Origin of the sequence: Fodinibius salipaludis (genome assembly GCF_002287075.1) — a bacterium.
In the GTDB taxonomy this organism is placed as follows: Bacteria; Bacteroidota; Rhodothermia; order Balneolales; family Balneolaceae; genus Fodinibius; species Fodinibius salipaludis.
In genome coordinates this window covers 57672-115342 of record NZ_NSKE01000007.1, presented here as the reverse complement: position 1 = coordinate 115342, position 57671 = coordinate 57672, and the positions used below count along the sequence as shown (strand labels likewise).

The following is a 57671-nucleotide window of genomic DNA, read 5'->3' as shown; positions in this document are numbered from 1 at the left end:
ACCACCTACGCGCTGTGTGGGGGATTGGGGATCAGTGAGGTCGTACTCTTCTTCAAGCTTTTCCAGCTCCGCCAGATAATCATCAAATTCCTTATCTGAAATAAATGGTTGTGCATCTTGATAATAGGCTTTATTAGCTTTGTCCAGCAATTCGCGCAGTTCTTCAACGCGTTCTTTTGCCTCTTGCTTGTTCATTTTTAAGAGTAAACTTGTGTCGGTTTAATTATTAAAGGTTGGGCGATCATCTATTGTGGATGGAGGAGGGGCATCAATTTCCAGTGAATCAGGCGCAGGCTGTAGCCACTGAGGGTCATTCTCGAAATAACTGCGATTGATTTCCAGAAGCCGCGATTCGGGATTGTAAAATTCTTCGCGAATATTTTGAATAGGATGACCATTAAGTATTAATACCATGCGACTAAATTGCCCGCGTATATCGAGTTCATTTACAAAGTTAAATCGCACCGCTTCTCCCTGTTCAATCCAATAGGGATTAATGTCATCCATAATATCAGTATAGACCCGGACTGGTTCTAATCGTCCATAAGCAGCATAAAGCACAACACTGAGGGTGTCTGGGAGTGTAGACATAGTTTCATTTGGGATGTCCTCAGTTGTGGTAGCCGGTTGCTGTTCGTTAGTGGTATCATCTGTTTCGGAAGAAGGGAGGATGTCTAACTCGAGGGAATCAGTACTTACCCTTTCTTCAGAAGATTCTTCTTGCTGATTGGTTGTTGTAGCGTTGTTGTTAACATCAGTAGAAATGGGATCTGTTTCAGAAAAATAGAAAAAAGATCCAACCGCAATAATTATTAAGAGCGTGACAAAAATTCCCACATATGTTCTTGATCGTGCTGATTTAAGAGGTTGAAATCTTCGGCCCAAGTCAGCCCAGTCTACCGATTGTACTTCGGGATGGTCGGCTTTTGGCAAGGGGGAAGAATTTTGTGTTTCCGGAGAATCTTCTGATGAGTCAGTTTGGTCGGGTTGAAGCTCGGGAGAATGATCATGAATCATATCCTCACTTTTTATTTCGTCGGAACTCCCCGATTCCTCATCAATAATATCTTCGTTATCCTCATCGTATTCAAAAGATCGCTTGGGTTGCTCCTTAAACAGACTTTGCAGTGACCCGGAGTAGTCATCTTTTTCAACTTTATCTAAAGCATAGATAATCTGTTTTTCATCAATAGATAACTCTTTTGCATAGCTTCGTACATAGCTGCGAACGTAGGTAGCATTTTCCTCAAAGTCAGCAAAAATAGAGTCGTCTTCGATAGACTTGAGAATCCTTACTGGGATCTTCGTAGTCTCATAAATATCCTCCAGACTCAATTCTTGCTCTTTGCGAATATGGGCAAGATCTTTTCCGAGTGATGCCATAAATAATGTTCTGAATTAGTAGTGGCAAACCGTTTATGCGGCGTATAATCTAAACAAATATAGTGGTTGCCAAAAATTTTTTGCTGAAAAGAAAATTCTCTGTAAGGATTTGTGCAAACAGGAGGTCTTACTTATAAAAATGACTGCCGATGAGTGTATTCCAGAATATAACAAACGGTTTGAAAAGGGTGATATTTCCCAATGTCTGTGTTTGCTGCGGCCGCGAAAATACAGAGCAGCAGAGACAAATCTGTTCATTTTGTTTAAGAGATCGTTTCGAAGATGGAAATCCTCAAAATAAGAAGGTTTCTTCTGATTCACTTTTACCGGATCGTATTATAGTTCAGCATGCATTATGGCAATTTGATAAGGGCGGTGATCTCCAAAATTTGTTGCATCAGCTCAAATACGAGCGACTTACAATGGTAGGGCGCGATTTGGGCAGAGCGTTGGGACGGCGGGTGCAAAAGCATCCTGGGATTGTAGAGTTATTTGATAAACATCAATCGGTGGTAGTTCCGGTACCCTTGCACTATTTAAAATATCGGTATCGGGGATTTAATCAAGCGTTTAAGTTAGCCCAGGGATTTGGGGAGGTTTGGGATGATATTCCGACTTGTGAGATAGATGACATTGTTCGGATCAAAAATACCCGTTCCCAGACAGGCTTTAGCCTCGAAAAACGCCTTTGGAACCTGCAAAAAGCGTTTAGGGTTAAAAATCAAGCATTGATTAATAATCGTTTGTGTGTAATTATTGATGACGTCTTTACGACTGGTGCCACCACCTTTGAATTGGCTGGAACTTTAAAAGAAGCAGGAGCAGGTCCTGTTATTATTTTAACAGTGGCCCAGGCATAATTATTCGCATTGAAAATTCGTTTTTTGCAAAAAGAAGGATATTTTTCGGCTTATGAAAAAACAGAATCCCGGCGCGCAAAATCAATTTCTTGAAACCCAACTTGGTATCGTTACCCGAACTGGTGATTGGTTTCATATTACCACTGATCAGATTAAACAATTTGTACCCGGGTTGTTGGAAAAACGACCATTGGATAAGTTGGTTGGGGAGGCTATCGCTTGGGTGCGGAGTGCCGACAGCCTTGCTCTTACCCTTTTGTTGGTATTGCTACTGGTGATCCACCCCATATTTGCCGTGACTATAGCAATTGCATTTCATTTTCTATGGTATCGGTCTAAAAGTGCATTTGTAACAATTTATCTCGGGAAGGTACTTAAGTTTATGAATACGGATGGTTATTTGTTGATTACCTCATTGGTTATAATCAGTGCATTGGGTATGACCGGGCAGTACCTGGCTGCTGGTATTGGACTCGTATTTTTCTTTTTGATGAAACTGGGACTTTTAAAATGGTTGTGGGATAAGATTGATCAGGGCGTTGATAAAAAATTGACGCTTAATGATCGTGTGTTTAAAATGATACTGGTCAAATACGGGATGCATTACAACTTGCAGCCATCTGAAGTGCAACAGATGGAAGATAAATTTGTAGAGTTGGCAACAAGCCGAAAAAAGGGAAAAAGCTAACATGAGTGTAACGAATATATATCTGGCTCGTCATGGAGAAACGGAGTACAATCGCTGTGACCAAATTCAGGGACGCGGTATTGATGCCCCATTGAATGATACCGGTGTTCAGCAAGCACATGCTATAGCTCGATATCTGCAAGATGTATCCATTCAACGAATTGTTAGCAGTAGCTTAAAGCGATCTCGACAAACGGCGGAGGCCATAGCTAAACAGCAGCGATTGGAAGTGGCAACGTACCGAGACTTGGATGAAATGGATTTTGGTATTTTGGAAGGGAGACCTATTTCGGAGATTAAATCCGAATTAAAGCATCTCCATGAGCGTTGGAAGTCAGGTGATGTGGATTTCGCTTCCGATCAGGGAGAAAGCCCATCTGCGGTTTTCAATCGAGCCAATAAAAGGGCACGGAAAATTTTGGAAGAAAATAAGCAGAAAAACTTGTTATTTGTTCTCCATGGTCGGTTACTGCGTATTTTACTGTCGGAATGGCTTGAACACGGACTTCATAATATGCATAAAATACCACATTCCAACGGGGCTTTATATCATCTGCAGTGGAATAGCACAGGTTTTGAATCATTATATATCAACAAGACCGATCATTTGGTCGAATTAGATCCGAAAGAAGAAGTGGTCTCCAAGTAACAGTTTAAAACAGATTAATTTGTAGAAGTTTTATGAGTGAAAAAGTTCGAAATATGTTTGCGGATATCGCCGATGATTACGATCGGGTGAATACTATTCTGTCTTTTGGTATCCATCACATATGGAGAGATCGCGCGGTATCGTTAAGCGGAGCAAAGCTTGGTGATCGGGTGCTGGATTGTGCGACGGGAACAGGTGATCTGGCGTTAGAGTTTAAGGAGGTGGTCGGTGATGAGGGCTATGTGCTGGGAACCGACTTTTGTGCCGAGATGATAGAGCACGCCCCCGCTAAAGCAAAAGAAAATAACTTGGTCGTCGATTTTGAGGTTGCCGATGCGATGGATTTGCCTTATGAGGATGATATTTTTGATATTTCAAGCATTGCCTTTGGGATTCGCAATGTTGATGATCCGGTACAAGCACTTAAAGAGATGTCTCGTGTTGTAGTTTCGGGTGGTAAAGTTGTAGTTTTAGAATTTGGGCAACCCAAGGGATTACTTAAATATCCATATGAGTTATATAGCCAATATATTATGCCTACATTGGGAGGGTGGATAAGCGGCAATAGAGAGGCCTATACTTATCTACCACGAACAAGCGCGGAGTTTCCCGCCGGAAATGATTTTGTGGCACTTATGGAAAAAGCAGGATCATTTTCGTCACATTCTTTTGAAAAATTAACAGGCGGTATCGCTTACATTTATGTAGGCACTGTAAAATAAATACCTAAACATTATTTAGACATTAAAATATTACGAAACCATGGACCAGTTAACAATTGATGAAATTAAAAAACTAATACCGCACCGATATCCTTTTTTATTGGTTGATCGGGTGTTAGAAGTCGAAGAGGGACGCATTCTATCATTAAAAAATGTTACAGCCAACGAGGATTTTTTTAACGGACATTTTCCCAACCGCCCAATCATGCCTGGTGTGCTTCAGGTTGAGGCGATTGCCCAAAGTGGTTGTTTAATGCTGATGCATTCTCATATTGATAATCCGGAAGATTATATTCCTGTATTTACGGGAATCAATAAGGCGAAATTTCGCAAATCTGTTGTACCCGGCGACCAGCTTAGAATGGAAGTAAAGCTGGTTCAGGAAAAGCGCAATTTTTATAATATGACAGCAGAAGCACGGGTTGATGATAATGTTGTCTGTGAATTGGATGCCACTGCAGCCATAGTTCCAAATGAGGAGTAGATGAGTACCCAACAAACTTCAGACCGGCCAAAAAAAGTTACTACTCAGACTGTCGTAGAGATGAAGCAGCAATCTGAGAAGATTAGCATGCTTACCGCCTACGACTATACGATGGCTCGCATTGTTGATCAGGCAGGTATTGAGGTTATATTGGTAGGTGATTCGGCCAGCAATGTAATGGCCGGTCATGATACTACGGTACCTATGACGATGGAGCACATGATTTATCACGCTTCGTGTGTAGTTCGGGGAGTAGAAACAGCACTGGTAATTGCAGATTTGCCCTTCATGAGTTACCAGGTTACAGCAGAAGAAGCGCTGGAAAATGCCGGGCGCATGATGAAAGAGGCGGGCGTGCACGGGGTTAAATTGGAGGGTGGAAAACCCGTTGTAGAAACAATAGCAAAGATTGTTGAAGCGGGTATTCCGGTCATGGGGCATCTGGGGTTAACGCCGCAGAGTATTTATAAATTTGGTACGTATAAAGTTCGTGCTACCGAAAAGACGGAAGCTGAACAACTGATTGAGGATGCCAAAAGCTTGGAAGAGGCTGGTTGTTTTTCGATCGTGTTGGAAAAAATCCCCGCCGACTTGGCGAAAAAAGTAACGGAAGCAATTTCTATCCCGACTATTGGTATTGGCGCCGGTCCTGAATGTGATGGCCAAGTGTTGGTTACTCATGATATGCTTGGGCTCAACAAGGAATTTAAACCGCGATTCCTTCGCCGGTACGACGACATGCATTCATCAATGACTAATGCGGTACAGCAGTATATTAGGGATATAAAATCTGGTGGTTTTCCGAATGAAAATGAACAATACGATTAATTAACTTTCTCTATGAGTACATCCGATAACAATCCGGTAATTTTAGTTTGCAATGATGATGGCATTTTTTCGCCGGGTATACGCGCGCTTGCCCAAGTTGCCGATGAGTTTGGCGACGTGGAAATTATTGCCCCCGATCGTCAACAGAGTGCAGTAGGGCATGCGGTTACAGTAAATACGCCGCTCCGGTCGCGATCTTTTCAAATTGACGGTCGCTTTAACGGCCAGGCTGTAACGGGCACTCCGGCTGATTCGGTAAAATTAGCGCACGACCAGTTGATGAAACGTAAGCCGGATCTGGTAGTCAGTGGTATTAATCATGGTAGTAATGCGGGAATTAATATTTTGTATTCGGGGACGGTAAGTGCTGCTACGGAAGGGACCATTTTGGGTTATCCTTCTATTGCTGTAAGCTGTACAGATTATGACGAAGATGCGGATCTATCCGGAGCTAAGGATGCGGCGCGCAAGGTCATTGGATATGTACTCAGTGAAGGGCTTCCCAAGGGAATTACAATGAATTTAAACGTCCCTGCGGGACCGCTCAAAGGCATAAAGTGGGCACGTCAGGCGAATAGTCGTTATGTGGAAGAGTTTGAAGGTCGTGTTGATCCGAATAACAGATCGTATTATTGGATGACCGGTAAGCTGGAGCTTCTGGATGAAGGAGACGACTTGGATGTTAATGTGTTAGAAAAAGGGTATGCATCTTTGACGCCTATCCAATATGATATGACAGCCTACACACTTCTCAAGAATAAAGAAGATATTGAGTTATAAGGTTAGTGGCCCTTTTCTTCCAGCATCTTAACCACATCTAACCAAAAGGATTTGTATAGGGCTTCACGATCATCTTTGACACGCAAGTTCATTTGCTCCAGGTGAGACAGGTTGGAAGTCTTAATATGTTCGCCCCATTTGGCACTTCTTACTGATACCATTCCGTCATTGGGGCCTTCAATGTCATAGATATGCTTGTTTTGATATCGGGCGATCACACGAATGGGTTCATTAGTTCCTTTGCCCACTGCGGAGGTGTAGGAATAGTAGGGGATGCCATCGACATTGGGCGTTGCGGGATTGAATACTTCCGTTATATATTTTCGCGTCAGCTGAGCCGCTGATGCAACTGAATCACTTTTTGTATGCGGATAGATGCGGTCGCCCATCCAATCAAGAAAATCAGCCAGCTTGTCACGGATAGCGTCGGGCGTTTTCAAGGTAAGTTCGGCCAGGCTTGTACCGCGGTGCGGAGTGCTAACCGTCGTAAATGATGCAACATGTTGAGCAATATCCATATTTGAAAGGGCATATCGCATATCAAGTCCGCCCATGCTGTGGGCTACAATATTAACTTTGCCAGTTGGGGTACTTTCTGTGAGTTCGTTAATGAGTTTAACCCAACCCTCGGCCCGAGTCTCGATTTTGGCATAAGGAACGATGTTTGGTGCAAAAGCCAGTACATTATGAGCACGAAGCATTAGCGCTATATCATAAAGGGGCGAAGGTTTTACAAGCGATGCGATAGCCCCATATCCATGGCAAAGCAGCACCGGATGTTTGAGTTGTACGATTTCCGGTTCGGGAAATTGGTTAAGCTCAAAACGTTTGAGCCACTTGTCTGTATCAAGACGATCAATCATATTATAAATTCATTTTTGGCGGTGGGATGATTCGGGCCCCCGCTTTTTTGAGATCCGGTAATTTTTGGATCAGCCATTCTACAGTGGTCTCTGTTCCGGTAATTAACGCTAAAAAAGTTTGAGTATTGGATTGCAATAATGTAAGCTCTTCAAGGAAACTTTTTTTACCTAATTGTTCATGTAGTAACTGAGCGTTTGAAGCATCGACAAATGTTAACTTGTTAAAGTTGTCGATCAATTGGGCGGCATCATTTTGAGTAACCAAGACTTTGGTGTTGGGGGAAATATCCTGTAATCGATCAAGGCGGGCACGGGCTGCTTCCGGATTTGTTTTGATCAGATCGTCCCCGTTTTTGTTCTGAAACCAAAATATTACGGAAGCATATTGTCCGTTGAGTTCTTTCTTCAGTGTTTGGACCTGCATCGGCTGTTCAATTTTTAACACCAGGGGGATAGGTTCGGCAAGAGCATTCAGTTGCGATATAAGTTGTGATTCAGGGATATCACCAAAAGCTAACAGGAGGCTGATATCATTTTGTTGTAACGAAAGCTCGGGATCAGTTTGGAGTGAAATTGTTCGAATTACAGTCTCTCGGTATGATAATTGTATATTAACATTTTTCTGGGGGAAAGTGACACGAGCCGGAGTTCGAATACCGAATGGAGAAAGGGCATCATTGAGTTCGGCGTGGAACTGGGTTTTTGAAAAACGATAGGGAAGTCCAACAAAATATGTTTTGCGATAAAAATTTGAGTCCACCCGGGTGGTGCCAACAGATATTTGATCTTCGGGTATATTAAAACTTGAAAACTGTTGTTGAATAAGTGAGTCGGCTTGTGACAGCGTTGATAGTCGTTTGGTGTTTTTATCAGATGTAGAAAAGAGGATAAATCCGCTTATAAAACACGATACTAACAACAGAATTGCTATCAGCTTTTTTTTCTTTTGTTCCTTCAAGCCAGTTGTCGATATTTAGTTGGCATTTTGCCGTCTAATAATAGGTGTTATTCTATTGTAAATCTATGAATAATTTTCCCAATTAGATGAATCGTAAGATTAGATTTTAAACAAAGTGACCTTCCTGACAAATGGCTTATAGCTTTGAATTGGTAAATACGTCGCCACAAATTGATGCATTCCATCAGTTACCATTTCGAATTTATGAAAACTATCCCAAATGGGCCCCACCGTTTCGTTCTGAAATAGAAAGCATTTTTGACCGAAGTGAAAATGTGTTTTTTGAGAAAGGAGAGTGTGAGCGATTTCTTGTAAAAGAGGGTAATGAAGTTGTAGGACGTTTTGCGGTGATGAATACGCCAGAGCGTGACAAAGTGCTTGAACCCACAATGGGAGGGATGGGGTTTATTGAGATGTTGGATGATCCGGACATTGCAGAGGCGATAATAAATTTTGCGACCGACTGGCATCGACAGCGCGGATACAGTGCCATGCGTGGCCCCATTAATTTTGGTGAAAACGATATTTATTGGGGTTTACTGGTAGAAAATTATGAGGAACCTCCCATTTACGGGATGTTTTATCATCCGCCATATTACAAAGAATATCTGGAGCAAACAGGGGCAGTGAAACTGGACGATCATTGGAGCTATAAACGTAGCTTCGATAAGCCTATTCCGGATCGCATGAAACGAATTACAAATCGTATTGAAGCCCGGTCTGATGTAACATTGCGCTCACTTGATAAGAAAAATATTCATCGTGATGCAGAATACATACGCCAAATTTATAACGAAGCCTGGAGCGAACAGGATATTACAGAGCGTGAAATGGAATTTACCGAGCTTACTCGTGATACGGTTGAGGGGATGATTAAGAAACTAAAGCCGGTATTGATTGCCGAAAGTGTACTTATCGCTTTTGTGGATGGTGAGCCGGCCTCGTTTGTTGTCTGCGTGCCTGATCTCAACGAATTGTCAAAGGAGACCGGAGGGAAATTGCGTTGGTGGCATTATCCCAAGCTGTTGTGGTTTAAACGACGGGCCCGACATTTAAGAACACTTGTTTACGGCACACGCCCACAATATCGCAAAATAGGACTGGAGGCACTCACATTTACCAGAGGTATTCAGTTTACTAAGAAAGCAGCACCTGCACTGCAATATTTGGAAGGGGCTTGGGTAAGTGAAAGCAACTGGTTGATGCAGCGTAGCTTAGAAGCATTGGGATGCTTTCATCATAAAACACATCGAACCTATAAATGGGAGTTTTAATTTTAATTCACAAAACTTGAATTAGATAGATTGTACAGTTACTCTTAGGGTAAAATAAAAGGACAAGTTAAATATCATCTATGGATCGGTCGCTTTTTGATCTAAACCCCAACCCCGTCCTTATCTATGACAAGGATTCGCTTGATATACTGGAAGCTAATGGGGCATTTTGGGAAAAGTATAAATTTCACAAAGATGAGATAAAATCTTTGAATCTTTATGATTTGCGGCCTAAAGATGCTTATGAAAAGTTAGATCAGGTTGTCGAGAATCGTGAAGATGGTGTGTCGAATCGTATCGAAGTTGCCCGTCATCAAACTAAAGAAGGGGAGTTAATTTATGTGATGGTTTCTTCCCATCCCTACAAAAATGGATTTAAAAATGCTCGTATGGCATTTATTCATGATGTCACCGAACGTGTGGAGGCGGAAAAGAAAGCGAAGCGAGCTTTTGATGAGTTGAATCATCATGTCAACCATAGCCCACTGGCTATGATAAAATGGGATGCGGATTTTAAAGTTATTGAGTGGTCCGAAAGAGCAAAGGAGATGACTGGTTATCCTAAAAGCCTGGTTCTGGGGCATTCTCCTGAGGTGTTTGATTTCTATGAGGATGATCTAGGGGTAGTCAAAAGGAATATGGATTACCTAATGAGTGGCAAGGGCGATAAAACGCACTTTGAGGTCAAAATGTATCACCGTGAAGGGCATTTGGTAGATCTCAGTATACATACTTCGGTGATGCGGGATGATAATGGTGATCTCATTTCTATTCTTACTTTCATTGAAGATGTTACGAATGAGAAACAGGCGGAGATTCGTTATCAACGGTTGTTTGAGAATGCCAACGACGGCATTTTTATTATGGATGAAGATCAATTTATCGAGTGTAACAGCCAGGTGGTTAATATTTTCGGATTGGATTCAAAAGAGCAGATCTTAGGTAAATCGCCTGTTTATTTTTCTCCCGAATTTCAGCCAGATGGACAAAAATCGGATGCAAAAGCACGCAAAAAAATCCAAAAGGCCCTGGAGGGAACCCCGCAAGTTTTTGAATGGCAGCATCAGACATTGGCTGGTAAACCGGTAGATGTAGAAGTAAGTCTGAATCGACTGCAATTAGTTGAGGATGTTTATGTGCAGGCTATTGTTCGGGATTTGACAGAGCAGAAAAAAGCGCAGGAGAAACTTAGAAAAAGTGAAGAGTTATTCAGAAAGCTGTTTCTGAAAGCCCCCGGTGCCATGGTGATGATTGATACCCAAAATAGGGTGCAGAAAGTAAATAAAAGTTTTGAAGAACTTTTCGGATACACCGAAGAGGAGTTGCTTAATAGAGATATTGATGAAATAATTGTTGGTGAAGAGGATGATCAAATAATACCTCGGATGCCTGACAAAGGGTTCGAAGAAGACAAGTTTTATACTGATATCATCAGGTATACAAAGCAGGGCGAAAAGCTCAATCTTTTATTAGGAGCCATACCCGTTTATTTAGATGAGGATCCTATTGCCGGGTTTGGTATTTATGTGGATATCACGGAGCAGAAGAAATACCAGGAACAACTGAAGAAGTCGGTGAAAGAAAAGCAAGTGTTACTGGAAGAGATTCATCATCGGGTGAAAAATAATCTGGCGATTATTTCTGGTATGTTGCAGCTTCAGGCATTTGAGGCTGATAACGAAGAAATTCGTAATGCCTTGAATGATGGACAGCTTCGGATACAGTCAATCGGTATTGTGCATGAGTTGTTGTATCAATCGGGGAATTTTATTGATATCTCATTTGAGGAGTATATATCCAAATTGATTGATACTATTAAAAACACGTTGCCATTTAATCATCAGCACATCGATGTGGAGGTAGACACGGGAAATGTGTTGCTTGATATCAACCAGGCCATACCAAGTGCAATCCTCATCAACGAGATGGTAACGAATGCTTATAAACATGCTTTTGATAATAGTCAGCCGGGGAAAATAGAGATCCTGCTTACGAAATCAGATAAGGAAATTTCTATGATCGTTCGTGATAATGGCAAGGGATTACCGGACGGTTTTACGGTGGAGAATCATGCTTCGATTGGCATGAATCTGATAGAAACATTGACCAATCAGCTTGAAGGAGAGCTTTTTTATACTTCTGATGGGGGAACGGAATTTAAGGTCGTGTTTGAAAATAAAAAGCAAACCGGCAGTGGGAGTTTACTGATTGCGAATGAGAATGGTACCAATTAACTGTTCTTGAAAATATGGGACAGCACTTGTCGGGCAACTTCAGATTTTAACCCTTCTATTTGTATTGAATCATTTTTGCTAAGCAGGTGCACCTTGTTTTTATCGGATGCAAACCCGGAGTCATCATCATTGAGGGAGTTTGCTACAATCCAGTCGGCATTTTTTCTTTCAAGTTTGTCCTTGGCGTTTTCAAGGAGATTCTCAGTTTCCATTGCAAAGCCGATGAGGATTTGCCCATCATTTTTATGATCGCCGAGCCAAGAAAGAATATCAGGTGTTTTTTTGAGCTGGATGGAAGAGTCGGCCTTGTCTTTTTTTACTTTTTGTTGATGAGTTTCTTTAGGAGTAAAATCCGAAACGGCCGCGGCCATAATTACTACATTCGCATCGGAATGGTTTTGAACCTGTTCAAAGAGTTCTTGTGCCGATTCAATTTCAATGGTAGTAATGCCTTCAGGTTTTTCAATAGTAACGGGACCATGAATCAAGGTAACATCAGCGCCCATATTTTGTGCAGCTTTGGCCATGGCAAAGCCCATTTTTCCAGAACTGGGATTGGAAATAAAACGGACCGGATCGATATGTTCCCGGGTGGGGCCGGCAGTAACCACTACTTTTTTACCGGCTAAGGGACCATTTGATCGATACTGGCTTAGGACAGTATTGCATTTTTCGAGAATGAGATTTGTTTCCGGCAGGCGTCCCTTGCCTTCTAATCCACTTGCTAAATAGCCTTCTTCAGGCTCTAAAATATGATATCCAAACTCCTGAACTGTTTCGAGATTCTTTTGTACTGCAGGTGACTCAAACATCTCACCGTCCATAGTTGGACAGATAAACAGCGGACAACGCGCAGCCAATACCGTTGAAGTAAGCATGTTATCAGCTGCCCCATTTGCAATTTTGGAAAGTGTATTGGCCGTGCAGGGGGCAATCACAAAAAGATCAGCCCATTCGGCCCAAGAGATATGTTGGGTCCACGAATCAGTTGCCGAGTCTTTTTCGGGAAAAACATCAACAGCAACTTCGTGTTTGGAAAGGGAGGAAAAGGTTTCGGTACCTACAAAACGAGTAGCGGCGGGTGTCATTGTTACACGTACTTCGGCACCGGCCTTTTGTAAGGCACGTAAAAGAAAAGCAGCCTTATAGGCTGCAATTCCTCCGGTAACACCCAGTATTATCCGTTTGCCGGATAACATACATTAATCTTCTTCTTGTGGATAACGGAAATAAACTTCTCCATTACTCATTTCTTCAATAGCGCGCTGTGTAGAGTGATTCCGCTTTTCAAACTCTTTTGAGATATTTTCCTGTTCCTCGTTAAAGGTGAACTCGTCGTCATCCTCAAAACCTTCGAAGTACTTCAGCTTTTCATCAAGTTCAAGCTTTTCCTGAGCCGCTATTTGACGGGCTCGTTTAGACATGATTGTAATCAGCTCGTACTGATTACCAGTGTCTTTATTCAGCTTTTCAATATCTAATGTTTTAATACCCATGTTGTAATCCAGCTTTTAATCAGTGATAAAGGGTTCTATAATATTCTTGACTTCTGTGTATGCTTCTTCAAGATCGTCATTAACAACAGAATAGTCGAAGCGATCGGCATATTTTATTTCCATTTCTGCCCGTTTCAGGCGTTGTTGCAGCGAGCTTTCTGTTTCACTGCCTCGCTTAGAGAGCCTGTTTTTAAGTTCCTCCAATGAGGGTGGTTCAATAAAAATGGAAATGGCGCCTGAGTTGTAGAGCCGCTGTACATTAAGGGCCCCCTTCACTTCGACATCAAGCAGAGGAAAATACCCAGATTCCACCAGTTTATCAACTTCAGATTGCAGGGTACCGTAGCGATTACCACTGTAGTGTTCCCACTCCAGAAACTCCCCGTTTTTTATTCTTCGATCAAATTCTTCGTCGCTTAAAAAATAATAGTCTTCACCATCTTTTTCGTCTTTTCGTGGTTTCCGCGTCGTGGCAGATACCGAAAACTCTATCTTCGGATATTCTTTCAGCAGGCGTTGGGCAATGGTGGTTTTTCCGGCACCGCTGGGTGCTACTATTACAATGACTTTACCGGGTGTTGTTTTCTTATTCAACGTTCTGCACCTGTTCTCGAATTTGTTCTAAGCTTTCTTTGGCTTTGACGATATACTGCGAAATTTCGGAATCGTTGGCTTTGGAGCCAATGGTGTTAATTTCGCGATTGATTTCCTGACTAAGAAAATTGAGTCGTCGTCCGACAGCCTCATCATTGTTGACGGCTTCACGGAAAAACTTAATATGAGATTGGGTTCTCACAATTTCTTCAGTGATATCCATCTTATCGACCAAAACAGCCACTTCCATTTCCAGTCGCTCGGGATCAATCTTATCGCTCTCAATAAGCTCGTTTATTCGTTCAATGAGATCTTCTTTAATCTCTTTGGAGCGGCCGTCCACTTTATCCATGACGATATTGAGCATCTTTTCAATGTGATCGATGCGCTGATTGAGATCATTTTCAAGCTGACTTCCTTCCTGCAGACGCATCTTCTTCAATTCATTGGCTGCTTCTTTAACGGCTTGTTGGGCAAGATCCCAAATTTGCTCCTTGGTCTCTTCATCGTCTTCACGGGATTCAAAAATATCGTTGAATTCCAGAAATGTTTTCAGCGTGATAGGTTCCTCAATGCCAGCCGCTTTGCGCAAGTCATTGAGCATATCTTTATAACCCTGAACGAGATTCTCATTAAATGTGATCTCCGGTTCACCGGTATCCGATTTGTCAACACGGATTGAGACATTCACCTTTCCCCGCTCGACATGTTCTTGCAGGATTTCTTTAATATCCAGCTCTTTATCCTGCAGGGATTGCGGAAGTCGCAGTGAAATATCCAAGTAGCGGCTGTTTACTGATTTGAGCTCAACCGTTACGGCGATACCGTTTTCTGAGGCTTCGCCGCGACCGAAACCCGTCATGGAAGTGATCATATAGCTGTTTCTTTGTGGATAATTTCTATTTTAGAAAAATCTAAGATAAGAAACTCTGATGCCCGATAAAATCGCGTTCTTTTACCGGAAAACTGATCAATAGAAGAAGTTCGGTCAAATTTAAAAACCCACCCAAGACAATGAGCTATCAATCATCTTGGATGGGTATATCTGTATTGCAATGAGAGCTTATTTTTTAAGCGACTGCATGTCAATAACAAATCGATATTTCACATCTGAATTAACAACCCGCTCGTAAGCTTCATTGATATTTTGAATATCAATCATTTCTACATCGCAGGTGATATCATTTTCGCCGCAGAAATCAAGCATTTCTTGTGTTTCTTTGATTCCTCCGATGACTGAGCCCGCTACGCGTTTACGGCCACCAATTAATCCACCGCCGTGCATTTCTTCGAGTGGTTCAATAGCACCAACCAGCACCATTGTAGCATCAATACTCAAGAGCTGAATGTATGGGTCTAAATCATGTCCGACGGGAATGGTATTTAGTAAAAAGTCAAAAGAACCTTGGTGCTCACTCATCTGTTCCTGATCAGTAGAAATGAGTACCTCATCGGCACCGAGTCTCTTGGCATCATCGGCTTTTTCAGGAGATCTGGTAATCATTACAACTTCCGCACCCAGGGCATCTGCAAATTTTACGCCCATATGACCAAGCCCGCCAAGGCCAATAACGCCAACTTTGTCATCTTTTTGCACATTCCAATGACTAAGCGGCGACCAGGTAGTAATTCCGGCGCAGAGTAGCGGAGCAGCAGCTTTTGTGTCAATATTGTCAGGTATATCCAGGACAAATTCCTTATTTACTATAATCTGTTCTGAATAACCGCCCAAAGTATGTCCCCCTAAGTGCTTGTCGGGCCCGTTATACGTCATAACAGCACCTTCTTCACAAAACTGCTCGAGGTCATTTTTACAGTGTTTGCAATGCTGGCAAGAGTCCACCATGCATCCCACTCCAACAAGTTGTCCTTCCTTAAAGTGCTCAACATTTTTTCCTGTTTCTGTGACGCGACCAATTATTTCATGGCCGGGTACTACAGGATATTGGGAGTTGTTCCAATCGTTTCGAACTTGATGGATATCGCTGTGACATACGCCACAATAGGTTATTTCAATTTTTACATCATCGTCTTTAGTATTACGACGTTCAATATTATGAGGTTCTAAATCTGCTTCAGAATCATGCGCGGCATAAGCCTTAATATTCGCCATATTGTAGATAATATTCTTTTAGATTTGCTTCAGTTAAGATTGGTAGAACAGGAGGTACCGGTAATACATTCAAAAAAATTCTAAAAAAATTATTGAATTCTTTGAACGACTGATTCTGCCAGCTCTTTTGCTTTTTCGGGTGATATGCCTTCGGAATATACGCGAATAATAGGTTCGGTATTGGATTTTCTGAGGTGTACCCATCCATTTTCAAAATCTATTTTTACTCCATCGGTAGTATCGGGGTTATAATCTGCATATTCCGATTTCGCCTTTTCGAGCAGGGCATCACCGTCAACATCGGCCAGCTGCATCTTACTTTTTCGCATGTAGTAATCGGGCAGACTGTTGCGGTATTCTTGTGCACTGATACCGCGTTCCGCCAATAATTGTAGGATCATCGCTGTGCCCACCAACGCATCGCGCCCATAATGGAGATCAGGATTGATAACGCCCCCGTTTCCTTCACCGCCAATCACGGCATCAACCTCCTGCATCTTTTTTACGACATTGATTTCACCAACCGAAGAACGGTGACACTTTTGCCCGTATTTTTTAGCTACATCTTCGGCCACCCGAGAAGAGGACAAGTTAGTGGCGCAGGGACCTGTTTTTTTATCCAACAGAAAATCAAAGGCTGCGGCCTGGGTATACTCTTCTCCGAAAAGATTGCCTTTGTCGGTTACCAGTGCAAGTCGGTCTGCATCGGGATCAGTAACGATACCAAGATCACAACTTTCCTCTCTGACCAGCTCACAGATATCTCCCAAATGTTCGGGAAGCGGCTCGGCCACGTGCGCAAAAATACCGGTGGGCTCATCGTTGATGGCATGAACAGTGTCCACGCCGAGCGCCTCAAATAATTGGGGTAAGCTCACGGCTCCGGTACCGTTTACGGGGTCAATACCCACCGAAAAGTTCTGCGAGGCAATGAGGTCGCGGTCAATATAGGGAAGGTCCAATATTTTTTGAATGTGATAGTCCAGTAGCTCATCATCTACTGTAACAGTCCCTACCTGATCATACTTCTTATAGGAATAGGATTGATCTTCGCTAATCTTAATAACTTTTTTGCCCTGACTCTCATCGAGAAACTCACTTTTGCTATTTAATAATTTCAGAGCATTCCATTCTTCTGGATTGTGACTGGCTGAAATAATAATAGCTCCATCAGCCTGATGTTTGAGCACTCCCATTGCCACGGTGGGAGTTGGGGAAACGCCTACTTTGATAACATCGCAACCAACCGATTGCAGAACAGCGCACACAATATCTTCACAGATTTGTCCGGTAACACGTGTATCACGACCGACTACAATTTTTCCGCCACCTGACCAATGTCCGAAAGCAGCCGTAAATTGTGTTAGATTTGCTGGTGTAAGATCAGTACCAAATACGCCCCGGATGCCCGAGACCGAAATCATTAGTGACATATAAAAATATTAGACTTGTGTCATTCTGAATTTATTTCAGAATCTGAACTTAGACATAGTAGATCCTGAAACGAGTTCAGGATGACATCTGGGTTATAATTTTCTGTTAATTGCCAACTGTTCACTGCTTGCCTTTCCAAGTTTCTTCGCGCACACCGGCATGCTTGTTTTCATAGCGGGCTATTACAAATAGAAAGTCAGAGAGACGGTTTAGGAATTTGACACAATTAGCGGATATATCATCTACTTCGGAACACGCTACTGCTGCTCGTTCGGCACGGCGACAAATGGTTCGGGCTGCGTGCAAGGTTGCCCCGGCCTGAGACCCGCCCGGCAAAACAAAGTTCTTTAAGCTTTCGAGACTCTCTTCAAGCTCATCGATGGCATCCTCCAAAAAAGTAACATCATCATCGGAAATACGATCAATTCGGGTTTTTGAAGAGGGGGGCGTGGCTAAATCGGCACCGAGCGTAAAGAGTAGCTCCTGAACCTTTCGCAAATATTTCGTACCGGCATCCGACAGGTCATAACTGGCCGCTAACCCCACAAAAGAGTTTAGCTCATCAACAGTTCCGTAGGCTTCAATACGCTCATTGGATTTTGGGACGCGTGTCCCGCCAAAGAGCGAAGTTTCACCTGAATCACCTTTTTTGGTATATATTTTCATGATGGGTTAATAGTGTGTAAAATTTGATAAATAAAAGTACGGAGCAGGATGCATATTTTCAGGGATAATATTTTTGCTAATTGGTGTTTAGCGTCACAAAACCGCTACCGTTATCTGTGACCGAAATTCCCTTGTGCTCTAATTGTAGAAGTGCCTGTTTAAAAGCCTCCGCTTGTTTAGCTCTACAAGCTAATGTTAAGGTTACTTTCTCAGTGTATTGAGCATCAACTTCTTTCAGGTCAAAGTTGTTTTTGAGTTGATCGATCTCGTTCTGCTGATCATAAGGATAAGTTATATCAAAATTTTTGGTAGGAACCACCGTTTTCAGTGAAGCTTTCTCAAGGCTTAGTTCAGCAGATTTCCCATAGGCTTTTATCAATCCCGAAGTACCCAGGTTTGTTCCTCCGTAATAGCGTATGACTACACATCCGCAATTAATCATCTCATATGATTTTAGTTTATTTAGGATGGGCAGCCCGGCAGTGCCGCTCGGTTCTCCGTCATCTTGGGTGAACTCTTCTATGTTAATGGGATTGATCCGCCAGGCATAGCAATGATGAGTGGCATCGGGATATTTAGATTGAATATCTGCGAGCTTGTTTTCAAAGTCCTCTTTGGATGATGTTGGAAACAGGTAACCAATAAACTTTGAGCCTTTTTCTCGGAATGAGGATTGGTAATTTTGTTGAACCGTTTTCAATATTGATGTACAGGTTGTTAGATATTAATTATTAGAAATACTAAGTAATAACAAATAGCCGGTCGCAATTAACAAATATACTCTTCCAATTTAGAACATTTCTGAATAAGATTTTAGGGTCAAAACTAATTCGGAATACCTTGCCTTTTTATCCATTAAAATACATCTTCAACCCACGGATCAGGAGTCCGGACGTTGGCGTTTTATGCAGCGGTTTTAACAATAGATTAAATATCATTAGTTACAATGCCATCATTTTCAGAAGCGCTTAAATCTCAGGTTGGTCGCAAGGTTCTAACGGGCGTAACCGGAGTTGGATTAATCATCTTTATTATTTTTCATTTGGCTACGAACCTCCAGGTTTTTGGGGATGTTCATGCCTTTAACGAAGCAGCACATGCCCTCGAAAGTATGGGCTGGTTGTTATATGTATTAGAGGCTGGTTTGGCTATAGCTTTTCTCTTGCATGCCTACGTGGGAATTTCAATCTGGTGGAATCGTCGCAAAGCTCGTCCCGAGGGCTACGAAAAATATCAGAGCAAGGGTGGACCGAGCCATATGTCATGGGCTTCCAAGTCGATGATATTTACCGGTATTGTTTTGCTGGTATTTTTAGTTATCCATATTGATACGTTTAAATTCGGAGCCACTGACATGGTTATGCTACCCGGCGGTGAAGAGGCGCGCGACCTCAAAGGACTCATGATCTCTACTTTTCAACAGCCGCTCTACGCCTTTGGGTATACGGCGGTTATGATACTGCTCGGCTTCCACTTGGGACACGGGTTTTGGAGTGCGTTTACATCACTGACGATGAAGCACAACAAGTATTCTGCACTAATGTACACGGTGGGCGTTATTTTTGCCATGCTGATGGCTGTCGGATTTCTGTTTATTCCACTTTATATCTACTTTGGCGGAGGCTGTGAAGCAGCCCTCATTCAGTGCCAATAATCATTTTGTAAATCCACTTTTAGACTTATGAATTTAGACTCAAAAGTTCCATCCGGGCCGCTCAAAGAAAAATGGTCCAAGCATTTGAATGATATAAAACTTGTTGCTCCCAACAATAAGCGTAAGCACGATGTTATTGTTGTGGGTACCGGTTTGGCCGGCGGATCTGCTGCCGCAAGTCTCGCAGAACTGGGATACAATGTGAAGAGTTTCTGTATTCAGGATTCCGCTCGTCGTGCTCACAGTATTGCTGCCCAGGGTGGAATTAATGCTGCTAAAAATTATCCCAACGACGGAGATACTATCTGGCGCCTCTTTTATGATACCATTAAAGGAGGGGACTACCGTTCTCGTGAATCCAATACGTATCGACTGGCAGAAATATCTAACGAAATTATTGATCAGGCGGTAGCGCAGGGTGTGCCTTTTGCGCGTGAATACGGTGGATTACTTGCCAACCGCTCTTTCGGTGGGGCACAGGTTTCCAGAACGTTTTATGCCCGTGGACAAACGGGGCAACAGTTGCTTCTTGGTGCATATCAGGCGATGATGCGTCAGGTTAATAAGGGTAAAATCGAGATGCATACCCGTCACGAAATGCTTGATCTGGTGATCATTGATGGAAAGGCTCGCGGTATTGTAACCCGCGATCTCGTTTCCGGTGAAATTCAGCGGTGGATGGCCGACGCCGTTGTGTTAGCAAGCGGAGGGTATGGAAATGTTTTTAATCTTTCTACAAATGCTATTAATTCAAACGTTACGGCAGCATGGCGCTGTCATAAGCGAGGGGCGGCCTTTGCCAATCCTTGTTATGTGCAGATTCACCCCACTTGTATACCGGTTTCCGGCGATTACCAGTCTAAGCTTACGTTGATGAGTGAAAGTCTCCGTAATGACGGTCGCGTTTGGGTGCCGAAAGACAAAGATGATGATCGTCATCCAAATGATATTCCTGAAGACGAGCGCTATTATTATCTGGAAGAAAAATATCCGGCTTTTGGAAATCTTGTGCCGCGTGATGTGGCTTCCCGAAATGCCAAGATTGTTTGTGATGAAGGCATGGGGGTTGGCCAAACCGGACGAGCTGTTTATCTGGATTTCCGGGATGCTATAGAACGTGAAGGAAAAAAGGCGATTTCCGATAAGTACGGCAACCTCTTTGAGATGTACGAAAATATTACGGATGACAATCCTTACGAAGAACCCATGCGGATTTTCCCCGCAGTGCACTACACGATGGGCGGCCTCTGGGTTGATTACAATTTACAGAGTAATATTCCGGGACTTTTTGTAGCCGGTGAAGCGAACTTCTCTGATCACGGTGCAAATCGACTTGGTGCAAGTGCACTTATGCAAGGTCTTTCTGATGGATACTTTATTATTCCTTATACCATTGGAAATTATATTGCTGCTACAGACCTTGATGAGGTGAATAGGGATCACGAAGCCTTTGATGAAGCTACAAGTAATGCCCAATCCCAAATTGATAAGCTGTTCGAAGTTGATGGCGATAAGAGTGTAATCGAGTTCCATCGTGAACTTGGACAGATTATGTGGGACAAGGTTGGAATTTCCCGAAGCGAAGAAGGACTTAAGGAGGCAATAAAGGAAATCCAGGATCTACGAGAAGAGTTTTGGAATAATGTTCGCGTGCCCGGGGAATCATCCAACTACAATAAATATCTGGAGTTTGCTGGTCGGGTAGCGGATTTCCTTGAGCTTGGTGAGCTGATGGCGAAAGATGCCTTGCACCGTGATGAATCGTGTGGCTGTCACCTGCGTGCGGAACATCAAACTGAAGAAGGAGAAGCGCTTCGTAACGATGACGAGTATTCTTATGTGGCAGCCTGGGAGTTCCAAGGGGTAAATGGAGAACTCCAGGAAGAGCTGCACAAAGAGGATCTGGAATTTGATTTTGTAGAACTGAAGCAACGCAGTTATAAATAATAAGACTGTTTAAAACTGCGTCTGAAATTTTATACTTAATAGCTCAATTATGGCTGATACATTTACCGTACATCTCAAGATTTGGCGACAAGACGGGCCCGACCAACCGGGTAAACTGGTTGACTATACTCTCGATAAAGTGAATGAGCATATGTCCTTTTTGGAGATGCTCGATGTACTTAACGAGGAAATTGTTGCAGAAGGTAAAGAGGAACCAATCGAATTTGATTATGACTGCCGCGAAGGAATTTGTGGTTCTTGTAATCTTGTAATAAACGGTCAGGCTCATGGTCCCAAAGACATGACTTGTACCTGTCAATTACACATGCGCAATTTTAGTGATGGGGATACGATTGTTATTGAGCCCTTCCGTGCGAAGGCCTTTCCGGTTATCAAGGATCTTGTTGTCGATCGATCTGCTTTTGATCGTATTATTGAAGCAGGTGGTTATGTTTCTGTGAAAACCGGATCAGCTCCGGATGCAAACTCTATCCCGATCGATAAAACAGTAGCAGACACAGCGTTTGATTATGCTACCTGTATTGGATGTGGTGCTTGTGTGGCTGCATGTCCGAACTCTTCGGCTTCGTTGTTTACGGGCGCCAAGCTGGCACATCTGAACCGATTGCCGCAGGGTGAACCCGAACGTAAGAAGCGAACGGTTTCCATGGTCGACCAGATGGAGGAAGAAGGTTTTGGTGATTGTTCAAATTATGCCGAATGCGAAGCTGTTTGTCCAAAAGGAATTTCCATTTCAGCTATTGCCGAGATGCGACGTAATTATGTAAAAGCAACGCTTGCCGGTACAGAGGCATAACATTATTAAGAGGGATCAGTTAAAAAGGCGCAGATTATTAAATCTGCGCCTTTTTTATTTAGACAACGTTAGCGAACTTTTCTCTTATTTTGTCAATGCAAAGATTTCCAATGCTGCCTTCATGCGTGTGATTTAAATTGCGATCAGGTTGAAAATGCCCCTCCTCGATAGATTTCGCAACCCGTTGATACGCTTCGCGAAAAGGAATGCCTTCGAGTACTTTTTTATTGACCTCTTCTACACTGTAAATATATTTATACTTTTCTTCTTTCATAATATCATCATTAACTTCGATATGACGAAGCATAAATTCGCTGATGCGCAGGCATGACTTTAGCGTTTGTACTTCAGGGAAAAGTTTTTCTTTTAGGAGTTGAAAATCGCGATGATAGCCACTTGGGAGGTTATTGATGATCATCGTTAACTGGTTGGGCAGATTTTGGATGCTGTTGCATTTGGCACGGACAAGCTCAAAGACATCAGGATTTTTTTTGTGGGGCATAATACTCGAGCCGGTGGTCAATTCATTGGGAAAAGAAATAAATCCAAAATTTTGACTTGTATATTGACAAATATCCATCGCCATTTTGGATAGTGTTCCGGCAACAGCACTTAGTCCAAAACTCATCAGTTTTTCCAGGCGTCCACGATTCATCTGGGCCGCAACTGAGTTGTATTTGATTGTGCTAAACCCCAGTAGTTCGGTAGTCATTTGACGGTTTAAGGGGAGGGAGCTGCCATACCCCGCAGCCGAACCCAGTGGATTTTGATCAGCAACTTCATGAGCGGCATTCAGCATGTGTAGATCATCAATAAGCGATTCAGCATAGCTGCCAAACCACAACCCAAATGATGAAGGCATTGCTACCTGCATGTGCGTGTATCCGGGAATAATAATCTCTTTGTGTTTTTCACTAAGGTCAATAAGCCGATCAAAAAGTGCCCTGATCAGATCTTTTATTGCATCGATCTGATCTTTTACGTACAGATGCAAACATACGAGCACCTGGTCATTACGCGAACGTCCGGCATGGATTTTTTTGCCAGTCTCACCCAGTGCTTGAGTGAGTTCATATTCAATTTTAGAGTGCACGTCTTCAAATTTTTCTTCGATTGTGAATCCACCTTCTTTAACCTGCTCCAAAAGGCGATTCAGTTCCTGCTCAATCTGGTTCCATTCCTGATCAGTCAGTAATTTTACGTGATTAAGCATCTTGGCGTGCGCTTTGGATGCTTGCAGGTCATACCCGGCAATTTCAAGATCAAGAATTCGGTCGTTGCCCACTGTAAAGTGATCGATTATTTTACTTGTCGACGTCTCGTCTTTTTCCCAGAGTTTCATGATTAATTATTTGTTATCTGTTGATTGGTTATTTGTAATCGCTGAATCCAGTAGTTGGATATAGATCTCAATTCCCTTTTCAATTTCATCGAGTCGGATAAATTCATCAGCCGTATGAGAACGAGCTGAATTACCCGGACCGATCTTAAGGGATGGTACCGATAACAAGGCTTGATCAGAGAGTGTGGGGGACCCGTATTGTTCCAGTCCCAGTGCTGTACCGGATTCTACTATCGGATGATCCAGCGGAATAGATGAAGAATTAAGTCGCGTAGATCGAGGATGAATGGAGGAATAAACATGTTTGCGGATGAGTTTTAGAATATCCTGATTGGTATAAATATCAGTACTTCGCACATCTACGGTATAGCCACAAGTATCAGGAACCATGTTGTGTTTTTCGCCCGCTTTTATTTTGGAGACCGTCATTTTTACTGGTCCCAACGTCTGTGACTCTTCAGGGAATTCATAATTACGAAACCACTCAATATCTTTCATTGCTTTGAAAATTGCGTTTTCTCCTTCGTTGTGTGCAACGTGTCCACTAACACCCTTGGCGGTACAATCGAGCACCATCAACCCTTTTTCGGCCACAGCCATATGCATCTGTGTAGGTTCTCCAATAATGGCACAGTCGATCTTGGGTATTTTGTTGAGAATTGAAACAAGACCGCCATCCCCGGAAATTTCTTCTTCGGCTGATGCGGCAAAGATGAGGTTATAAGTTAGATCTTTCTGCTCATAAAAATGTATAAATGTTGCAATCAGTGAAGTCAGCGGTCCACCGGCATCGTTTGATCCTAATCCAAAAAGTTTCCCATCTTCAATAACTGGGGTGAACGGATCTCGGCTATATCCGGAATTCGGTTTTACCGTATCATGATGTGAATTCAGAAGAATTGTAGGCTTGTTTGTATCAAAATATTTATTGGTTGCCCATATATTATTTTTGTGACGCTCTATGGGGATGTTTTGATCCTCAAAAAAATCTTGAAGAATTTGCGCTGACTTATTCTCTTTCTCGGAAAAGGAGGGGGTAGCGATTAATTTTTTCAAAAGTTCTGTGCTGTTTTCGACTAATTGATTCATAGCGATAATTTTGTCCCGATATCTTTTAGCAAGTTGTTGGCGTGTTTGATCTGTACGCGCTGAACATATTTATTTAGCGCTTCAAAAGCCGTATCCAGCTTGGGAATCATTCCTTCGTGGATGACTTTTTTCTGTTTTAAGTTCTCAAAAGCATCATATTCCAGGGTTTTAATCAAGGTTTTCTCATCATCTTCATCGTGCAGCACACCGTTTTTTTCAAAGCAATAGGTGAGCTCTACCTCATATTTGTCAGAGAGCGCCACGGAAAGAGTGGAGGCAATGGTATCGGCATTGGTATTTAAGAGCTGTCCCTTGGTGTCGTGTGTGATAGCCGAAATTGCCGGTATTACTTGTTCATCCAGCAGTCGAGTTATGAAGTGCGTGTTGATCGAATCGGCATGAATATCTCCGACGAAGCCGTAATCGATTTCGGTACCGGTTCTTTTTTCGGCGGGAATGATATTAAGATCCGCACCCGAAAGTCCCAATGCATTGCAAGACTGTCCTTGTAGCCTGGCAACGATCTTTTTATTGATGAGTCCAGCATAAACCATCACTGCTACATCGAGCGCTGGTTCGTCGGTAATGCGTCGGCCGTTGATCATTTGTATAGGAATATCCAGCTTTTGGCAGAGATCAGAAGCCGAACTTCCGCCTCCGTGTACCAATATTTTGGGTGAGTTAAGCTGGATAAAGGTTGAAAGAAATTTGTCCAGCTTCTTTTCGTCGTTGACGATATTACCACCAATTTTTACAACATGTAGTGTTTCCATTATAGAGCCTCCACAATATTTTGAAGCACGGCTTGTGCAGCGTGTTCACGGTTTTTGGCCTGCTGATAGACTAAGGAATTATCAATAACTTCGTCGGATGCTACTACATTTCTACGGATTGGCAGGCAATGCATAAATTTACCTTGGTTTGACAGATTCATTTTTTTGGCAGTGATGACCCAGTTTTGTGCGACTTCCGGCGTTTGTCCGTAGTTCGAGTAGCTGGACCAGTTTTTAGCGTAGATGAAATCCGCATTCTTTAAAGCTTTTTTCTGGTTATTCGAGATCGGAATTCCATCCGTAAATTCTTTGCTGAGTTCGTAGCCTTTAGGATGCGTAAGCGTGATTTCGGCATCGGTTTCGACAATCCACTCGAGAAAAGAATTAGCCACGGCTTGTGGCAGTTTTTTAGGGTGCGGCACCCAGCTTAATACAACTTTGGGTTTCTGGATTTTCGATTCGGCAATAGTTGTCAGATCTGCGAGCGATTGCAACGGATGGCGTATGGCCGATTCTAAACTGATGATCGGTACCGAGGAGTATTCCAGAAATTTACTGAGCACTTCTTCCTCATAATCTTTATGTCGATTTTGTAGATTTGCAAACGTTCGTACACCCATTAAGTCACAATAGCCACTGATAATTTGAACCGCATCCTTGATATGTTCTTGGGTAGAGCCGTCCATGACGGTACCGTTTTCAAATTCGATATTCCAGGTATCAGCGTCGATATTCATCATGGTCACGTCCATTCCGATATTTTGAGCCGCTTTCTGGGTGCTCATCCGCGTTCGCAGACTGGGATTGAAGAAAATGAGCGCCAGAGATTTGTTTTCGCCCACCTTGGGATAGCTGGTATTTTGTTTTATATCCAGAACTTGTTGCACCAGTTTGTTAGGGTTGGCGACTTCGTTGACAGATGTGAAATTATTCATTGTGATTACTGGGTTAAAATATTTTTCATTGCATTAATAAATTGGTCGACTTCTTTTGAATGAATGGTCAGCGGTGGAAGTAACCGGAGTACATTAGGATCTGAAGCAACGCCGGTAAGAATCTGTTCTTCTTTAATAAGTTGTTGACGTATCTTTTTGATGGGATATGAAAATTCAATCCCGATCATGAGTCCACGGCCGCGTACTTCTTTGACTTCTGGTAGTTTTGATAAACCCTCCATTAATTGTTGACCGATATTTGCGGCATTTTGTATTAACTGTTCGTTTTCCAGAACTTCGAGCACCGCTGTGGCGGCCGCGCACGCCAGGTGATTGCCGCCGAAAGTGGAGCCGAGTTGTCCATGCTTGGCCTTAAAGTCGGGACTCAAAATCGTGCCGGCGACAGGGAATCCGTTACCCATTCCTTTAGCTACAGTGATAATATCGGGTTTTATGTCTGCATGCTGATGGGCAAAGAAGTTGCCTGTGCGCCCAAAGCCAGACTGAATTTCGTCGCAGATAAACACTGCGTTGTGTTCCTGGCAAAGTTCAGCTGTGTTTTTTAAAAAATCATTATCTGGAATGTGAATGCCCCCGATTCCTTGAATAGCTTCAATAATTACCGCACAGACATCCCCATTGGAGAGTTCTTTTTCCAAGCTTCTAATATCGTTGAGTTCGAGAAAAACAACTTCGTTGCTTTCGTTGATGGGTGCGGTGTATTTCTCTTTATCTGTCACACTCAAAGAGGTAGTTGTTCGGCCGTGGAAGGCTTTATTAAAAGAGACAACTTTGGATTTTCCGGTATGAAAAGAAGCCATTTTAAGGGCGTTTTCCACGGCCTCGGCGCCGGAATTGCAGAGAAATAGTTGGTAATCCTCATAACCCGATAGTTCACCTAATTTGGAGGCCAGTTTTTGTTGCAAGGAGTTTTGAACCGAGTTGGAATAAAATCCAATCTCGTTTAATTGTTTACTGACCCTATTCACGTAGTGGGGGTGAGAATGCCCAATAGAGATTACCGCGTGTCCACCATAAAAGTCGAGATATTTTTTACCGTTATTACAGAACACATAATTCCCTTTAGCTTTTACAGGTTCCAGATCTAAAAGAGGATATACGTCGAAGATTTCCATGTTAAAAGTAAGTTGCTTTGAGTTGCAGTCCGTCTGATTCATCAAGTCCGAACATCAGGTTCATATTTTGTAGTGCCTGTCCCGAAGCACCTTTCAGCAGATTGTCGATGATGCTGGTTATCAAGAGTTTCCCGTCTTTTTTATGCAGATACAGCAGACATTTATTGGTGTTTGCGACCTGTTTTAGATGGAGGGACTGATCGCTGAGCTGTACAAAAGGGGTATCTGCATAAAATTTTTCAAAAAGTGATTGTGCTTTTTCCAGTGAAAGTCCGCTTTGCGTATATGCGGATATAAAGATACCCCTGCTGAAATTTCCACGGACGGGAATGAAATTGAGTTTTGATTTAAAAGAGGGCGAAAGCTGTTTTAGGCTCTGTTCAACTTCTCCAATGTGTTGATGACTTAGTGCCTTATAAATTGATACATTATTACTGCGCCAGCTAAAATGGGTTGTTTCGCTTAGGGAACTGCCTGCTCCTGTTGCACCGGTGATTCCGTGAATATGGATGTCATTTTCCAATTTGGATGCATAAGCCAGCGGCAGCAGGGCCAGTTGAATGGCGGTAGCAAAACAGCCGGGATTGGCGATGTTCTCAGCACTGGCGATCATATCCTTTTGTAGTTCGGGCAGGCCATAAACAAATTTTCGGGCGTTGAGTATGTTGCTGTCGGAGAGTCTGAAGTCACGACTCAGATCAATGATTTTAGTACGTCCTGATAGAGTATACGCTTGTAAAACTTCCGTAGAATTCCCGTGGCCCGTACAGAGAAAAAGTACATCGACCTCGGGATTTATTTCTGAGCTGAAAGTTAGATTGGTATCTCCCAGAAGATCTTGGTGGACCGAGGTAACCGGCTTTCCGGCGCGGCTGGTACTGAATATAAAATCAATTTCTGTTTCGGGATGATGCAGCAGCAAACGGATAAGTTCACCGGCAGTATATCCCGATCCGCCTACAATTCCTGCGTTAATCATAGCTATTCACCGATTGATGGATATTAATTTGATTGGAGAGAATTTTAGCAAACCCCTTGACGTCCTGACCGCTCCAGACTTTATTCATTTCTCCGTAATCACCGAACTTGGCATTCATCAGGTCATTGGCCGACGTAATGCCTTCGATTACAAAGCGATAGGGATGCAGTTGTAACTTTACTTTTCCGGTTACATTCGACTGTGTATCAGATAGAAAACCTTCGATATTGCGCATCACCGGATCGAGATACTGTCCCTCGTGCAGCATCATACCGTACCAGTCCGCAAGCTGGTCTTTCCAGTGAATCTGCCATTTGGTGAGTACGTGTTTTTCAAGATGCTTATGAGCTTTAATAAGAATCATCGGGGCGGCAGCCTCGAATCCCACACGTCCTTTGATACCGATAATCGTATCACCTACGTGGATATCACGTCCGATGGCATATTTTGATGCCAGTTTATGAAGCGTTTGGATGAGTTCGACGGGGGCAAACTTTTTCCCATCCAGTGCCACCGGTTCGCCTTGTTTAAATTTAATTTCCAGGGATTCAGGCCCTTGTTTTTCAAGTTGACTGGGCCACGCTTCTTCGGGTAGGGGCTGGTCGGAAGTCAGCGTTTCTGCGCCGCCCACGCTCGTGCCCCAGAGTCCTTTATTAGTCGAATACTTCGATTCAGCCCATTCGAAGTCAAAACCATTCTTTTGAAGAAAATCGACTTCCTCCTGACGCGAAAGCTGCTGGTCGCGGATAGGGGTGATAATTTCGAGATCGGGCGCAATGACATTGAACACCAAATCGAAACGCACTTGGTCATTTCCTGCTCCTGTGCTACCATGAGCGATTGCATCGGCGCCGATTTCCTGCGCATATTTGGCAATGGCTACCGCCTGGAAAACTCGCTCGGAACTTACCGAAAGAGGATAAGTGTCGTTTTTGAGCACGTTTCCGAAGATCAAAAATTTGATGACCTTCTGGTAAAAGTCCTCAGTTTGTTCCAACGTTTGATGGGTATCGGTCCCTAAATTATAGGCATGATCCTCTGTTTTGGATAAGTCCTCCTCAGAAAATCCGCCGGTGTTCACTAAAACGGTATGAATTTCTGCATCATAGGTTTGCTTGAGATACGGCACGCAGTACGAGGTATCGAGTCCCCCGCTGTATGCTAGCACAATTTTTTTCTTAGAGCTCATTGGAATTTAATTTTTAAAATTGAAAATGGATTTCGTTTTACGTTCGATATTAATTTTGTGTAGCCGTACGAAGCGCTTAAAGGTTTCCCAGCGTTTGGCTTTCTGATTGGAGTCATCATGCCCTTTTGGCTGATCTTCTTCCTGCTCCGGGTCGTAGAGCATTCCGGTGCAGAGACAATCTTTGCGGTCTTCACTGCTCAGAATATCATAATTGGGACAGCTCTGACATCCTTGCCAAAACTCTTCGTCCTGCGTCAATTCCGAAAAAGTGACCGGATTGTAACCCATGTCAGAATTAATTTTCATTACGGCCATGCTGGTGGTGATACCGAAAATTTTGGCGTCAGGATATTTGTCACGAGAGAGGTGAAAAATGCGTTCTTTGATCTTTCGGCCGAGTCCAAGCTTGCGGTAGTGGGGATGGACAATGAGTCCCGAATTGGCAATATATTTGTCGTGATCCCAGTTTTCGATATAGCAGAATCCGGCCAGCTGATCATTCTGTTGATCAACAGCGATAACAGCTTTGCCCTCGTTTATCTTATCTTGGATATATTCGGGAGCACGTTTTGCAATGCCTGTACCGCGTTTTTTGGCGGCTTTTTCCATGAGGTTGCAAATTTCCTCGGCAAAAGAAAGATGCTCTGTATTGGCTACAGTAATTGTAATATTCATCGTACGGCAATGGTTGAAATCGATCAGCGATAAAGGTATCCGCTGAAAGAAAATCTAACTAAAAAGTGAGGGGTCTTATGGAGTGGTACAATAGCGTGTACCCTCCAAGGAGAGTTATTGTTGAGCCCGGAGGGCCCGACGCCGTACGCGAAAGCGGAACGTAGAAATGCCTGCAACAGTTTTGCTGTCGCTAAAAGTATTGATATGTGTTCCGTTTGCTTTCATGAAGCTTCAAAATAGAAGTTCTTACTAAAAAGACAAACAAAAATTTATTTTTGCAATTCAGTTGAACTGCTGGGGATTTATCTGGACTTTAAGAGGTTCTAAAGTAAAACGTGATTGGTATTAATTTCCATCTAATGAACGAAGATCTCTTTCAAAACGCACAAGAATCCCTGGAAGAGTACTGGGGGTTCCCATCTTTTCGTCCGGGGCAGGATAAAGTCATTCAAGCAGTGCTCAATGGGAAGGATACGATGGTGCTTTTTCCTACAGGCGGAGGTAAATCACTCTGCTACCAAGTACCGGCCACGGTATTGGATGGATTGGCGATCGTTATTTCTCCGTTGGTGGCCCTGATGCAGGACCAAGTTGAGCAACTCAATGATCGGGGAATTTCGGCTACGTTTGTGAACAGCACGATTTCATCATGGGAGATTGAGCAGCGGTTTGCCAATGCCCGAAACGGAATGTACGACCTGCTTTACTGTTCCCCAGAGCGACTTAAGACTACGCTTTGGGAGGCCGAAATGCCGAAACTGGATATCGATCTTATTGCTATTGATGAGGCCCACTGTATTTCGGAGTGGGGGCACGATTTTAGACCGAGTTACCGAGAAATTCGTCCTTCTTTGGAAGATATCGCTGATGAAGTGACCTGGATTGCATTGACGGCAACAGCAACACCTGAAGTTCGGGATGATATCAAAAAAAGCTTGGAACTGAGGGACCCCGTTATTGTTTCCAAAGGTTTTGATCGCCCCAATCTCAAGTGGTGGGTTATTGAGACAGTCAAAAAGGATCAGAAGCTTTTTCAGGCTGTTAAAAAGGCTGCTCCCAAAGGATCTGGGCTCATTTATGGGGGGACCCGCCGCAATTGTGAAGAGCTATCCCAAAAAATTGAACAGAAGCTGGGAGTAAAAACAAAGGCTTATCACGCGGGAATTGACTCAGCAGAACGGCAACAAATTCAACAGGAGTGGATTAATGGTGCCACGCCGCTGGTAGTAGCGACTAATGCGTTTGGAATGGGAATTGACAAGCCCGACTGCCGTTATGTGATCCATTACGAGATGCCGTATTCCCTGGAGTCGTACTATCAGGAGGCGGGGAGAGCCGGTCGCGACGGAGAAAAAAGTTTTCCGATATTGTTGTTTAAAAAGGCTGATGCCATTATTGCTGAGAAAAGAATAAAGGATTCCTACCCCGGTAGAGATGAGCTACAGAAGGTTTATGATGTGCTGTGTGATCACCTGAATTTGGCGGTGGGATCTGAAATGGAAGAGCGGGAAGAGGTGTCAATCCAGGCGCTTGAAAAACGTGCAGGATTATCCGGTCGAAAAGTACGTACGGCTTTAGATGTGCTTGGTCAGTTGGGAATTCTTGAACTTGTTGATTATATCACTCCACAGGTGGGGATACATTTTATTGTGAGCCAGGATTATGTGCACGATCAGATTAACGGCTTGGAAAATCAGCAGAAAGCGGAGTTTTTGGATGTGCTCTTTCGTCAGTTTGGAGGGGAGGCCTTTGGGAAAATGAAGTACCTGGAATTTGATTACATCCAGAGAAAACTGGGTGTTTCGGCTAATGCCGTAAAAAAGGGATTGCAGGTTCTTCAGGATAGGGACCATATGTTGAAATATGAATCCATCGGAGAATTGCCTCTAATCAAGTTGATCGAAGAACGACATCCGAATCTGTCGTTAAGTACAGAAAAGCTGGAAAAACATCGTGATAACTTATTGCAAAAGTTGGAATATATGAAGGGTTATATTTCAACTGAAAACTGTCGTGAGGTTTATATCCGTCATTATTTTGGGGAAGAAAATGTTGAAGCTTGCGGACACTGTGATAACTGTTTGGGTACCAGTGAGGTTGCAGTATCGATTAAGAAGGAAGAGATACATCAGATTAAAAATGTACTCAAAGAAGGTTCGCAGTCATTTCCGGAAATAGCAGCCCAGACTGGTTGGAATAAAGCTCGTACCAAGCGTTTGTTAAGTTATCTCCTTCGAGAACAGATGCTGATTACCAAGGGCGATAAATACGCTTGGAAAGATTCATAGATCAGTTGGTTGTTGTATCCTGTTTGGTAGTGTCTGACACCTGATCCATTTTCAATCGCTCAATCGCCTTTTCGATGCGGCTTAGCTGTTTTTCGGGAAACTGTTGGTAGTAGTTGTGGCTCTGAACAAATACGGAATCGGTTGTTTCATACTTTTGAAAAATTTCATCAGTGAGTGAATCTACCGTAAGACTATCCAGCGAATTTGTTTCTCCGTATGATCGTACGAGCTGTAGCTCCACCATCAAGTCGATATATTTGTCTTCTTTGATGAGCTGGTCTGGTTTCGAGGGATTTTCCGAACAGCTCGATGTGGAAAGCAAAAGCAGAAAAATGAGAAGAGAAAGCCACTTCATCTATTGATCTTCCGGTGCTTTGGGATTTAAGGGTCGCATGGTAATATCATTGATCAGGAAGTTGTCAGGGGTCTCAAGTACATTTACCAAGACCTGGGCTACTTCATCAGGTTGCATCATGTTATCATGGGTATCGATGTCTTTATCCCCAAAAAAGTTGGTAGCAATAGAGCCCGGATAAAAGCAGGTAACTTTGATACCGTCGTACCGAACTTCCTTAAACAGGCCTTCACTAAATCCTCGCACCCCAAACTTAGAAGCATTGTACCCGGTCATTTTAGGATTTCCAACTTTACCGGCAATAGATACAATGTTGATTATATGACAAACGGATTCTTTTTCTTTCATCAGGGGTACAATCTGCCGCGTCATGTAAAACGTTCCGGATAAATTCGTTTGTACCATGGCTTCCCATTCATCCAAAGAAAGCTCATCAACGTCGGCAAAACGGCCGAACCCGGCATTATTAATTAAAATATCAGGTTGATGATCTGTCGAGAACGTTGCATTGATCCATTCCTCAATGGCATCATGGTCGGTTATATCCATGGTGACAGGATGGAAATTTTCACCGAGCTCCTGCTGTACCTTTTGGAGTTTGTCCGTGCTGCGAGCTAAGCCGAAAACGGTAGCTCCTTTCTTTATAAGAGCCTGACTAAAATCGATTCCAATTCCACTGCTGGCCCCAGTTACAATGGCCGTTTTAGTATTAATATCCATAATTATGTAAGATTAATCTTTTTAACAAAAGTTCTTGAAATCACTTGCTGTAGTACAACAAAATTATTCTGAGACTGATTCGTTTTTTTGCTCTGCCACTTCAGAATTATTAAGCCGATCTTGGATAAGAGCATTTACCATATCGAGCGCCACTTTATTTTCGCCGCCGTGCGGGATGATAATATCGGCATAGCGCTTTGTGGGTTCTACAAATTCAAGATGCATAGGCCGAACATATTTTTGGTACTGTGACAATACCTGCTCAAGCTCCCGATCACGTTCTACAATATCCCGCTGAATACGTCGCAGTAGTCGAATGTCATCATCGGTATCCACATAGAGTTTGATGTTCATAAGGTCACGAAGCTCTTTTTCCGTAAAGACCAGAATCCCGTCAACTAAGATAACCTGTTTGGGTTCGGCCAGGCGTGTTTCTTCTTTGCGGATATGGTTGGTAAAATCATAAATAGGAATTTCAACCTGGTATCCTTCTTTAAGGGCTTTAATATGACGAATCATAAGCTCGGTTTCGAGTGAAGAAGGATGGTCAAAATTTTGCTGGGTACGTTTTTCAAATGACAAGTGTTTGAGATCACGGTAATAGGAATCGTGTTGGATCAGAAGAATTTTTTCCTCACCAATAGCAGAAATAATTTGCTGTACTACGGTTGTTTTTCCGGATCCGCTACCGCCTGCCACACCAATTATCAGAGGGTCCAATATGAGAGTATTTGAAAATTATGGATTTCCGTTACCTTCCTTAAAATTTCTAATAGCCCGAAAAATAGCTGAGGCAATATAGGTTTGTCCACGATCGGAAGTTAAATAGCGTGCTTCACTGGGGTTGCTGATAAAACCTGTTTCAATAAGTACAGCTGGCATGGAAGCGTGGTACAATACTACAAAACGTCCCTGTTTTACTCCCCGGGAGTGACGCTGGGCCCGTTCGTCAAACTGATATTCCATCATGCCTGCAATTTGTTCGCTGGCGGCTATGTAGCTGCTATTTGCTAATTCGTACACTAATAATTCTTCTTGGCTCAGTTCACGTTGTTCAGTATCGTTATTGGCGCGTACGACCTTGTTTTCACGTTTCATTACTTCCAAAGCAGATTCGCTGCGCTCCAGTCCTAAAAAATATAGTTCGGTACCATATGGTTGATGTGATGTGTGAGAGTTGCAGTGTATCGATATAAATAGATCGCCCTCAGCTTCATTGGCAATGCTGCCGCGTTCTTCGAGTTCGATAAACTTGTCAGTTTCGCGGGTGTAGACCACTTTAACATTGGGCATATACTCGTTGATATAGTCTCCTACTTTTTTTGAAATGTCGAGTACGATATCTTTTTCTTTGACATTCCTATGGCCGATGGAACCAGGATCATGACCTCCGTGACCGGGATCGATCACGACTACATCAAACTTCATTTTATTTCTCGTCTGGTCGTAGTCGGTATTTTCAGCGGTGTTCCCATCGTCGCCGTTTCCTTCCAGTAGATTTTTTTCCGTGATGGTAAAACTCGACCATATAATCGGTTCAGTATCTTTGGTAAGGTACTCTAACTCAGTTTTATCTAATTCTGTAAGTCCAAGTAAAAGGTCATCGCTGTTCCCGTCGTGGTAGGCTTTACCATCGTAGAATTTATCCTCAGTAATATAGATGTCAATACCAATGCCAGACGGGATATCGTAAAAGCTAATTTCATCAAAAGCAGAAGAAATATTGGGTAGCTGAATATCAGCGGTGTCAATATTGTCTTGGTAAAGCGTCATCTGTATCAGATCCACATCAGGCTGATATACTTGAAAAGAGTCAACAGGCTGATTTAGATGGAATCGAATAACTTGCCCCTTACCATCACTGCGCTCGGCTGTGGTAACCATCTGCAGTGAATTATTTTGTGCCTGAAGAGGTTGGGAAATACCGCAACTCAAAAAAAGACAGGTTGCCAAAAGTGACCAAAAGTGTCCGCATTTTGAAGGGAAGTGCAAGTATTTTAAAATGGGATTGATCACCTTACATTTCATTGTAATGCTGAAGAATATTTTGGTCGAAATTAACTAATATTTGCCCCAGAAGAAAAGGGATTATTGTCATGATTCCCAGTAAGTAACGGTAAGTATTAGTTTGTATTTCATCATATTTTAATCACTTTGTGGGAAATGTAATTAATAAAGGTATTTCCATTGAATCGTCAAGAATTTAGGAAAAAGCTACAGAAGTGCATTACAGAAGATCTGGAGGCCATTCTTACCGAGCATATTGAAGCACATTTTGATCGGTTGGAACAGTTGTTGAGATATTTTTCTGCGGTAGAACGAAAGTATGATACCGAAGATATCATAAAGCTGGGATTTCCGGGGATCTTGAAAAATATTGAGGATACCCTGTCCAAAAAGGAACGTGAGAGTATTTTGGGAATATACTTATCCGCCGTCGATCGGATTGGTGAAAAATTTCCTGATGATGAAGTTTGGAAGCAAGAGGAAGAACGGTTTGTAGTACAGCATAAAGATCCTATCTGGATAGCAATCGCCAAACGAAGTAAAAGCACCGCCCGAGATATTGCAAAGTTTGGATATAAGACTACTCAAGCCTTCAAGAGTATTTTTGGAGCTGACAGAAAAGTATATCCCGGATGGGAACAAAAGATTCCTTTACGTCAAGCGGTACGCTATTATTTATTGGATGATAAATCTGTATTGGAATGGGGACATCACCTTCAGCGTGTTCAGTTAAACTTAATTACAGATATTGAGGATCTGCTGGTTAGGGAAGAGGATGAGCAGAAAGAGTTGGATTTAACTGTTTTTGTATCAGATCAAAAGAAGAAGCTTGAGGAGAAAAAGGCTGATCTGCTGGACAATGTAGAAGAAACACTCAGCAGCAAGCAGTCCCAAATAGCTGAAGATATTGAAAAAGTGGGGACGCTGGAATGGCGAGCGGATTTTTTTGATGAAAAGCGATTACAGACGACGGAAGAAAAATTAGAGAATCAATTTCGTACGTATCAGGAACAGTGGCAATTTGTGCAACGGCTCTTTTTTGAACGGACAAAGGACGTTGTTCAATTTTTGAAGCTACAATCAGAAATTGGAGAGGAGATTGCAAAATTTAATAGGGCTTTTGAAGATACCTTCCGTAAATCTCTAAAAGCACCGCTTCAGGAATTTTCAACAGATATTAAGGAGGCAACTGAAAAGGTTGGTCGGGGTGCTACACTGGGTGAGTTGCAGACCTTGCATGAAACGTTTGAAACCTTTGTAGATGAGCGACTGATACAGCCCATACAGAAACTGCTGGATAAACGGATTTTAGCCCAAAAAACAGACCATCTGTTCGAAGATTTACTGCTAAAGGTGGGGCAATCTCCACAGGAAGCCCAACTGGTTTTCGATGCCGAGCTGGATGAAAATCCGCCGTCGGTAAATCAACAAGAAGTGGAATGGCGACAACTGGTTATCCGGGCTCTTAGAGAATTATTTATGAATCCACTGCAGCCGGCCAATCAGCAGTACGAAGAGTTTTTATCTCAAAACCTGGAAGAGATTATTGAAGTTAAAAATATTATAGCAGTTAATTTTGATTCGGCACTGAAAGCTCGCGATGAAGATGTGACTGAGAAAGAAGATCCCACGAAAGTGGTAGGAGAAGCGCTCAAGCGTATTTTGAAAAAGGTTCAGGAGCTAAATGACCGAGCTGATGAAAAGTGGCAACAGATTGATAACTCTATTAGTGAAGGAAGGGAGAAATTCTTCTCTTCATTGTTGGCACTGTTACACGAGGGAGATTCTAAGCAGCTACAGCTGTTAAATGCCAAATATAGGATGAAGGAAAAAAAGAAGGATTGGCAAACAGTGTTAGACTCGCGGTGGGCAAGAGTTGCGGATTGGCTAATGTTATGGAGTCGATTTGTATGGAAAAAGTTGAAAACGTATGGCACCGACCTTAAAGTGTTTTTGGGATTCAAGGAGAAAAAAATCCAGGAGTCGAAAAGGATAGATATAGCCACGTATCTTTCAGAGACGGATCAAAAAATGAACGAGCTGCCCTATATTTATCGGCGCTTGTTTGATTTTCAGTCGCTGGCCGATAAACGATTTTTTGAGCCTGCACAAGAATCGACTGTAACGTTTAAAAGAGCGTATGAGCAGTGGCAGAATAAGCTTCCCACTAATTTTGCAGTGGTTGGAGAGAAGGGGAGTGGAAAATCATCATTTCTCAGTTTGATAGTCGAATCTGAGCTTGAAGAAAAGGAGGTGGAAACAGTTGAGTTTACAAGAACGATTTGGGAAGAAGATCAGCTTGTAAGTAAAATAGCAACGGAATTTGAGGTTGAATCTCCACAAAGTATCGAAGAGCTGGTAACAGCTATTAATGGATCTGATCAGCGCAGAGTAGTGGTCTTGGAATCAATACAAAATTGTTTTGTTCGTAATATTAATGGTTTCAAAGCTATCGAAAAGTTGTCGTATCTTATTTCTGAGACGCGAAATAATATTTTTTGGATGGTCAGTTGCTCTCGCTACGCCTGGTCATTTTTGGATAAGGTGTTACAGATCAGCGAGTACTTTTCTCATATCAGTAAAAGTGATTCGCTGGATGCAGAGCAGGTTAAACAAGTCATTCTAAACAGGCATCAGGCCAGTGGGTATTCACTTTACTTTGAGCCGGATGGTCAAACACAGCAATCACGCACTTATCGCAAGTTAAAAGATCAGGAAGAGGAGGCTCAGGAGTATCTTAAAAAAGAATATTTCGAAAAGCTTACAAAGTTGGCTGAAGGAAATGTCTCTATCGCTATGATATTCTGGATACGATCGATTCGGGATTTTGATGAAATCTATTTTTATATACGACCGCTTGAGATAACATCTGTAGAGATGATCGAGGATTTAAAACCACCGGTACTGTTTGCTTTGGCAGCTTTTGTATTGCACGATACGTTATCAGACGAAGAGCTGGCTATGGTGATGAATATAACACGTGAAGAAAGCAGACTGCTGTTAAATCGGTTGCGATCTCGCGGTATATTGATCGAAAAAAATGAATCATTCACCATCAATCATTTAATGTACCGGCAGATAGTTCGGGTGCTTAAAGAGCGTAATATAATTCATTTGGGGTAATAGCAGAATGTATAGACTTATCAAGATACTATTCCTGACGGGGTTTATAATTTTAGGATGTCATAACCTCGGCTTCACCGCGGTACAAGATACCGTAAAACAGCAGTCCGATACTACTATTATAATTAAACCGGTGCAGATTGATACCATACAGTTGGATACCGCAAAAATTGATACTGCACAGGCCGATACGAGCTCAAATTTAGAGCAAGTTGCACAAGATGCTGATAAAGCTCTCTCGGAGATTGAAAATCTTATTTCAGTAGGTGTAATACTGGCTATTATTATCGCTTTGATATTTACCTATTTTCTGAATCGATTTGTGGTAGTAGTCTTAGAAAATTTGTCAGAACAGTTTACGCGCTATCGGCTGGGAATAAAGCGCATGGTTCCAGTTGTACGACTGGTAATATGGACGTTTGCGATATATATCATTATCGCCGCTATTATCGATCCACCCCTAAGTACTATTATTACCGTATTGGCATCAGTGGGTATAGCCGTAGGATTTGCAGCACAAGATATCCTGAAAAATATTTTTGGCGGTTTTATCATTATTATGGATCGCCCTTTTCAGGTGGGAGACAAGATACAGGTAGCCGAACATTATGGTGAAGTGATTGCCATTGGATTACGGTCCAGTCGTATCGTCACTCCCGATGATTCGATAGTAACGATCCCCAACAGTGAGCTGATGAACAAGGCAGTATCAAACGCGAATTCCAGTGCCTTGGACTGCCAAGTAGTAGCCGAAATATTTCTACCAATGAATGTGGATATAGATGCGGTTAAACGTATTGCCTATCGCGCAGCAGTTTCATCACGTTATGTATATCTACAAAAGCCTATAGCTATTATTGCTTTGAATGAAGTACACGAGGAAAATTTTGTGCTCAAACTTCGGGTAAAAGCATATGTTCTTGATATCAGGTACGAATTCCCCTTTAAAAGTGATATGACAGAATTGATTTTGAGTGAACTTAAACAACGCGATATACTTCCCAAACAGAGGTATATTGATAAGTCCTAAACCCTATAATCTAAAATATTGATAATATGAAATCTATTTTAACTTCAGCCATAACTATTCTGGCAATTGCCTTTTTCTTGGCAGGTTGTCAAAGTATGGAAAGCGATAAAAAAATGTTGATTGATGACCGCTTGGATCAGTATACCGAATTTACATTAACGGCGGACGTTTCATCCCTTAGTGATAATCAAAAAGAGATTATAAAGCTGCTTATTGATGCCGGTAAGGCAATGGACAAGGTGTTCTGGGAAGAGGCTTATGGCAACAAGGAAACCCTTTTAAACAATATTTCTGAGAAAGAGCAACAGTTTGCCCATATAAATTACGGTCCCTGGGATCGACTGAATGGCAATGAGCCTTTTATTAATGATGTGGGTCCCAAACCGGAAGGCGCTAATTTTTATCCGCCGGATATGACAAAGGAGGAGTTTGAGAATTGGGATTCTGAAACCAAAGATGATCTTTATACGCTGGTACGCCGGACGCAAAATGGAGAGTTAACAACAATCCCATATCATGAGGCTTTTGCCGAGCAGCATCAACTGGCTGCAGATAAGTTGAAGGAAGCAGCTAAGCTGACCGAGGATGAGGGGCTGAAGAAGTACCTCAATCTCCGTGCTGAAGCGCTGCTTACTGATGAGTACCAGGAAAGTGATATGGCTTGGCTGGATATGAAAGACAATACGATCGAAGTGGTTATTGGTCCCATAGAAAATTATGAAGATCAATTATTTGGATATAAAGCGGCTCACGAAACTTTTGTATTAATTAAGGATAAGGAGTGGAGCAACCGCTTATCGAAATATGCTGAAGTCCTGCCCGAGCTTCAGAAAGGATTGCCTGTTGCTGAAGAATACAAGCAGGAGAAACCGGGACGTGACTCTGATCTCAATGCTTACGATGCCGTTTATTATGCGGGGGATGCCAATGCCGGTTCCAAAACCATAGCAATTAATTTACCTAATGATGAGGAGGTCCAACTGGAGAAGGGAACCCGTCGTCTGCAGCTGAAAAACGCAATGCGGGCAAAATATGATAAGATTCTGTTGCCTATTTCCGACGTGCTTATTGCGGAGGATCAGCGTCAATATCTGACCTTCGATGCGTTCTTTGGCAATACGATGTTCCATGAAGTGGCTCACGGACTTGGTATCAAGAATACGATTAATGACAAGGGTACCGTTCGTGAGGCGCTTAAAGAACATGCTTCGGCTTTGGAGGAAGGCAAGGCCGATGTATTGGGACTATATATGGTTTCGGAACTGCGCGAGGATGGTATGGTCGATGAGGGGACCATTGAAAATAACTATGTAACCTTTATGGCCAGCATTTTTCGTTCTATCCGGTTTGGATCATCCAGTGCCCACGGCAAGGCCAATCTTATTCGATTCAATTACTTTAAGGAAAAAGGTGCTTTCAGTTATGATGAAGATTCTCAGACCTATCGCGTGAATTTTGACAAAATTGCTGAGGCAACCGATGCTCTTTCCAACAAAATTCTCACCCTTCAGGGAGATGGCGACTATGAAGGTGTTGCAGCATTTGTAGAGGAATACGGCACTATCGGTGATCAGCTGCAGCAGTCGCTGGATCGATTATCGGAGCAATCTATCCCCGTTGATGTCACCTTCAATCAAGGCGTAGATGTACTCGGGTTGGAATAAGGTTTTTTCGAATGTAATGATCTAAGGGGATGCAGAAATGTGTCCCCTTTTTTTATTTAGGGAAACCTTTTTTAAGGGTTGACTATGGTCTTCCAAACGTTTAAAATGATTTTAGTGACCCACCTTTAATCCTAAATAAGGAGGTTTGAATATGGAAGAAAATGCCTTTCTTGAAGCAGCTGAGAATGGAGACTTAGAGAACGTAAAAAAGCATTTAGAGAATAGTGCTGATGTAAATACCAGTGACGAGCACGATCGGACAGCATTAATGAAAGCAGCCAAACATGGACATTTGGATGTTGTTCAATACCTACTTGATCACGGTGCCGAAGTGAATACCCGTGATAATCGCGGGACAAGTGCTTTATACTGGGCATCCAGTAACGGCTTTGATGCAATAGTACAACTGTTAATTCAACACCAAAGTGATGTTAGTGTGATGGATGATCGTGGTTGGTCAGCCAAAGATCAGGCTACCTCTCATAATTATGAGGGCATTGTTAACATGTTGGAAGAAGCGGGAGCGTAATACCTTAATTATCATTTAGTTTTTAAAGCCTGTTCTGTAACAGAGCAGGCTTTTTTATTATGCATACCTATTTTGTAAATCAGTGCTGAGTCAAGAAGTATTGCGGGAAATTTTAGGAAGCGTACAGCAGGAAGATCGTTGGCTCTTTATGAATGGAGTCAAGGGAATCTTTTCGCCAGTCTGATATTTTTTGGGAAACAATTCGTTCATCGGGCAGCGTTAAATTAGTAGCCGTACAAAAACGAGTAGTTGGTTCGCAATACCGGATTACATCTTTAACCACATTGTCGTTACGATGAGGGGCTTCCATAAAAATCTGCGTGCCACCCGATGATTTTGATTGCTTCTCTAACTGTTGAATAGCAGCCTGACGCTTATTTTTATCAATAGGCAGGTAACCGTTAAAGGTGAATTGTTGTCCGTTAAAACCGGATCCCATCAGCGCCAGTAAAATAGAAGAGGGGCCCACCAGCGGATGTACGCTGATCTGCTGGTCGTGTGCCATTTTAATGAGTTCCGACCCGGGATCTGCTACAGCGGGGCATCCGGCTTCGGAAAGTAATCCTGCGTCTTTTCCCTTTTTTAGGGGATCTAAGAAGGAAGTAATTTCGTGGATGGGAGTCTTTTTATTAAGCAAAAGAAATTCAATTTCATACTCGGGAACGCTATCCCCAACCCATTGAAGATATCGTGCCGCCGTTTGCACATTTTCCACAATAAGCACTTCCATCCGCCGAATAACGTTCAGTACATAATCGGGGATGGTATTGTTTTCGGGAGTTTTGCCTAAAGTGTTAGGAATCAGAAAAAGAGTGCCTTTGTTGGAATCTGATGTAGTCATGCCAAATTAATCTACTCGTTCAATGACGAATTCCTCTTCCGGTTCGTTTATTTTTTTGTTCGCAAAACGATGAGCCGCCAGTCCAATAATAAATGTGATTAATAACGCAACGCCAGCCATAAGAGCGTTTGTCCATATAAGACTTTTTTGTGTTTCAAAAGTAGGCATTAATACAATTTCCTGCATGTCACCGGGCTGGTAGCGTATGGGAATGACCCGGATATCCTGGAGGTCGCCGGCCATCTCTACAGGCAGCGACAGTTTGCGTTCAATTTCCTGGTTATCACCCGGAGTAAATCGCAAGACAATATAGCCATTGGTCTGAGCGGCAATCTGCTTAAGCTCAAACTCCACAACTTCAGCGGTATAGCTCTCACCATTTTCATAGGTATCGATAATGCCATAGTAAACCAATCCCTGGTGGAGCGTAAGAAAAAGAAAGGCAGCAGGTAAAAGCCAAAAAAGATACAAGTACTTGTACTTATTCATTGTCTAAGAGTGCAAAAATTTAGTAGAAAAGTGCATAGTAAATCACATAAAACCAGCTAAAAAGTCCGTGGATAATCGCCCATAAAATGGATTTGTTGACCGACCACGAGATAGTTACTGCAAGAACGGTGCCCAGTGTTATTCCGCCACGAACGGTCTCATTAACTTTGTTTGACTCTGCCATAATAACTCCATGTTAGTTTAAAATTGACTCTCAGTAATTTAATATTATTTACTGATTTCCTGAAGGGTGGTTTCCCGCAATGCAGGATCCCACATCAGGCGTTGCTGGTAATCCTGATGCATTAGGTTACTACTCATGTGAAACCAAAAGGCAACTTGCAGCGAGTCAAAAAATACTGCCTGTCCAAATGGTTCTTCAGAATAAACAGAAGCGCCGTAATCAATACCGTTAAGCAGGCCCAGTCTGTTATCATATAGAGCCCCGTAGTACTTAAAATCATTGTTTAATCCCTGTTGTTGATAAGGCCAATCCATGATTCCCTTGACCCTTTCCGAAATAGAGGCGGAAATAAGCTCATTCTGCTCAAGCTGAATCATGAGGTCTGTTAATTCTTGTCCCGTAGATTTTGGAAAAAGGCTCAAACTATTTCGTCGTTCTCTAAAGCCGATACCTAATCCTTGGTCTTCTTCAAAACGTTCCGTGACCCGATCATGGAATTCATTATCTGTTCTAAAACGTTTAGCATTATCTAAAACCTTTGCCCTAAATTCGTTTTTGGATAAAGCTGAAAGATTTTCATAGTGAGTAGTAAACTCACGATCGTTTAAGTTGGGATGCAGGGTTATATACAATCCTGAAAAAGGAAGTGGCAGATCCGTAGATTTTAGTTCAAGCAGATCGAATGTTTTGTCAATTGCTTGTTGACCTAATTTGAAATACAGGAAATCCGATATTGCCAGATCATTATAAATGATAGCAATCTGCAAAAGTTCATCCAGCGATACTTGGCCATCCTTGTTAACAGCTCCCTGATTTTTAAGAGCAGTTTTAGCATCATCATGGTGGGAGGCATCAATATAGGGGAGCTGAAAGCGATCTGTTTTTTCGAGATGAATTAATTCATCGGGATCTATTTGTCCGTTTTCAACCATTCGGGAATAGGTTGTGATGAGGAAAAAATTAGAGAGCGTTCCCATGGTACGCGGCGTTTCTGCACGGTAAGTGATGGTCGTGTCAGGGTTGGTTACGGAGCGGGATACAATGGTGGTATGCTGGGGATTTGATCCAATATATTGGGTAAGCCCTTTAAGGGAAGTAGCCTTGGAAACCCATTCCTGTCCCTCTTGTAGGTCGCCGCTATTATTATAAAGTGTTTTTAAGGCATCAAGGTTGAACCCAAAGACAATAAAGAAGATAAGAATCAGGGTGCCTAAAAAAACGCCAATAAATTTCAGAATGCGCATGCAGGTATGTTGAAAAAGCTATTAAAAAATGACCTGCAAATATAGGAATTCTGCGTCTTTTAATCAGTAAACTATTTGGCAAAGGTGAGACGTGAAAAGGTAAACGTTTGACGTCTCACTTTTGCCTTTTAGTTAGCTCACAAACTGCATCATGATAGCACAGATGTAGGCCGCATACGTGCCCACCGCATATCCCAGAACGGCCAGAAGAACCCCAACGGGAGCCAGAGCCGGATGAAAAGCCGAAGCCACAATAGGTGCTGATGCAGCTCCACCGACATTAGCTTGGCTGCCCACGGCAATAAAGAAGAACGGTGCGTTAATAATTTTAGCGACAATAAACAGAATAATAACGTGGATAATAATCCAGAGCAGCCCGATGAGGAAGAATCCGGGACTTTCAAAGATAGCCATTACGTTCATTTTCATTCCTATGGTAGCTACCAGGATATAAAGGAACAAGCTTCCAAATTTAGAAGCACCTGCCCCTTCAAGCTTTCGAGCACGGGTAAAAGAAAGGGCTAATCCACCGGTTGTAGCAATGACAATAATCCAGAAAAATTCAGAATCCAAGCTCAAATTGCTGAGCTGGGGAAAGTTTTCACCGATCCAGGGAGCAATAGCATCGGCGCCCAGATGACCGATAGCTGTGATCACAAAGCCCACAGCAACGATTGTGGTAATATCAGCGAGGGTGGGGATTTTGGCCACATTGGCGCGATAATCTTCGATCTTTTTTCTGAGTTCTGTAATAGGTGAAGCATCTGCTTTAAACCAGGCGTCAATTTTTTCAGAAATACCTGCTCCATACAGCAGAAAGGCCAGCCAGATATTTGCAACAATAATATCAACCGTTACCATGGCTGAAAACAGGTCAGCACTGGGATCAAAAACCTCGAACATGGCCGTCTGGTTTGCACCGCCGCCAATCCAGCTACCGGCGATAGTTGATAATCCCCGCCATAAGGCTTCGGGTCCGGCTCCTGCCGTCATTTCGGGAGCAAAATAGCTTACGGTAATGAGAGCCAGCGGCCCCCCAATCATAATACCGACTGTTCCCGCTAAAAACATGATGATCGCTTTGGGTCCTAAGCCGATAATTCCCTTAAAGTCGATACTGAGAGTAAGGAGTACTAAACTTGCAGGCAAAAGATACCGTGATGCTACAAAGTAAAGGTTTGATTCTTCTCCCGATATTAACCCGAGTGAGTTAAAAATAGATGGAATAAAGTAGCAGAGGAGCAGCGAGGGCACAAAGGTATAGAATTTTTGCCACTTTGGGTTGTCGCTGTTCGAGGTGACAAATATGAATGCCAGAATTAGTAGTAGGATTCCTAAAACGACTGCATCATTGGTAAAAACAGGAGCTGCAAATAAGGTATACATATTTGATATTATTTTGAATTGTTAAGGCTGAATCTACATTATATTTGGGTAATTGCGCAAATGGATGAAAATAGACACTGAAAAGGTTATACTTATCACTCACTTTGCGTTCAACATCAAAAGAAAAGAGTATGAAATTTGCGGTTATAGGTACCGGCAAAACCGGTGGCAAGGTTGTTGAAATATTAAAAGAGGGTCAAATTGTTGGTCCCTTCGATTCCTCAAATAAACCAACGGTTGAAAAGCTTAAAGAGGCTGATGCTGCGATTTTGTTCGTGCCGGGAGGTGCTGTAGATGAGCTTATAGCTCCGCTTATGGAGTCTGGAATTCCCGCTGCATGGGGAACGACCGGTTATGACTGGCCGGAAGATTTAGATCGACAATTGAAGCAAAAAAATCTTAAATGGTTGCAAGCTTCGAACTTTAGTTTGGGGATGAATATTGTGCGCCGATGTTTGAATATTATTGGACAAAGTTCTTCAGTTTTGGATGATCCGGAATTCCATATTCATGAGATCCATCATAAACATAAACAGGACGCGCCCAGCGGTACAGCAATTTCGTGGGAAGAATGGCTGGGTAAAGAAGCTGAGATCACCTCAGAGCGCAAAGGTGATATTAAAGGAATTCATCAGCTGGAAGTAAAAACGGATGCGGAGTCAATCCATTTAAAACACCAGGCGCACGATCGTAAAATATTTGCTCAAGGTGCAATTTGGGCAGCAGAGCAACTTGTTCATGATAATGTAGAATCTGGATTCCACGATCTTTCAACTATCTTTGATAACGTAATGCAACAATAATTATGAGTATTACAGATACACCACTTTATACGGCATTGGTAACCCCTATGAACGAAAATGGGGATATACATCTTGATGATTTAGCTTCACTTATCCACAAGCAGGATGAAGCCGGTAATGGCGTGCTTGTTTTGGGCAGTACGGGCGAAGGACTGGCACTGCCCCTTGAAGATAAAAAGCAGGTGGTTAAGACGGCTTCGAGCTTAAATGTAGACGTGCCTATCATGGTTGGAGTAGGGGGATTTAATCTCCGGAACCAGATTGAATGGATTGAGTATTGCCATCAATTTGATGTGGATTCATTTCTGCTGGTGACCCCACTCTACGCCAAGCCCGGCCCTAAAGGACAGGTACAATGGTTTAAATCGCTGTTGGATACAGCCGACAAGGAGTGCATGCTCTATAACGTACCTTCGCGTACGGGTAGCAAAATGAGTCCGTTGGTGCTTAAAGAGTTGGCTGATCATTCCAATTTTGTAGCAGTCAAAGAAGCAAGCGGGAGCATTGAAGATTATCAGAATTATCGCAAGACAGCTAAGGATATAGTATTTTACAGCGGTGATGACGGACTATTACCATTCTTTTCGATGGCTGGGTGCAACGGACTTGTATCGGTGGCTTCGAACGTGTGGCCTAAAGCGACACATCAATATGTAGATTGGTGTTTGGATGGACGCGGTCCGGAATTGCTCCCGCTTTGGCAGGAATGTACGGATGCTCTGTTCAGTGGACCAAATCCTGTTCCGGCAAAAGTATTGTTGAATGAAAAAGGTTGGATTGAAAATACTAAGCTGCATCCACCGCTGACCGAAGATGATGTGGAGGATATTAGCATCCTCAAAAATGCTGATAATATGATCCAACGCTGGTACAAAGAAAATAGTTAATTTGGTGAACTAAATAAGTTCCCGGCACTACCAATGTATTGGGAACTCGAAAGAACTGTAGGAAGCATTAATTTTAAAATAAATTATTTCAAAAACTGATGAGTGATATTAAGTGGGAAGAAATTTTAGATAAACTGGAAACCGGAGAAGTGCGTGCGGCCGAACCCAAAGGGGATCGGTGGGAGGCAAACCGTGAAGTTAAGGAGGCAATATTGGCTTCTTTCTCAGCCGGTGAAAATACCGAATATTCGGGCATTTATGATGGATTTGTAGATAAGCACAATTTACCGCCTCGCAGGTTTTCGGCGGATGAAAATGTTCGCTTGGTACCGGGTGGATCGTCTGTTCGCCGCGGAGCCTATGTAGCGGAGAATGTTATCATTATGCCTCCGGCTTACGTAAACGTCGGTGGGTATGTGGATGAAGGTTCGATGATCGACAGCCATGCCTTGGTTGGTTCTTGCGCACAGGTTGGCAAAAATGTCCATCTGTCGGCAGGGGTACAACTTGGTGGCGTACTTGAGCCGGTGGGATTGTCTCCGGTTGTAATTGAGGACGACTGTTTTATTGGAGCAGGCTCAGTGATTGTGGAAGGGATCCTCGTCAAAAAAGGAGCGGTAATTGCTCCCGGGGTAACGCTTTCAAAGTCGATTCCCGTCTATGATTGCGTTAATGAAGAAGTGCTGGGCAAAGGTGCTGACATTCCCGAGCGAGCTGTTGTTGTTCCGGGCACGCGTCCCATGAGCGGTGACTGGGCCCAAGAGCAGGGATTGAATGTCGCTTGTCCGCTGATCGTGAAATACCGCGATGCAGATAGCGATGCTTCGCTTGAACTTGAGGATGCACTTCGTTAATTAGATCAAAGTCAGGTTTCATATTTAAAAAGGGCTTATGCGCATATTAAAATTCGGTGGTTCCTCTGTGGGAACAACCGCTGCTATCAGGCAGGTTGCAGATATTATTTCTGAAAAGAAAAAAGACCACCACTTAGCTGTGGTGGTTTCTGCTTTTGAGGGGGTTACCGATGCTTTAGAAGATGCGGTAGTTAAAGCTTCAAAAGGGGATGAAGCATATCTTAATATTTTAACTGATCTGGAAAAGCGCCATAATAATGCCATTAAAGAGCTGGTCAGCATTCAGAATCAAAGTCATACATTGGCACAGTTTAAAATGATGTTTAACGAGCTTGACGACGTGCTACACGGGGTTTCATTGACTCGTGAGCTGACCGATCGCACCCATGATTTTGTGGTGGGGTTCGGAGAACGATTTTCAGCCTATATCATTAGGCAGTTTTTATCTGATACCGGAATTTCAGCTGACTACCTTGATGCTCGAAAAGTTATTGAAACTGATCGTGATTTCGGATCTGCGAGGGTGCAGTTTGACAAGACCTACCCAAAGATTTGTGACTATTTTTCGGAAACAGATTCTGATTCTATACAGATTGTCACCGGTTTTGTAGCTTCAACGTCGAGCGGTGAATCCACTACTTTAGGTCGGGGCGGTTCGGATTATACGGCCTCGTTAATCAGCGCTGCGCTCGAAGCTGAGGCCATTGAACTGTGGACCGATATTGAGGGCATCATGACTGCCGATCCCGGGAAAGTAAAACGCTATTTTGTGATTCCCCATCTTTCTTATGAGGAGGCGATGGAACTTTCACATTTTGGGGCACAGATTATATATCCGCCAGCATTGCAACCGGCGATGAAAGAAAATATTCCCATCCTCATTAAAAATACATTCAAGCCCGAAGAGGAGGGCACGCGCATTAGTAACCAGTCGATTCCGGGAGAGTCAATCATAAAAGGCATTTCCTCAATCGATAACATTACACTGCTTACCGTTAAAGGGAGCGGCATGATTGGGGTTACCGGTATTTCAGCGCGTCTGTTCGGGGCTTTGGCTGATGCTGGGGTCAATATTATTTTGATTACGCAGGCCTCATCCGAACATACGATTAGTCTGGCGGTGCTCCCGGCACAGACAAAAGTTGCACAGAGTGCGATAAAAAAGGAGTTTAAATATGAGCTCCGCGATAATATTATTGATGAGGTAAAGGTAGAAAACGACCTTTCGATTGTAGCGGTTGTTAGCGACAATATGCGTCGTAAGCCAGGAATTTCGGGACGCGTATTTCAGGCGTTGGGTGCAAATGGAATTAACGTAGTAGCTATTGCACAGGGATCTTCGGAGCGTAATATCTCGATTGTTGTAGATCGTAAAAATGAGACCAAAACCCTGAACACGCTGCATGACGCCTTTTTTATTGCGAATGTAAAAACAGTGAACCTGTTTTTGGTAGGCGTGGGATTAATCGGGGGCAAGTTATTGGATTTAATCCAACAACAGGCCCAGAAATTACTGGATGACTACCACCTTGAATTAAAGTTGGCGGGGGTATCCAACAGCAAAAAGTTTCTTATTGATGATGAGGGGATTTCGATGGTTAACTGGAAAGAACGGATGATGGCGGAGGGTGAACTGGCTGATATCAATCATTTTATAGATCAGATGTCAGACCTGAATCTTTCGAACAGTATCTTTATCGATTGTACAGCCAGTGACGAAATTGCTTCTTCCTATTCGAATGTGCTGGAGTCAAATATTTCGATTGTGACGGCAAATAAAAAGGCCAACTCCAGTTCTTTGGCTACCTACGAAAAACTACAGCGGCTGGCGTTCAAACATAATGTAGCGTATCTCTACGAAACCAATGTTGGCGCGGGGTTGCCAGTGGTTGCTACCCTCAAAGAACAGGTGCTGACGGGTGACGATGTTATGCGGATTGAGGGAGTGCTGTCGGGCACCCTCAGCTATATTTTTAATACGTTTGATGGCAGTAGCTCATTTAGTGAAGTGGTAAGGACAGCCCGTGACAAAGGATTTACGGAACCTGATCCGAGGGAAGATCTTAACGGTCAGGATGTGGGACGAAAACTGCTGATATTAACGCGTGAGGCAGGATTAAAACTCGAATTTGATAAAATTGATATTCAAAATATGGTTCCGGAAAAAGCGCGTGATGTCGATACCGTAGAGGAGTTTTTTGATATTCTTGAAGAGCATGATGATGAATTTACAAAGCTTTTTGAAGATGCTGCCTCGAACAATAAAAAGCTTTGCTATATCGCACGATACGAAAATGAAAAAGCTACTGTGCAGTTAGAACAAATTGGTTCTGAACATCCGTTTTATGGACTCGACGGTAGCGACAATATCGTGGCATTTAAAACGCGGCATTACCAAAAAAGTCCCATTGTGGTAAAAGGTCCCGGCGCAGGGGCAGATGTTACCGCGAGTGGAATTATTGCCGATATTCTTCGTATTAGCAATGCCCCTTCATTCAGGGAGGAGATTTGAGATGCCTAATCAATATCAGTATGTAAAGGTGTTTGCCCCGGCTTCGGTTGCCAACGTAAGCTGTGGTTTTGATGTAATGGGACTTGCCCTCGATCACCCTGGCGATGAAGTCGTGGCTCGGAGAACAGAAGAACCCGGAATCCAAATAACAAGAGTGACCGGCGAAAATGGTGTATTGCCTACTTCGGTGAGCGAGAATACGGCGGGAGTGGCGGTCCGGGCGCTGTTAGGACATCTTGGCAGTGATGTGGGAATCGAGCTGGAAGTCCATAAGAAGATGCCGTTGGGCAGTGGACTCGGTTCGAGCGCAGCCAGCTCAGTGGGAGCGGTGGTGGCTGTTAACCGTTTGTTGGGATTGCCCTGTACGTCCGATGAACTCCTGACTTTTGCCGCGGAAGGAGAACGCGTGGCCTGCGGGACTCCCCATCTGGACAATGTGGCCCCATCACTGTTTGGAGGTTTTGTTTTTATCCGGAGTCGTGAGCCCCAAGATGTTATTGGGTTGGATTGCTCAAAGCCATTATTTGCTACCGTCGTACATCCCCAGATAGAGATCAGGACCGAAGATACCCGAAAAATTTTACGGCGCAACATCCCTTTACAAAAAGCGGTAACACAATGGGGGAATATTGGCGGTTTGGTAGCGGGACTTTTAAAGGGGGATTATGAACTTATTTCCCGATCGATGCAGGACGTGATAATTGAGCCGATCCGGTCGGTGCTAATTCCAAGTTTTGCCGAGGTAAAAGAAGCTGCACTTGATGCTGGAGCATTGGGAAGTGGTATTTCCGGATCCGGACCGTCGATATTTGCTCTCTCCCGGGATAATGAAACGGCCACAGCGGTAGGGAAAGTGATGCAGCATGAATATGAAGAAATAGGTCTGGATAATGAAGTGTACATTTCTCCGATCAATAAAGAAGGTCCCCGAATTTTGGAGGAAGTACAGTTATGAAGTATATCAGTACGAATAAAAAGGCCGACCCGGTGTCATTTGCAGAGGCTGCCCTCAAGGGGTTGGCACCCGATGGAGGATTATATCTTCCCCAAATCTGGCCACGGCTTTCTGATTCTTTTTTGGATCAACTTAGTCAGAAAAGTTTGCAGGATATTGGTTTTAAAATATCCCGGTTGTTTGTCGATGGTATAGATGATGATGTCCTGGAAGGTATCACAAAAGAAGCGTTGAATTTTGATGTGCCCCTGAATTCGCTCGGAAACCAAGTGTATGTGTTAGAACTATTCCATGGACCTACCTTGGCATTCAAGGATTTCGGAGCCAGATTTATGTCGCGGATATTTTCGGCATTGAGGAAGGAGTCAGACCGGGATTTAGTGATTTTAGCTGCTACCTCGGGAGATACCGGGAGCGCCGTTGCCCAGGGATTTTTAAGTGTGGAAGGGATTAAAGTTTGCCTGCTCTACCCCAAAGGAAAAGTAAGTTATATTCAAGAACAGCAGTTGACGACGGCCGGACAAAATGTAACGGCGCTCGAAGTTGAAGGTACGTTTGATGATTGTCAGCGAATGGTGAAGGAGGCATTTTCGGATTACTCTCTAAACGAAAAATTACAACTGAGTTCAGCCAATTCTATCAATATCGCCCGGCTTATTCCCCAGATGTTTTATTACTTTTATGCTATTGCACAGCTGTCTGTAAATAGCTCTCCCATTTTCTGTGTCCCCAGTGGGAATTTTGGAAATCTAACGGCAGGATTAATGGCCCAAAAAATGGGAATGTCGGCCACAGGTTTTATAGCTGCCACCAATGCAAATGATGTAGTCCCTGAATTTTTGGACTATGGTGAGTTTAATCCCCGACCCTCGAAAAGAACAATTTCAAATGCCATGGATGTAGGGAATCCCAGTAATTTTGCTCGAATCGTTGATTTGCTTAATGAGGATTATCAACAGATAAAACGTCATATTTGGGGCGCATCCTTTTCTGATTCCCAAACTCGTCAGGTGATAAAAGAAGTCTATCGTAAACAAGATTACCTGATGGATCCCCATACCGCAGTAGGTTATCGGGCGGTACAACAATATATTAGTTCGGAACAAGGATATTTTAGTGAAAGCAAATCCACGCCTAAAATTATATTATCAACTGCTCATCCCGCCAAATTTAAGGATGTTATTGAGCCTATAATCGGTAAAAAGATTACAATGCCTGATCGCCTCAAAGCCTGTCTGAATAAACAAAAGCAGAGCCACGTTTTGGAAGACGATTACGACGAACTCAAAAAGTGGTTGTTAAATCACTATAACTGATTGGGTAGAGGTGAAAAACACTCTCGGATTTCCAAGATGTGGGAAACTTTTTATTTACTTCTTTTAAGTCACCGTTGATTTCATAGCAATGGCCAAGCCTTTGGTAAATGCCTGGATAACGGCTTCGAGAGTATCAGGCGAAGCTCCTTTGGAGACCCATTCCTGATCGTTATTGGCCAATGTAAGGGTGACCACCACCAGCGAATCAGTATCGGGACTCAGAATATCTACTTCGTGATTTTTAACTTCCAAATGAAATACCGAATTGGTTTCGGCGCGGATAGCCGACAATATTGCATCAATTGGTCCAACCCCTTTTGCCTCGGAGATAACCTCTTCACCTTGGATATCTAACTTAACAGCAGCTTTAATGAGTCCATGTTTACGCATGGTAACTTTATAATCGAGTACTTCTGCCGGATACTCTAAGTCCAGATCTTCATTAAAAATGAGTGATTGTAGTACTTCGATTTCATTATTACTGAGTGTTTTCCCGCGCTTGTTGATCTTAGCCACATATTCATTGTAGAGCTTCTCGTGGTCCTCATCCATATCGAGATTTGCTATAAATGTATCACGTGATTTCCCCCAGGAATCTTTCTGCATCTCGATAAAACCTGACTTAATATAGTTGGTTACTTTATCGATATCCGGAGAAAGAACAGGAGAGGAAAGGGAATGTTTAGCTACGACCTTAGTATCTTTAAGCCCGGACCCGGTTAGGATAAACAAGCACTTTTTGTCTTTAAAGGTATCGATATTGTTTTTAAAAGCAGCAAGCGGAAGAGCACAGGCCGGTTCGGTAAAATGTCCTTCTTCAACAGCCATCTCTTTGAGAGAGTTCAGAATCTCATCTTCCGTAACGGTATATGCTGAGCCGTCCGATTCTTCAATACCGAGCATGACTTTGTGGAAATCGACCGGATCCGAAGCAGCTACCGACTGTGCCATGGTATTAACCTGCTTCTTGATGATTTTCTCCTTTTTGAAAATACCTTCTACCACGGGAGAGCTTTGCTCGGGTTGAATGGCAATCATCTTTGGTCGCTTGGAAATTTTGCCCGACTCCTTGAGTTCGGTAAACCCTTTCCAGATAGCGCCGAAGTTGGTTCCACACCCCACGGGGACAAAAATGTAATCAAAATCGTCCCCATTTTGCTCCAGCAATTCGTAGGGAAATGATTTTTGTCCCTCTTCACGGAAAACATAATCACCGGCCAAGTAGTAGTTTCCTGATTTTGCAAATTTTCGGCAAAGCGCTTCACAAGTACTAAAATCTCCTTTTATACGGATGATATTAGCATTATAAATAGTGGCTTGGGCAATTTTGGCATCCGTTGTTTTTTCGGGCACAAAAACAAAGCAGGGGATTTTAAAATAGCAGGCATAAGCAGCGACTGAGGCAGCCATATTTCCCGTAGAAGCAAGACAAATGGCCTCGGCACCAAGTTCGAGGGCTTTCTGAACCTCGATATAACTGCCGCGATCTTTAAAGCAGCCGGTGGGATGTTCGAATTCCAGCTTGGCCCAGAGGTCGGCTCCATACGTTTCTGAAAGGCGATCCAGCTTTTTAAGGGCCGACGGATGCGTCTTCATCGGGTCGGATTTGAGCTCTTTTAGCGGATACTGAATATCATCAGAAGGTTCATCATAATAGACCCGAAGAACGCTATCACATTGTGTACAATAAGTGGTTGTTTCTTCTTCTGAATTAAGGTGACCGTTGGCCACACATCGTAACTCGTAATTTGTTGTTGCGCTTGCCATAGTAAGTAAAACCCTAAGTTATATTTTGAAACGTATGCCTTGAATCAAGATGTATTTGAAAATAGGTGTTTCCGTTCAGGAATGATATCCTTTTTCAAAATTTTAAACTTCTATTAATTCTTTAACGGAAGAAGGGAAATTTCATCAAAATCCATATCGAGTTCATCAAGAACCGGTTCTGCAACTTCAGAAATTTCTTCCGGATTAAGATCGTCCAGCCCTTCAATTTCGATGTATAAAGTGTTTTGATGTCCTACAACACTGTATCGTGCTTTTTCAGCATTAAAGCATTTGCGCAGGGTATCTACGAGTACTTTAATATCCTGTTCATAAGCTTCGTAATCGGTGTTATCCAGTTCGCTCATCGCCGTATAATTTGTTCAGATGATTAGTTGTATTTGTAGTCGAATAATATGCATTAGATGATAGGCAATTAATGGAAGCTGCGAAAGGTTTCTTGTGACTAATACAGATCCAGAAACAAGTTCAGGATGACACAGAAACTTTAATGTAAGGATATTGCTAAATAAAGATCTTACTAGCGGTAATTTGTTAGATATAAAACATTGAAAAGATCATGGGTTATCGAAATTCCACAGGCAAAAATGGATTTGTTTATATTTTGTCAAATCATAGCCGGAATGTTATTTATACCGGTGTTACAAGTGAATTAGATGAACGAATACTTGACCATAGGTTCGGTAAAGGTTCAAGGTTTACTTCAAAGTATAATTTGAAGGTTTTGTTATATTTTGAGAAGTATCCCAACATTGATGAAGCAATAGAAAGAGAGAAGCAGTTAAAGAATTGGCATCGAGAGTGGAAGTTTAATTTAATAAAGAAGTCAAACCCAGAACTGAAAGATCTATGGGATTAAATAAAATGACTAAGTACATGTCATCCTGAACTTGTTTCAGGATCTTTAATACTTCAGTCACAAAGAGCTTTTAGCAGATAGTTGTATTCTCTTATTAATTGCTTGCGGATAGGCTGGGACCTTTCGTAAATAGACATCTGTTTCTCCATATATTCTTGCCGCCCTTTGTCAGTCTCAATCTTGATGGGTTCCAGTCCGCGGTCGCGTAAGTCATAAGGACTTGCTTTCATATCCATAACACGTGTGTCAACAGCCAGCTCAAAGGCTTGGCGGATAGTACTGCTCGAAATCCACGGATACATCTTGAATGCCCACTTGTATAGGTCCATATTTGTATGCAGGCAGCCGGGCTGTTCCATTTCGGCAAATTTATCCCGATTGAGTTCAAACTTATTTTGGGGCTTGGCTTCATCCGTAAAAAAGCGGAAGGCATCAAAGTGTGTGCATACCAACGGACGTGATTCTACGAACTCTGCAAGTTCATCTTTCTCCATGCGCAACGAGAGATAATCATGACGGACGTGATCAGCTTTGTAGACCATCGCCCACTCGTGCATTCCAAAACAGCCAAACGAAGGTTTCCGCTCGAGCGACTGTTCCAACACATTCAGAATCCATTTGATAGCAGATATGCGATCGGTATCAAAATGTTGGATATCAAGGAAGCAGTTTTCGCCAATAGTTTCCATCTCATCAAACATCCAATCGTGAGATGAGCCTCCAATCAGTAGAGTTCTGAATCCCGGCGACCAGCGTTTTAAGTAGGAGGGACGAAAGGCGTAGTATTCAAAAAGGAAATCGAGCACCGGATCTTTTTGCTGATGGGATCGCTTTTCCAGATAATCATCAATAAGCTCGCTAATCGATCGACGATGATCGCGTTTTTGCTGCTGCCACTGCTTTGGTGATAGCTGCTCGTGAATGTATTTAGGTACTTGTATTCCTGTGGAAATCATAGTCCCAAAGATACCAATTGTAAATTGGATTGATAAGCCTAAATTGCTATGCTAATTATCTAACTTTTTTCTTACTTCTTTATCTAACATGCATTTAGAAAAAGCAGGTCTTTTTAAACAGATATGGCATTTTGTACTACACCTGCGGTGGCATTACCAGCTATTTATATTATCGGGTGGTTTTTTGCTGGGTGGGTTTTTGAGTGATGACTTAACGGTAATACCGTTTGTTATCCAGTTTCTAAATGTTCATCTGCTTCTTTTTGGCGGCGCAACGGCCTATAACTCCTTTTGGGATAAAGATGAGGGACCGATTGGCGGA

General features: G+C 42.8%; 57 protein-coding genes (2 of these 57 cut by a window edge). 25 read left to right on the top strand and 32 right to left on the bottom strand.

Annotated elements, in window-relative coordinates; all coding sequences use genetic code 11:
• Window positions 1–195: the 5' end (the start) of an NAD-dependent DNA ligase LigA gene (ligA, locus tag CK503_RS10745; RefSeq protein ID WP_095606817.1), read on the bottom strand. The gene continues 1809 nt to the left of window position 1, outside the view; 195 of the gene's 2004 nt are visible here — the first part of the coding sequence; the start codon lies at window positions 193–195; the stop codon falls past the left edge of the window.
• A gap of 24 nt (window positions 196–219) precedes the next feature.
• Window positions 220–1383, bottom strand: coding sequence for a helix-turn-helix domain-containing protein (locus tag CK503_RS10740; protein ID WP_095606816.1), 1164 nt, complete (start codon window positions 1381–1383; stop codon window positions 220–222).
• A gap of 149 nt (window positions 1384–1532) precedes the next feature.
• Here CK503_RS10740 and CK503_RS10735 point away from each other — a divergent pair, with 149 nt between their 5' ends.
• The 7 genes from CK503_RS10735 to surE are packed head-to-tail and all read left to right on the top strand — an operon-like array spanning window position 1533 to window position 6394.
• Entirely contained in the window at window positions 1533–2243 is a 711-nt protein-coding gene (locus CK503_RS10735; protein ID WP_255233391.1) for a ComF family protein, read from the top strand.
• Between the two features lie 52 nt (window positions 2244–2295).
• The gene (locus tag CK503_RS10730) at window positions 2296–2931 is read left to right on the top strand and encodes a hypothetical protein (protein WP_095606815.1); all 636 of its coding nucleotides are present in this window, start codon (window positions 2296–2298) and stop codon (window positions 2929–2931) included.
• Between the two features lies 1 nt (window position 2932).
• Window positions 2933–3580: a histidine phosphatase family protein gene (locus CK503_RS10725; protein WP_095606814.1), complete on the top strand. Its 648-nt coding sequence runs from the start codon at window positions 2933–2935 to the stop codon at window positions 3578–3580.
• A gap of 32 nt (window positions 3581–3612) precedes the next feature.
• Window positions 3613–4302 (top strand): bifunctional demethylmenaquinone methyltransferase/2-methoxy-6-polyprenyl-1,4-benzoquinol methylase UbiE, encoded by a 690-nt coding sequence (gene ubiE, locus CK503_RS10720; RefSeq protein WP_095606813.1) that lies wholly within the window; start codon window positions 3613–3615, stop codon window positions 4300–4302.
• Window positions 4303–4342: 40 nt separating this feature from the next.
• Window positions 4343–4786 (top strand): 3-hydroxyacyl-ACP dehydratase FabZ, encoded by a 444-nt coding sequence (fabZ, locus tag CK503_RS10715; RefSeq protein ID WP_095606812.1) that lies wholly within the window; start codon window positions 4343–4345, stop codon window positions 4784–4786.
• Window positions 4787–5614, top strand: a complete 828-nt coding sequence (panB, locus tag CK503_RS10710) for a 3-methyl-2-oxobutanoate hydroxymethyltransferase (RefSeq protein WP_095606811.1) — start codon at window positions 4787–4789, stop codon at window positions 5612–5614.
• Window positions 5615–5626: 12 nt separating this feature from the next.
• Window positions 5627–6394: a 5'/3'-nucleotidase SurE gene (gene surE, locus CK503_RS10705; protein ID WP_095606810.1), complete on the top strand. Its 768-nt coding sequence runs from the start codon at window positions 5627–5629 to the stop codon at window positions 6392–6394.
• A 2-nt stretch (window positions 6395–6396) separates the two neighbouring features.
• Here the strand turns inward: surE and CK503_RS10700 are convergent, their stop codons facing one another.
• Window positions 6397–7257, bottom strand: a complete 861-nt coding sequence (locus CK503_RS10700) for an esterase/lipase family protein (RefSeq protein WP_095606809.1) — start codon at window positions 7255–7257, stop codon at window positions 6397–6399.
• A gap of 1 nt (window position 7258) precedes the next feature.
• A complete protein-coding gene (locus CK503_RS10695; RefSeq protein ID WP_095606808.1) occupies window positions 7259–8215 on the bottom strand; it encodes a hypothetical protein in 957 nt (318 codons plus the stop codon).
• 131 nt (window positions 8216–8346) lie between these two features.
• Here CK503_RS10695 and CK503_RS10690 point away from each other — a divergent pair, with 131 nt between their 5' ends.
• Complete coding sequence (locus tag CK503_RS10690) at window positions 8347–9489, top strand: hypothetical protein (RefSeq protein WP_095606807.1); 1143 nt, start codon at window positions 8347–8349, stop codon at window positions 9487–9489.
• A gap of 80 nt (window positions 9490–9569) precedes the next feature.
• Window positions 9570–11723 carry a PAS domain-containing sensor histidine kinase gene (locus CK503_RS10685; protein WP_095606806.1) on the top strand — a complete coding sequence of 718 codons (2154 nt, stop codon included), beginning with the start codon at window positions 9570–9572 and terminating at the stop codon, window positions 11721–11723.
• Here CK503_RS10685 and coaBC read toward each other — a convergent pair.
• From coaBC to CK503_RS10645, 8 genes are all read right to left on the bottom strand, one after another.
• Window positions 11720–12922 (bottom strand): bifunctional phosphopantothenoylcysteine decarboxylase/phosphopantothenate--cysteine ligase CoaBC, encoded by a 1203-nt coding sequence (coaBC, locus tag CK503_RS10680; protein WP_095606805.1) that lies wholly within the window; start codon window positions 12920–12922, stop codon window positions 11720–11722. The two genes, CK503_RS10685 and coaBC, sit on opposite strands and share 4 nt — an antisense overlap.
• 3 nt (window positions 12923–12925) lie before the next feature.
• Window positions 12926–13219, bottom strand: coding sequence for a DNA-directed RNA polymerase subunit omega (locus tag CK503_RS10675; protein ID WP_095606804.1), 294 nt, complete (start codon window positions 13217–13219; stop codon window positions 12926–12928).
• A gap of 15 nt (window positions 13220–13234) precedes the next feature.
• Window positions 13235–13813, bottom strand: a complete 579-nt coding sequence (gmk, locus tag CK503_RS10670; protein ID WP_095606803.1) for a guanylate kinase — start codon at window positions 13811–13813, stop codon at window positions 13235–13237.
• A complete protein-coding gene (locus tag CK503_RS10665) occupies window positions 13806–14687 on the bottom strand; it encodes a YicC/YloC family endoribonuclease (RefSeq protein WP_255233390.1) in 882 nt (293 codons plus the stop codon). Before CK503_RS10665 ends, gmk begins: the two co-directional genes overlap by 8 nt.
• A gap of 189 nt (window positions 14688–14876) precedes the next feature.
• A complete protein-coding gene (locus CK503_RS10660) occupies window positions 14877–15926 on the bottom strand; it encodes an NAD(P)-dependent alcohol dehydrogenase (RefSeq protein ID WP_095606801.1) in 1050 nt (349 codons plus the stop codon).
• Window positions 15927–16015: 89 nt separating this feature from the next.
• On the bottom strand, window positions 16016–17359 hold the full coding sequence (gene glmM / locus CK503_RS10655; RefSeq protein WP_095606800.1) for a phosphoglucosamine mutase: 1344 nt from the start codon (window positions 17357–17359) through the stop codon (window positions 16016–16018).
• Window positions 17360–17480: 121 nt separating this feature from the next.
• Window positions 17481–18026 (bottom strand): cob(I)yrinic acid a,c-diamide adenosyltransferase, encoded by a 546-nt coding sequence (locus tag CK503_RS10650; RefSeq protein WP_095606799.1) that lies wholly within the window; start codon window positions 18024–18026, stop codon window positions 17481–17483.
• Window positions 18027–18102: 76 nt separating this feature from the next.
• Window positions 18103–18726: an IMPACT family protein gene (locus CK503_RS10645; protein ID WP_095606798.1), complete on the bottom strand. Its 624-nt coding sequence runs from the start codon at window positions 18724–18726 to the stop codon at window positions 18103–18105.
• A gap of 246 nt (window positions 18727–18972) precedes the next feature.
• On the opposite strand from CK503_RS10645, the gene CK503_RS10640 reads away from it, so the two are divergent.
• The 3 genes from CK503_RS10640 to CK503_RS10630 are packed head-to-tail and all read left to right on the top strand — an operon-like array spanning window position 18973 to window position 22444.
• Window positions 18973–19680 carry a succinate dehydrogenase cytochrome b subunit gene (locus CK503_RS10640; protein ID WP_095606797.1) on the top strand — a complete coding sequence of 236 codons (708 nt, stop codon included), beginning with the start codon at window positions 18973–18975 and terminating at the stop codon, window positions 19678–19680.
• 27 nt (window positions 19681–19707) lie between these two features.
• Window positions 19708–21627, top strand: coding sequence for a fumarate reductase/succinate dehydrogenase flavoprotein subunit (locus CK503_RS10635; RefSeq protein WP_095606796.1), 1920 nt, complete (start codon window positions 19708–19710; stop codon window positions 21625–21627).
• Window positions 21628–21676: 49 nt separating this feature from the next.
• Entirely contained in the window at window positions 21677–22444 is a 768-nt protein-coding gene (locus tag CK503_RS10630; protein ID WP_095606795.1) for a succinate dehydrogenase/fumarate reductase iron-sulfur subunit, read from the top strand.
• 58 nt (window positions 22445–22502) lie between these two features.
• Here the strand turns inward: CK503_RS10630 and argH are convergent, their stop codons facing one another.
• Genes argH through CK503_RS10590 form a run of 8 tightly spaced genes read right to left on the bottom strand, consistent with a single transcriptional unit; the run spans window position 22503 to window position 30562 of the window.
• Entirely contained in the window at window positions 22503–23786 is a 1284-nt protein-coding gene (gene argH / locus CK503_RS10625; RefSeq protein ID WP_095606794.1) for an argininosuccinate lyase, read from the bottom strand.
• 6 nt (window positions 23787–23792) lie between these two features.
• Window positions 23793–24875, bottom strand: a complete 1083-nt coding sequence (locus CK503_RS10620; protein WP_095606793.1) for a M20 family metallo-hydrolase — start codon at window positions 24873–24875, stop codon at window positions 23793–23795.
• Entirely contained in the window at window positions 24872–25648 is a 777-nt protein-coding gene (gene argB / locus CK503_RS10615) for an acetylglutamate kinase (protein ID WP_095606792.1), read from the bottom strand. Before argB ends, CK503_RS10620 begins: the two co-directional genes overlap by 4 nt.
• Window positions 25648–26583, bottom strand: a complete 936-nt coding sequence (locus CK503_RS10610; RefSeq protein WP_095606791.1) for a Rossmann-fold NAD(P)-binding domain-containing protein — start codon at window positions 26581–26583, stop codon at window positions 25648–25650. Before CK503_RS10610 ends, argB begins: the two co-directional genes overlap by 1 nt.
• A gap of 5 nt (window positions 26584–26588) precedes the next feature.
• Window positions 26589–27719, bottom strand: coding sequence for an aspartate aminotransferase family protein (locus CK503_RS10605; RefSeq protein ID WP_095606790.1), 1131 nt, complete (start codon window positions 27717–27719; stop codon window positions 26589–26591).
• A 1-nt stretch (window position 27720) separates the two neighbouring features.
• The gene (argC, locus tag CK503_RS10600; RefSeq protein ID WP_095606789.1) at window positions 27721–28698 is read right to left on the bottom strand and encodes an N-acetyl-gamma-glutamyl-phosphate reductase; all 978 of its coding nucleotides are present in this window, start codon (window positions 28696–28698) and stop codon (window positions 27721–27723) included.
• Window positions 28691–29887 carry an argininosuccinate synthase gene (gene argG, locus CK503_RS10595; RefSeq protein WP_095606788.1) on the bottom strand — a complete coding sequence of 399 codons (1197 nt, stop codon included), beginning with the start codon at window positions 29885–29887 and terminating at the stop codon, window positions 28691–28693. Before argG ends, argC begins: the two co-directional genes overlap by 8 nt.
• A gap of 6 nt (window positions 29888–29893) precedes the next feature.
• Window positions 29894–30562 (bottom strand): GNAT family N-acetyltransferase, encoded by a 669-nt coding sequence (locus CK503_RS10590; protein WP_095606787.1) that lies wholly within the window; start codon window positions 30560–30562, stop codon window positions 29894–29896.
• A gap of 359 nt (window positions 30563–30921) precedes the next feature.
• Between CK503_RS10590 and CK503_RS10585 the strand changes: the two genes are divergently transcribed.
• The gene (locus CK503_RS10585; protein WP_095606786.1) at window positions 30922–32850 is read left to right on the top strand and encodes a RecQ family ATP-dependent DNA helicase; all 1929 of its coding nucleotides are present in this window, start codon (window positions 30922–30924) and stop codon (window positions 32848–32850) included.
• 1 nt (window position 32851) lies between these two features.
• Here the strand turns inward: CK503_RS10585 and CK503_RS10580 are convergent, their stop codons facing one another.
• The 4 genes from CK503_RS10580 to CK503_RS16280 form a co-directional block, all read right to left on the bottom strand.
• On the bottom strand, window positions 32852–33205 hold the full coding sequence (locus tag CK503_RS10580) for a DUF4296 domain-containing protein (protein ID WP_095606785.1): 354 nt from the start codon (window positions 33203–33205) through the stop codon (window positions 32852–32854).
• On the bottom strand, window positions 33206–33925 hold the full coding sequence (locus CK503_RS10575) for an SDR family oxidoreductase (RefSeq protein ID WP_095606784.1): 720 nt from the start codon (window positions 33923–33925) through the stop codon (window positions 33206–33208). It lies immediately after the preceding gene.
• A 63-nt stretch (window positions 33926–33988) separates the two neighbouring features.
• Window positions 33989–34645 (bottom strand): uridine kinase, encoded by a 657-nt coding sequence (gene udk / locus CK503_RS10570; RefSeq protein ID WP_255233388.1) that lies wholly within the window; start codon window positions 34643–34645, stop codon window positions 33989–33991.
• An 18-nt stretch (window positions 34646–34663) separates the two neighbouring features.
• Window positions 34664–35860: an N-acetylmuramoyl-L-alanine amidase family protein gene (locus CK503_RS16280; RefSeq protein WP_217988402.1), complete on the bottom strand. Its 1197-nt coding sequence runs from the start codon at window positions 35858–35860 to the stop codon at window positions 34664–34666.
• Window positions 35861–36112: 252 nt separating this feature from the next.
• Here CK503_RS16280 and CK503_RS10560 point away from each other — a divergent pair, with 252 nt between their 5' ends.
• The 4 genes from CK503_RS10560 to CK503_RS10545 all read left to right on the top strand — a co-directional run bounded on the left by CK503_RS10560 (window position 36113) and on the right by CK503_RS10545 (window position 42278).
• A complete protein-coding gene (locus CK503_RS10560) occupies window positions 36113–39055 on the top strand; it encodes a coiled-coil domain-containing protein (protein ID WP_095606782.1) in 2943 nt (980 codons plus the stop codon).
• Between the two features lie 7 nt (window positions 39056–39062).
• Entirely contained in the window at window positions 39063–40085 is a 1023-nt protein-coding gene (locus CK503_RS10555) for a mechanosensitive ion channel family protein (RefSeq protein WP_095606781.1), read from the top strand.
• A gap of 26 nt (window positions 40086–40111) precedes the next feature.
• Entirely contained in the window at window positions 40112–41749 is a 1638-nt protein-coding gene (locus CK503_RS10550; RefSeq protein WP_095606780.1) for a DUF8614 domain-containing protein, read from the top strand.
• Between the two features lie 151 nt (window positions 41750–41900).
• Window positions 41901–42278 carry an ankyrin repeat domain-containing protein gene (locus tag CK503_RS10545; RefSeq protein WP_095606779.1) on the top strand — a complete coding sequence of 126 codons (378 nt, stop codon included), beginning with the start codon at window positions 41901–41903 and terminating at the stop codon, window positions 42276–42278.
• A 112-nt stretch (window positions 42279–42390) separates the two neighbouring features.
• Here the strand turns inward: CK503_RS10545 and CK503_RS10540 are convergent, their stop codons facing one another.
• The 5 genes from CK503_RS10540 to CK503_RS10525 form a co-directional block, all read right to left on the bottom strand.
• Entirely contained in the window at window positions 42391–43119 is a 729-nt protein-coding gene (locus tag CK503_RS10540; protein ID WP_095606778.1) for an SAM-dependent methyltransferase, read from the bottom strand.
• 6 nt (window positions 43120–43125) lie between these two features.
• The gene (locus tag CK503_RS10535; RefSeq protein WP_141239920.1) at window positions 43126–43608 is read right to left on the bottom strand and encodes a hypothetical protein; all 483 of its coding nucleotides are present in this window, start codon (window positions 43606–43608) and stop codon (window positions 43126–43128) included.
• Between the two features lie 19 nt (window positions 43609–43627).
• Window positions 43628–43792 (bottom strand): hypothetical protein, encoded by a 165-nt coding sequence (locus tag CK503_RS16145; RefSeq protein ID WP_176466289.1) that lies wholly within the window; start codon window positions 43790–43792, stop codon window positions 43628–43630.
• 44 nt (window positions 43793–43836) lie between these two features.
• Entirely contained in the window at window positions 43837–45036 is a 1200-nt protein-coding gene (locus CK503_RS10530; RefSeq protein WP_095606776.1) for a serine hydrolase, read from the bottom strand.
• Window positions 45037–45168: 132 nt separating this feature from the next.
• Window positions 45169–46422: a DUF819 family protein gene (locus CK503_RS10525; RefSeq protein WP_095606775.1), complete on the bottom strand. Its 1254-nt coding sequence runs from the start codon at window positions 46420–46422 to the stop codon at window positions 45169–45171.
• Between the two features lie 131 nt (window positions 46423–46553).
• Here CK503_RS10525 and CK503_RS10520 point away from each other — a divergent pair, with 131 nt between their 5' ends.
• The 6 genes from CK503_RS10520 to thrC (CK503_RS10495) all read left to right on the top strand — a co-directional run bounded on the left by CK503_RS10520 (window position 46554) and on the right by thrC (CK503_RS10495) (window position 53749).
• Complete coding sequence (locus tag CK503_RS10520) at window positions 46554–47225, top strand: dihydrodipicolinate reductase C-terminal domain-containing protein (protein ID WP_095606774.1); 672 nt, start codon at window positions 46554–46556, stop codon at window positions 47223–47225.
• A 2-nt stretch (window positions 47226–47227) separates the two neighbouring features.
• Complete coding sequence (dapA, locus tag CK503_RS10515) at window positions 47228–48112, top strand: 4-hydroxy-tetrahydrodipicolinate synthase (RefSeq protein ID WP_095606773.1); 885 nt, start codon at window positions 47228–47230, stop codon at window positions 48110–48112.
• 107 nt (window positions 48113–48219) lie between these two features.
• Entirely contained in the window at window positions 48220–48966 is a 747-nt protein-coding gene (locus CK503_RS10510; protein WP_095606941.1) for a 2,3,4,5-tetrahydropyridine-2,6-dicarboxylate N-succinyltransferase, read from the top strand.
• Window positions 48967–49003: 37 nt separating this feature from the next.
• Window positions 49004–51478: a bifunctional aspartate kinase/homoserine dehydrogenase I gene (gene thrA / locus CK503_RS10505; RefSeq protein ID WP_095606772.1), complete on the top strand. Its 2475-nt coding sequence runs from the start codon at window positions 49004–49006 to the stop codon at window positions 51476–51478.
• 1 nt (window position 51479) lies between these two features.
• Window positions 51480–52433 carry a homoserine kinase gene (locus CK503_RS10500; RefSeq protein WP_095606771.1) on the top strand — a complete coding sequence of 318 codons (954 nt, stop codon included), beginning with the start codon at window positions 51480–51482 and terminating at the stop codon, window positions 52431–52433.
• Window positions 52430–53749 carry a threonine synthase gene (thrC, locus tag CK503_RS10495; RefSeq protein ID WP_095606770.1) on the top strand — a complete coding sequence of 440 codons (1320 nt, stop codon included), beginning with the start codon at window positions 52430–52432 and terminating at the stop codon, window positions 53747–53749. The genes CK503_RS10500 and thrC (CK503_RS10495) overlap by 4 nt, the downstream gene beginning before the upstream one ends.
• 63 nt (window positions 53750–53812) lie before the next feature.
• Here thrC (CK503_RS10495) and thrC (CK503_RS10490) read toward each other — a convergent pair whose 3' ends face one another.
• Both thrC (CK503_RS10490) and CK503_RS10485 read right to left on the bottom strand, forming a co-directional pair.
• Window positions 53813–55516 carry a threonine synthase gene (thrC, locus tag CK503_RS10490; protein WP_095606769.1) on the bottom strand — a complete coding sequence of 568 codons (1704 nt, stop codon included), beginning with the start codon at window positions 55514–55516 and terminating at the stop codon, window positions 53813–53815.
• Window positions 55517–55629: 113 nt separating this feature from the next.
• The gene (locus tag CK503_RS10485) at window positions 55630–55881 is read right to left on the bottom strand and encodes a hypothetical protein (protein ID WP_095606768.1); all 252 of its coding nucleotides are present in this window, start codon (window positions 55879–55881) and stop codon (window positions 55630–55632) included.
• Window positions 55882–56093: 212 nt separating this feature from the next.
• Between CK503_RS10485 and CK503_RS10480 the strand changes: the two genes are divergently transcribed.
• Window positions 56094–56393: a GIY-YIG nuclease family protein gene (locus tag CK503_RS10480; RefSeq protein WP_095606767.1), complete on the top strand. Its 300-nt coding sequence runs from the start codon at window positions 56094–56096 to the stop codon at window positions 56391–56393.
• 53 nt (window positions 56394–56446) lie between these two features.
• Here the strand turns inward: CK503_RS10480 and CK503_RS10475 are convergent, their stop codons facing one another.
• A complete protein-coding gene (locus CK503_RS10475; protein ID WP_095606766.1) occupies window positions 56447–57349 on the bottom strand; it encodes a 3-methyladenine DNA glycosylase in 903 nt (300 codons plus the stop codon).
• Window positions 57350–57437: 88 nt separating this feature from the next.
• Between CK503_RS10475 and CK503_RS10470 the strand changes: the two genes are divergently transcribed.
• Window positions 57438–57671: the 5' end (the start) of a UbiA family prenyltransferase gene (locus CK503_RS10470; RefSeq protein ID WP_095606765.1), read on the top strand. Its footprint extends 690 nt past the window's final position; the window shows 234 of its 924 coding nt (coding positions 1–234); its start codon is at window positions 57438–57440; its stop codon lies beyond the right edge, outside the window.

Excerpts from the sequence above, each read along its gene's own strand:
- thrC (WP_095606770.1), top strand. The coding sequence starts at position 52,430 with ATGAAGTATATCAGTACGAATAAAAAGGCCGACCCGGTGTCATTTGCA.
- argC (WP_095606789.1), bottom strand. The coding sequence starts at position 28,698 with ATGATTAACGCAGGAATTGTAGGCGGATCGGGATATACTGCCGGTGAA.
- CK503_RS10605 (WP_095606790.1), bottom strand. The coding sequence starts at position 27,719 with ATGGAAATCTTCGACGTATATCCTCTTTTAGATCTGGAACCTGTAAAA.
- CK503_RS10555 (WP_095606781.1), top strand. The coding sequence starts at position 39,063 with ATGTATAGACTTATCAAGATACTATTCCTGACGGGGTTTATAATTTTA.
- thrA (WP_095606772.1), top strand. The coding sequence starts at position 49,004 with ATGCGCATATTAAAATTCGGTGGTTCCTCTGTGGGAACAACCGCTGCT.
- CK503_RS10740 (WP_095606816.1), bottom strand. The coding sequence starts at position 1,383 with ATGGCATCACTCGGAAAAGATCTTGCCCATATTCGCAAAGAGCAAGAA.
- CK503_RS10735 (WP_255233391.1), top strand. The coding sequence starts at position 1,533 with ATGAGTGTATTCCAGAATATAACAAACGGTTTGAAAAGGGTGATATTT.
- CK503_RS10690 (WP_095606807.1), top strand. The coding sequence starts at position 8,347 with ATGGCTTATAGCTTTGAATTGGTAAATACGTCGCCACAAATTGATGCA.
- thrC (WP_095606769.1), bottom strand. The coding sequence starts at position 55,516 with ATGGCAAGCGCAACAACAAATTACGAGTTACGATGTGTGGCCAACGGT.
- CK503_RS10475 (WP_095606766.1), bottom strand. The coding sequence starts at position 57,349 with ATGATTTCCACAGGAATACAAGTACCTAAATACATTCACGAGCAGCTA.
- CK503_RS10590 (WP_095606787.1), bottom strand. The coding sequence starts at position 30,562 with ATGAATATTACAATTACTGTAGCCAATACAGAGCATCTTTCTTTTGCC.
- CK503_RS10540 (WP_095606778.1), bottom strand. The coding sequence starts at position 43,119 with ATGACTACATCAGATTCCAACAAAGGCACTCTTTTTCTGATTCCTAAC.
- CK503_RS10635 (WP_095606796.1), top strand. The coding sequence starts at position 19,708 with ATGAATTTAGACTCAAAAGTTCCATCCGGGCCGCTCAAAGAAAAATGG.
- CK503_RS10585 (WP_095606786.1), top strand. The coding sequence starts at position 30,922 with ATGAACGAAGATCTCTTTCAAAACGCACAAGAATCCCTGGAAGAGTAC.
- CK503_RS10725 (WP_095606814.1), top strand. The coding sequence starts at position 2,933 with ATGAGTGTAACGAATATATATCTGGCTCGTCATGGAGAAACGGAGTAC.
- CK503_RS10660 (WP_095606801.1), bottom strand. The coding sequence starts at position 15,926 with ATGGCGAATATTAAGGCTTATGCCGCGCATGATTCTGAAGCAGATTTA.
- CK503_RS10575 (WP_095606784.1), bottom strand. The coding sequence starts at position 33,925 with ATGGATATTAATACTAAAACGGCCATTGTAACTGGGGCCAGCAGTGGA.
- glmM (WP_095606800.1), bottom strand. The coding sequence starts at position 17,359 with ATGTCACTAATGATTTCGGTCTCGGGCATCCGGGGCGTATTTGGTACT.
- CK503_RS10730 (WP_095606815.1), top strand. The coding sequence starts at position 2,296 with ATGAAAAAACAGAATCCCGGCGCGCAAAATCAATTTCTTGAAACCCAA.
- CK503_RS10580 (WP_095606785.1), bottom strand. The coding sequence starts at position 33,205 with ATGAAGTGGCTTTCTCTTCTCATTTTTCTGCTTTTGCTTTCCACATCG.
- CK503_RS10545 (WP_095606779.1), top strand. The coding sequence starts at position 41,901 with ATGGAAGAAAATGCCTTTCTTGAAGCAGCTGAGAATGGAGACTTAGAG.
- coaBC (WP_095606805.1), bottom strand. The coding sequence starts at position 12,922 with ATGTTATCCGGCAAACGGATAATACTGGGTGTTACCGGAGGAATTGCA.
- surE (WP_095606810.1), top strand. The coding sequence starts at position 5,627 with ATGAGTACATCCGATAACAATCCGGTAATTTTAGTTTGCAATGATGAT.
- CK503_RS10535 (WP_141239920.1), bottom strand. The coding sequence starts at position 43,608 with ATGAATAAGTACAAGTACTTGTATCTTTTTTGGCTTTTACCTGCTGCC.
- CK503_RS10610 (WP_095606791.1), bottom strand. The coding sequence starts at position 26,583 with ATGAATAATTTCACATCTGTCAACGAAGTCGCCAACCCTAACAAACTG.
- CK503_RS10640 (WP_095606797.1), top strand. The coding sequence starts at position 18,973 with ATGCCATCATTTTCAGAAGCGCTTAAATCTCAGGTTGGTCGCAAGGTT.
- CK503_RS10620 (WP_095606793.1), bottom strand. The coding sequence starts at position 24,875 with ATGAATCAATTAGTCGAAAACAGCACAGAACTTTTGAAAAAATTAATC.
- CK503_RS10675 (WP_095606804.1), bottom strand. The coding sequence starts at position 13,219 with ATGGGTATTAAAACATTAGATATTGAAAAGCTGAATAAAGACACTGGT.
- CK503_RS10650 (WP_095606799.1), bottom strand. The coding sequence starts at position 18,026 with ATGAAAATATATACCAAAAAAGGTGATTCAGGTGAAACTTCGCTCTTT.
- CK503_RS10630 (WP_095606795.1), top strand. The coding sequence starts at position 21,677 with ATGGCTGATACATTTACCGTACATCTCAAGATTTGGCGACAAGACGGG.
- CK503_RS10550 (WP_095606780.1), top strand. The coding sequence starts at position 40,112 with ATGAAATCTATTTTAACTTCAGCCATAACTATTCTGGCAATTGCCTTT.
- CK503_RS10520 (WP_095606774.1), top strand. The coding sequence starts at position 46,554 with ATGAAATTTGCGGTTATAGGTACCGGCAAAACCGGTGGCAAGGTTGTT.
- CK503_RS10700 (WP_095606809.1), bottom strand. The coding sequence starts at position 7,257 with ATGATTGATCGTCTTGATACAGACAAGTGGCTCAAACGTTTTGAGCTT.
- CK503_RS10685 (WP_095606806.1), top strand. The coding sequence starts at position 9,570 with ATGGATCGGTCGCTTTTTGATCTAAACCCCAACCCCGTCCTTATCTAT.
- CK503_RS10480 (WP_095606767.1), top strand. The coding sequence starts at position 56,094 with ATGGGTTATCGAAATTCCACAGGCAAAAATGGATTTGTTTATATTTTG.
- ubiE (WP_095606813.1), top strand. The coding sequence starts at position 3,613 with ATGAGTGAAAAAGTTCGAAATATGTTTGCGGATATCGCCGATGATTAC.
- CK503_RS10485 (WP_095606768.1), bottom strand. The coding sequence starts at position 55,881 with ATGAGCGAACTGGATAACACCGATTACGAAGCTTATGAACAGGATATT.
- CK503_RS10525 (WP_095606775.1), bottom strand. The coding sequence starts at position 46,422 with ATGTATACCTTATTTGCAGCTCCTGTTTTTACCAATGATGCAGTCGTT.
- CK503_RS10500 (WP_095606771.1), top strand. The coding sequence starts at position 51,480 with ATGCCTAATCAATATCAGTATGTAAAGGTGTTTGCCCCGGCTTCGGTT.
- CK503_RS16145 (WP_176466289.1), bottom strand. The coding sequence starts at position 43,792 with ATGGCAGAGTCAAACAAAGTTAATGAGACCGTTCGTGGCGGAATAACA.
- argB (WP_095606792.1), bottom strand. The coding sequence starts at position 25,648 with ATGGAAACACTACATGTTGTAAAAATTGGTGGTAATATCGTCAACGAC.
- CK503_RS10530 (WP_095606776.1), bottom strand. The coding sequence starts at position 45,036 with ATGCGCATTCTGAAATTTATTGGCGTTTTTTTAGGCACCCTGATTCTT.
- CK503_RS10665 (WP_255233390.1), bottom strand. The coding sequence starts at position 14,687 with ATGATCACTTCCATGACGGGTTTCGGTCGCGGCGAAGCCTCAGAAAAC.
- argG (WP_095606788.1), bottom strand. The coding sequence starts at position 29,887 with ATGAGCTCTAAGAAAAAAATTGTGCTAGCATACAGCGGGGGACTCGAT.
- argH (WP_095606794.1), bottom strand. The coding sequence starts at position 23,786 with ATGAAACTCTGGGAAAAAGACGAGACGTCGACAAGTAAAATAATCGAT.
- dapA (WP_095606773.1), top strand. The coding sequence starts at position 47,228 with ATGAGTATTACAGATACACCACTTTATACGGCATTGGTAACCCCTATG.
- panB (WP_095606811.1), top strand. The coding sequence starts at position 4,787 with ATGAGTACCCAACAAACTTCAGACCGGCCAAAAAAAGTTACTACTCAG.
- fabZ (WP_095606812.1), top strand. The coding sequence starts at position 4,343 with ATGGACCAGTTAACAATTGATGAAATTAAAAAACTAATACCGCACCGA.